The sequence below is a fragment of the Lacunisphaera limnophila genome (assembly GCF_001746835.1).
Classification (GTDB): Bacteria; Verrucomicrobiota; Verrucomicrobiia; order Opitutales; family Opitutaceae; genus Lacunisphaera; species Lacunisphaera limnophila.
On sequence record NZ_CP016094.1, the window covers coordinates 1,259,824 to 1,317,164 of the forward strand.

Annotated in this window: 48 protein-coding genes (2 of these 48 only partly in view); 29 read left to right on the forward strand and 19 right to left on the reverse strand. The window is 67.4% G+C overall.

Translation table 11 applies throughout. From position 1 onward, the window contains the following. The 4 genes from Verru16B_RS05270 to Verru16B_RS05285 all read left to right on the forward strand — a co-directional run. Positions 1-130, forward strand: partial view of a histone deacetylase family protein gene (locus tag Verru16B_RS05270; RefSeq protein ID WP_069961307.1) — the end only. It extends 728 nt beyond the left edge of the window; 130 of the gene's 858 nt are visible here — the last part of the coding sequence; the start codon falls outside the window, past its left edge; it ends in the stop codon at positions 128-130. A 7-nt stretch (positions 131-137) separates the two neighbouring features. After that, positions 138-1,250, forward strand: coding sequence for a ribonuclease D (locus tag Verru16B_RS05275; protein WP_069961308.1), 1,113 nt, complete (start codon positions 138-140; stop codon positions 1,248-1,250). Positions 1,251-1,283: 33 nt separating this feature from the next. Further along, positions 1,284-3,065 (forward strand): fatty acid CoA ligase family protein, encoded by a 1,782-nt coding sequence (locus Verru16B_RS05280; RefSeq protein WP_237023471.1) that lies wholly within the window; start codon positions 1,284-1,286, stop codon positions 3,063-3,065. Positions 3,066-3,165: 100 nt separating this feature from the next. Beyond that, the gene (locus Verru16B_RS05285; RefSeq protein ID WP_237023472.1) at positions 3,166-4,263 is read left to right on the forward strand and encodes an NAD-dependent epimerase/dehydratase family protein; all 1,098 of its coding nucleotides are present in this window, start codon (positions 3,166-3,168) and stop codon (positions 4,261-4,263) included. 132 nt (positions 4,264-4,395) lie between these two features. On the opposite strand, the gene Verru16B_RS05290 is transcribed toward Verru16B_RS05285, so the two are convergent. Continuing rightward, positions 4,396-5,199, reverse strand: coding sequence for a TrmH family RNA methyltransferase (locus Verru16B_RS05290; RefSeq protein WP_069961310.1), 804 nt, complete (start codon positions 5,197-5,199; stop codon positions 4,396-4,398). A gap of 85 nt (positions 5,200-5,284) precedes the next feature. On the opposite strand from Verru16B_RS05290, the gene Verru16B_RS05295 reads away from it, so the two are divergent. After that, on the forward strand, positions 5,285-6,553 hold the full coding sequence (locus Verru16B_RS05295) for a class I SAM-dependent RNA methyltransferase (protein ID WP_099093259.1): 1,269 nt from the start codon (positions 5,285-5,287) through the stop codon (positions 6,551-6,553). A gap of 422 nt (positions 6,554-6,975) precedes the next feature. On the opposite strand, the gene Verru16B_RS05300 is transcribed toward Verru16B_RS05295, so the two are convergent. The 4 genes from Verru16B_RS05300 to pdxH form a co-directional block, all read right to left on the reverse strand. Further along, positions 6,976-9,081: a S9 family peptidase gene (locus tag Verru16B_RS05300; RefSeq protein WP_069961312.1), complete on the reverse strand. Its 2,106-nt coding sequence runs from the start codon at positions 9,079-9,081 to the stop codon at positions 6,976-6,978. Positions 9,082-9,149: 68 nt separating this feature from the next. Then, positions 9,150-9,857 (reverse strand): lipoate--protein ligase family protein, encoded by a 708-nt coding sequence (locus Verru16B_RS05305; protein WP_069961313.1) that lies wholly within the window; start codon positions 9,855-9,857, stop codon positions 9,150-9,152. Positions 9,858-9,867: 10 nt separating this feature from the next. Continuing rightward, positions 9,868-11,337: an ATP-binding protein gene (locus Verru16B_RS05310; RefSeq protein ID WP_169829277.1), complete on the reverse strand. Its 1,470-nt coding sequence runs from the start codon at positions 11,335-11,337 to the stop codon at positions 9,868-9,870. 45 nt (positions 11,338-11,382) lie between these two features. Further along, entirely contained in the window at positions 11,383-12,021 is a 639-nt protein-coding gene (gene pdxH / locus Verru16B_RS05315) for a pyridoxamine 5'-phosphate oxidase (protein ID WP_069961315.1), read from the reverse strand. A gap of 124 nt (positions 12,022-12,145) precedes the next feature. Between pdxH and Verru16B_RS05320 the strand changes: the two genes are divergently transcribed. Next, positions 12,146-13,381, forward strand: coding sequence for a M20 family metallopeptidase (locus tag Verru16B_RS05320; RefSeq protein ID WP_069961316.1), 1,236 nt, complete (start codon positions 12,146-12,148; stop codon positions 13,379-13,381). Positions 13,382-13,458: 77 nt separating this feature from the next. Here Verru16B_RS05320 and Verru16B_RS05325 read toward each other — a convergent pair whose 3' ends face one another. After that, positions 13,459-14,043 (reverse strand): MarC family protein, encoded by a 585-nt coding sequence (locus tag Verru16B_RS05325; RefSeq protein WP_069961317.1) that lies wholly within the window; start codon positions 14,041-14,043, stop codon positions 13,459-13,461. Positions 14,044-14,094: 51 nt separating this feature from the next. Then, positions 14,095-15,261: a two-component system sensor histidine kinase NtrB gene (locus Verru16B_RS05330; RefSeq protein ID WP_069961318.1), complete on the reverse strand. Its 1,167-nt coding sequence runs from the start codon at positions 15,259-15,261 to the stop codon at positions 14,095-14,097. 169 nt (positions 15,262-15,430) lie between these two features. On the opposite strand from Verru16B_RS05330, the gene Verru16B_RS05335 reads away from it, so the two are divergent. Next, positions 15,431-15,703 (forward strand): hypothetical protein, encoded by a 273-nt coding sequence (locus tag Verru16B_RS05335; protein ID WP_069961319.1) that lies wholly within the window; start codon positions 15,431-15,433, stop codon positions 15,701-15,703. A 177-nt stretch (positions 15,704-15,880) separates the two neighbouring features. Here the strand turns inward: Verru16B_RS05335 and Verru16B_RS05340 are convergent, their stop codons facing one another. Then, positions 15,881-16,792 (reverse strand): TIGR01777 family oxidoreductase, encoded by a 912-nt coding sequence (locus tag Verru16B_RS05340; RefSeq protein ID WP_069961320.1) that lies wholly within the window; start codon positions 16,790-16,792, stop codon positions 15,881-15,883. A gap of 103 nt (positions 16,793-16,895) precedes the next feature. Between Verru16B_RS05340 and rlmN the strand changes: the two genes are divergently transcribed. Together rlmN and Verru16B_RS05350 are read left to right on the forward strand one after the other, a co-directional pair. Then, positions 16,896-17,945, forward strand: coding sequence for a dual-specificity RNA methyltransferase RlmN (gene rlmN / locus Verru16B_RS05345; RefSeq protein ID WP_069961321.1), 1,050 nt, complete (start codon positions 16,896-16,898; stop codon positions 17,943-17,945). A 189-nt stretch (positions 17,946-18,134) separates the two neighbouring features. Beyond that, entirely contained in the window at positions 18,135-18,713 is a 579-nt protein-coding gene (locus Verru16B_RS05350) for an OmpH family outer membrane protein (protein ID WP_069961322.1), read from the forward strand. Positions 18,714-18,938: 225 nt separating this feature from the next. Here the strand turns inward: Verru16B_RS05350 and Verru16B_RS05355 are convergent, their stop codons facing one another. Further along, on the reverse strand, positions 18,939-20,312 hold the full coding sequence (locus tag Verru16B_RS05355; protein ID WP_069961323.1) for a hypothetical protein: 1,374 nt from the start codon (positions 20,310-20,312) through the stop codon (positions 18,939-18,941). Between the two features lie 175 nt (positions 20,313-20,487). Between Verru16B_RS05355 and Verru16B_RS05360 the strand changes: the two genes are divergently transcribed. From Verru16B_RS05360 to Verru16B_RS18260, 6 genes are all read left to right on the forward strand, one after another. After that, positions 20,488-22,113: a Dyp-type peroxidase gene (locus tag Verru16B_RS05360; RefSeq protein WP_157772235.1), complete on the forward strand. Its 1,626-nt coding sequence runs from the start codon at positions 20,488-20,490 to the stop codon at positions 22,111-22,113. A 177-nt stretch (positions 22,114-22,290) separates the two neighbouring features. Continuing rightward, positions 22,291-24,933 (forward strand): hybrid sensor histidine kinase/response regulator, encoded by a 2,643-nt coding sequence (locus Verru16B_RS05365; RefSeq protein WP_169829278.1) that lies wholly within the window; start codon positions 22,291-22,293, stop codon positions 24,931-24,933. A gap of 45 nt (positions 24,934-24,978) precedes the next feature. Continuing rightward, positions 24,979-25,653: a hypothetical protein gene (locus tag Verru16B_RS05370; RefSeq protein WP_157772237.1), complete on the forward strand. Its 675-nt coding sequence runs from the start codon at positions 24,979-24,981 to the stop codon at positions 25,651-25,653. A gap of 101 nt (positions 25,654-25,754) precedes the next feature. Continuing rightward, positions 25,755-26,408, forward strand: coding sequence for a response regulator transcription factor (locus tag Verru16B_RS05375; protein WP_069961327.1), 654 nt, complete (start codon positions 25,755-25,757; stop codon positions 26,406-26,408). A 100-nt stretch (positions 26,409-26,508) separates the two neighbouring features. Continuing rightward, positions 26,509-26,844 carry a hypothetical protein gene (locus Verru16B_RS05380; RefSeq protein WP_069961328.1) on the forward strand — a complete coding sequence of 112 codons (336 nt, stop codon included), beginning with the start codon at positions 26,509-26,511 and terminating at the stop codon, positions 26,842-26,844. 229 nt (positions 26,845-27,073) lie between these two features. Next, on the forward strand, positions 27,074-27,214 hold the full coding sequence (locus Verru16B_RS18260) for a hypothetical protein (protein ID WP_157772239.1): 141 nt from the start codon (positions 27,074-27,076) through the stop codon (positions 27,212-27,214). An 18-nt stretch (positions 27,215-27,232) separates the two neighbouring features. On the opposite strand, the gene Verru16B_RS05385 is transcribed toward Verru16B_RS18260, so the two are convergent. Next, complete coding sequence (locus Verru16B_RS05385) at positions 27,233-28,606, reverse strand: 5'-nucleotidase C-terminal domain-containing protein (RefSeq protein ID WP_069961329.1); 1,374 nt, start codon at positions 28,604-28,606, stop codon at positions 27,233-27,235. Positions 28,607-28,718: 112 nt separating this feature from the next. On the opposite strand from Verru16B_RS05385, the gene Verru16B_RS05390 reads away from it, so the two are divergent. The 9 genes from Verru16B_RS05390 to Verru16B_RS05425 all read left to right on the forward strand — a co-directional run bounded on the left by Verru16B_RS05390 (position 28,719) and on the right by Verru16B_RS05425 (position 38,331). Next, a complete protein-coding gene (locus tag Verru16B_RS05390; RefSeq protein ID WP_069961330.1) occupies positions 28,719-31,574 on the forward strand; it encodes a sensor histidine kinase in 2,856 nt (951 codons plus the stop codon). A gap of 80 nt (positions 31,575-31,654) precedes the next feature. Beyond that, the gene (locus Verru16B_RS05395; RefSeq protein ID WP_069961331.1) at positions 31,655-32,266 is read left to right on the forward strand and encodes a response regulator transcription factor; all 612 of its coding nucleotides are present in this window, start codon (positions 31,655-31,657) and stop codon (positions 32,264-32,266) included. A 142-nt stretch (positions 32,267-32,408) separates the two neighbouring features. After that, positions 32,409-33,203 (forward strand): PEP-CTERM sorting domain-containing protein, encoded by a 795-nt coding sequence (locus tag Verru16B_RS18755; protein ID WP_069961332.1) that lies wholly within the window; start codon positions 32,409-32,411, stop codon positions 33,201-33,203. A 107-nt stretch (positions 33,204-33,310) separates the two neighbouring features. After that, complete coding sequence (locus Verru16B_RS05405) at positions 33,311-34,192, forward strand: PEP-CTERM sorting domain-containing protein (RefSeq protein ID WP_069961333.1); 882 nt, start codon at positions 33,311-33,313, stop codon at positions 34,190-34,192. Further along, the gene (locus Verru16B_RS18270; RefSeq protein WP_157772241.1) at positions 34,189-34,359 is read left to right on the forward strand and encodes a hypothetical protein; all 171 of its coding nucleotides are present in this window, start codon (positions 34,189-34,191) and stop codon (positions 34,357-34,359) included. Before Verru16B_RS05405 ends, Verru16B_RS18270 begins: the two co-directional genes overlap by 4 nt. Positions 34,360-34,626: 267 nt before the next feature. Next, the gene (gene miaB / locus Verru16B_RS05410; RefSeq protein WP_069961334.1) at positions 34,627-35,988 is read left to right on the forward strand and encodes a tRNA (N6-isopentenyl adenosine(37)-C2)-methylthiotransferase MiaB; all 1,362 of its coding nucleotides are present in this window, start codon (positions 34,627-34,629) and stop codon (positions 35,986-35,988) included. Between the two features lie 90 nt (positions 35,989-36,078). Then, on the forward strand, positions 36,079-36,624 hold the full coding sequence (locus tag Verru16B_RS05415; RefSeq protein ID WP_069961335.1) for a hypothetical protein: 546 nt from the start codon (positions 36,079-36,081) through the stop codon (positions 36,622-36,624). Positions 36,625-36,627: 3 nt separating this feature from the next. Beyond that, positions 36,628-37,230: a guanylate kinase gene (locus Verru16B_RS05420; protein ID WP_069961336.1), complete on the forward strand. Its 603-nt coding sequence runs from the start codon at positions 36,628-36,630 to the stop codon at positions 37,228-37,230. A gap of 39 nt (positions 37,231-37,269) precedes the next feature. Further along, complete coding sequence (locus Verru16B_RS05425) at positions 37,270-38,331, forward strand: MBL fold metallo-hydrolase (protein WP_099093261.1); 1,062 nt, start codon at positions 37,270-37,272, stop codon at positions 38,329-38,331. 13 nt (positions 38,332-38,344) lie between these two features. Here Verru16B_RS05425 and Verru16B_RS05430 read toward each other — a convergent pair whose 3' ends face one another. Continuing rightward, complete coding sequence (locus Verru16B_RS05430; protein WP_157772243.1) at positions 38,345-39,130, reverse strand: hypothetical protein; 786 nt, start codon at positions 39,128-39,130, stop codon at positions 38,345-38,347. A gap of 190 nt (positions 39,131-39,320) precedes the next feature. Here Verru16B_RS05430 and Verru16B_RS05435 point away from each other — a divergent pair, with 190 nt between their 5' ends. Beyond that, positions 39,321-40,103 carry an outer membrane protein gene (locus Verru16B_RS05435; protein ID WP_083270121.1) on the forward strand — a complete coding sequence of 261 codons (783 nt, stop codon included), beginning with the start codon at positions 39,321-39,323 and terminating at the stop codon, positions 40,101-40,103. Between the two features lie 38 nt (positions 40,104-40,141). Here the strand turns inward: Verru16B_RS05435 and Verru16B_RS05440 are convergent, their stop codons facing one another. The 3 genes from Verru16B_RS05440 to nadA all read right to left on the reverse strand — a co-directional run bounded on the left by Verru16B_RS05440 (position 40,142) and on the right by nadA (position 43,715). Then, positions 40,142-41,698: an L-aspartate oxidase gene (locus tag Verru16B_RS05440; protein WP_069961339.1), complete on the reverse strand. Its 1,557-nt coding sequence runs from the start codon at positions 41,696-41,698 to the stop codon at positions 40,142-40,144. Positions 41,699-41,774: 76 nt separating this feature from the next. Next, positions 41,775-42,617: a carboxylating nicotinate-nucleotide diphosphorylase gene (gene nadC, locus Verru16B_RS05445; protein WP_069961340.1), complete on the reverse strand. Its 843-nt coding sequence runs from the start codon at positions 42,615-42,617 to the stop codon at positions 41,775-41,777. A 39-nt stretch (positions 42,618-42,656) separates the two neighbouring features. Continuing rightward, entirely contained in the window at positions 42,657-43,715 is a 1,059-nt protein-coding gene (gene nadA / locus Verru16B_RS05450) for a quinolinate synthase NadA (protein ID WP_069961341.1), read from the reverse strand. Positions 43,716-43,859: 144 nt separating this feature from the next. Between nadA and Verru16B_RS05455 the strand changes: the two genes are divergently transcribed. Next, on the forward strand, positions 43,860-44,876 hold the full coding sequence (locus Verru16B_RS05455) for a helix-turn-helix transcriptional regulator (protein ID WP_237023473.1): 1,017 nt from the start codon (positions 43,860-43,862) through the stop codon (positions 44,874-44,876). A gap of 116 nt (positions 44,877-44,992) precedes the next feature. Here the strand turns inward: Verru16B_RS05455 and Verru16B_RS05460 are convergent, their stop codons facing one another. The 4 genes from Verru16B_RS05460 to Verru16B_RS05475 all read right to left on the reverse strand — a co-directional run bounded on the left by Verru16B_RS05460 (position 44,993) and on the right by Verru16B_RS05475 (position 52,333). Then, on the reverse strand, positions 44,993-46,372 hold the full coding sequence (locus tag Verru16B_RS05460; protein WP_069961342.1) for an alpha-amylase family glycosyl hydrolase: 1,380 nt from the start codon (positions 46,370-46,372) through the stop codon (positions 44,993-44,995). An 82-nt stretch (positions 46,373-46,454) separates the two neighbouring features. Next, complete coding sequence (locus Verru16B_RS05465; protein WP_069961343.1) at positions 46,455-47,762, reverse strand: MFS transporter; 1,308 nt, start codon at positions 47,760-47,762, stop codon at positions 46,455-46,457. Positions 47,763-47,824: 62 nt separating this feature from the next. Continuing rightward, positions 47,825-49,465: a 4-alpha-glucanotransferase gene (malQ, locus tag Verru16B_RS05470; protein ID WP_083270122.1), complete on the reverse strand. Its 1,641-nt coding sequence runs from the start codon at positions 49,463-49,465 to the stop codon at positions 47,825-47,827. 90 nt (positions 49,466-49,555) lie between these two features. Next, entirely contained in the window at positions 49,556-52,333 is a 2,778-nt protein-coding gene (locus Verru16B_RS05475) for a TonB-dependent receptor (RefSeq protein ID WP_083270123.1), read from the reverse strand. Positions 52,334-52,806: 473 nt separating this feature from the next. On the opposite strand from Verru16B_RS05475, the gene Verru16B_RS05480 reads away from it, so the two are divergent. Continuing rightward, positions 52,807-55,263, forward strand: coding sequence for an alpha-amylase family glycosyl hydrolase (locus Verru16B_RS05480; RefSeq protein ID WP_083270124.1), 2,457 nt, complete (start codon positions 52,807-52,809; stop codon positions 55,261-55,263). A gap of 74 nt (positions 55,264-55,337) precedes the next feature. On the opposite strand, the gene Verru16B_RS05485 is transcribed toward Verru16B_RS05480, so the two are convergent. Beyond that, the gene (locus Verru16B_RS05485; protein WP_069963615.1) at positions 55,338-56,174 is read right to left on the reverse strand and encodes an alpha/beta fold hydrolase; all 837 of its coding nucleotides are present in this window, start codon (positions 56,172-56,174) and stop codon (positions 55,338-55,340) included. Between the two features lie 254 nt (positions 56,175-56,428). Between Verru16B_RS05485 and Verru16B_RS05490 the strand changes: the two genes are divergently transcribed. Together Verru16B_RS05490 and Verru16B_RS05495 are read left to right on the forward strand one after the other, a co-directional pair. Then, positions 56,429-56,869, forward strand: a complete 441-nt coding sequence (locus Verru16B_RS05490; protein ID WP_069963616.1) for a MarR family winged helix-turn-helix transcriptional regulator — start codon at positions 56,429-56,431, stop codon at positions 56,867-56,869. A gap of 388 nt (positions 56,870-57,257) precedes the next feature. Beyond that, positions 57,258-57,341 carry the start of an ACT domain-containing protein gene (locus tag Verru16B_RS05495; RefSeq protein ID WP_237023474.1) on the forward strand. 405 nt of this gene lie beyond the right edge of the window, so the window shows 84 of its 489 coding nt (coding positions 1-84); its start codon is at positions 57,258-57,260; its stop codon lies off the right edge, out of view.

The following is a 57,341-nucleotide window of genomic DNA, read 5'->3' on the forward strand; positions in this document are numbered from 1 at the left end:
TTTTGCCGAACTCGGCCACTGGCTCCGCCAGGGCGGCCGCCCCGCCGCCGCCATCCTCGAGGGCGGTTATAGCGCCGACCTGCCTCAATTGATTGACGCCTTCCTTTCCGCTTGGAACCTAGAACCCTGATCCCCCTTTGAACGCCCAACCGCACTACCAGTTCATCAACCAGCCTGCGCAACTCCCGCCGCTCCTCGCGGCGATCGACCGCTCCGTCGAGATCGCGATCGATACCGAGGCCGACAACCTCTTCCGCTACAAGACGCGCGTCTGCCTCCTCCAGATCCTCGCCGGCGGCGAGATCTTCCTCGTGGACCTGCTGGCCGACCTGCCGCTCGACGATCTCTGGGCCCGCCTCGCCACCAAGCCCCTCATCATGCACGGCAGCGACTACGACCTGCGCCTGCTGCACGGGCTCTGTGCCTTCCGGCCGCTGAGCCTCTTCGACACCATGTTCGCCGCCCAGCTGCTCAGCATCCCGCGCTTCGGCCTCGCCGCCCTGCTCGAGCAGAATTTCGGCGTGAAACTCGACAAGGACCACCAGAAGGCCAACTGGTCCCAGCGCCCGCTTGACCGCGACATGCTCGATTACGCCGCGCTCGACGTCCACTACCTGCTCCCCCTGCGCGACCGCCTCCGTGACGAGTTGGTCCGCCTCGGCCGCCTCGAGTGGTTCGAGCAGAAATGCCGCTGGCAGATCGAGGTCGCCCGCGACGGCTTTGCCCCGCCCGACGAGAACGACTGGCGCATCGGCGGCGCCGAGAAACTCCGCGGCCGCGGCCTGGCCATTCTCCACGCCCTCTGGCACTGGCGCGAGAGCTGGGCCGAGAAACTCAACACGCCCCCCTTCAAGGTCACCGGCAACGAGCTGCTCATGCGCCTGTCCCGCGCCGCTGAGGAGGGCGCGTCGCCCGGCGAACTGCTGCAGGTGCACCTCGGCCGCCGCCACGACCGCCTGGCCCCGTCCCTCGAGACCGCGATCCGTCGCGGTTTTGAGACGGACCCCCGCACGCTGCCCCGCCGCGAGCGCCGCCGCGACTTCGTGCCCATGACGCCGGAGGAACTCTCCCGCCAGGACCGCATCAAGGCCATCCGCGACCGCCTCGCCGCCGGCCTCACACTCGACCCGACCCTCATCGCCACCCGCACGCAGCTCGCCCTGCTGGCCCGCGACCCCGCCGGGGCCGGCAACGTCCTCCTCCCCTGGCAGGCCCAGCTCCTCACCGCCGACCCGGCCTGGAATTCCTGACTGTAGCGGCGGTCTATGCCCGCCGTTTCCTTCTTGTCCGCCTCCGCCAACATCGCCCGCCACCTCCCGCTGATGGCGACCCGCCAGCCGGACCACCCGGCGATCAAGGTCCCCCGCGGCCGGACCGGTGACGGCCGGATCGACTACCTCGCCCTCTCGTTCCGCGAGCTCGACACCGAGGTGGACGCTTGGGTGGCCCGCCTGCAGGGGCACGGCGTCCAAACCGGCGACCGCGTGCTGGTCATGGTCCGGCAGGGCCTGCCGCTCATCGCCGCCGCCTTCGCCCTCTTCAAGCTCGGCGCCGTGCCCGTGATCATTGACCCCGGCATGGGCCGGAAAAACTTCCTCGCCTGCGTCACCCGTTCCCGCCCGCGCGTCCTCCTCGGCATCCCGCTCGCCCAACTCCTGAGCCACGTTTTCCGCGCCGCCTTCAAATCCGTGGAAATCCGCGTGTGGGTGAGCGGCTCGCCCACCGCCCGCGCCGGCCGGGGAGCTCAAAACTCAAAGCTCAAATTTGAAATGGTGAGCAGCCGCGCGGCCGATTTGGCCGCGGTGCTGTTCACCAGCGGTTCCACCGGCGAACCCAAGGGCGTGTGCTACGAGCACGGCATGTTCGACGCCCAGGTGCGGCTGGTGCGCGACACCTACGGCATCCAGCCCGGCGAGGTGGACCTCCCGATGCTGCCCATCTTCGCCCTCTTCAATCCCGCGCTCGGCATGACCACCATCGTGCCCGAAATCGACCCCGCCCGCCCGGCCACGGTCGATCCGGCGAAGATCGTGCAGGCGATCCAGCAGGAGGGCGTCACCAATTCCTTCGGCTCCCCCACGCTCTGGCGGAAAATCAGCCGGCACTGCCGCGAAAAAAACGAACCCCTCCCCACGCTGCGCCGCGTCCTCATGGCCGGCGCCCCCGTCCCGCCGGCCCTCTTCGCCGACCTGCAGGTTTTGCTGCCGAACGGCACCGCCCACAGCCCGTACGGAGCCACCGAGGCTCTGCCGCTGGCCACCATCTCCGGTCCGGAAGTTGTGGGGGCAGGGCAGGGATCGGATTCACTTGGTACGTCCGCCGCAACCGCGGCGGGCGCCGGCACCTGCGTCGGCCGGCCGGTGGCGGAAATCCAGATCCGCATCATCCCGATCACCGACGGCCCGATCGTGTCACTCACCGACACCCGCGTCCTCCCGCCCGGCGAGATCGGCGAGATCATCGCCTCGGGCCCCGTGGTGACCCAAACCTACGACCAGCTGCCCGCCGCGACCACGCTGGCCAAAATCCAAACGCCAAACAACCAAAGCCAAACAAATGGCAAAACCGCCGGAACGCCGGATTCCTTTGCTGTGTCCGCGCCGGCCGGCGCGGCGTGGCATCGGCTGGGCGACCTCGGCTACCTCGACACCGCCGGCCGCCTCTGGTTCTGCGGCCGCAAGGCTGAGCGGGTGCTGACGGCCGACGGCCCGCTCTACACCGAACAGGTGGAACCGATCTTCGGCGCCCACCCGGACGTGGCCCGCGTCGCCCTGATCGGCGCCGGCCACGACCGCCGCCGGCCGGCCATTGTCGTTGAGCCGCGTTCGCGCGACGTCATCGCCACGCCCTCCCTCCGCCGCAAGCTCGTGCGCGAGCTCCGCGCCCTCGGCGCCCCACATCCGCACACGGACCGCATCCGCCTGGCCTACCTTCACCCGCACCTGCCCGTCGACGTCCGCCACAACGCCAAGATCCACCGCCTCACCCTCGCACGCTGGGCCGTCGACCAGCAGGGCTACGAAATGGATAAACGCGAGGTCCCCGTCTCCGCCCTGAAACGCTGAGTTGATTCACTGCGGATAGAGGCCGAGCCGGCTTGGGTTGGATCCGATCCCATCCGTTTCATCCGTGTCATCCGCGGTAAAAAAGGTTTTCTTTCCCGTCGTGTTCATCGTCCGCAAAAACTTTCCCGTCTTCGTCACCGGCGCCAGCGGCTTCATCGGGGGCCAGCTCGCCCGTCGTCTGCTGGCCGACGGCCGACGGGTGCGCGTGTTGTCCCGCCGGCCGCTGCCGGAACTGGAAACGCTCGGCGCCGAGGTCATCCCGGGCGATCTGCACGACCGGCACGCACTCGAGCGCGGCTGCCGCTCGGCCGAGACCGTCTTCCACGTCGCCGGCCGCGTCGGCGTGTGGGGCCCACCGGAGGATTTTTTCCGCGTCAATGTCGAGGGCACGCGCAACCTGCTCGTGGCCTGTCGCGAGGCCAAGGTCCCGCGCCTCGTCTACACCAGCTCGCCCAGCGTGGTGTATAACGGCGGCGACCTGCGCCACGTCAACGAGTCCGCCCCGCTCTGCACGCAGGCGCCGTGCGCCTACCCGACGAGCAAGGCCACCGCCGAGCGCGAGGTGCTCGCCGCCCACGGGCCCGAACTCGCCACGATCGCTTTGCGCCCGCACCTGGTGTGGGGGCCCGGCGACAAGAATGTCGTCCCCCGGATCCTCACCCTCGCCCGCGCCGGCAAGCTGAAGATCATCGGCCCCGGCCGAAACCGCGTGGACATCACCCCCATCAACAACGTCGTCGACGCCCACCTGCTGGCGGAAGGCGCGCTGCTCACGGGCAGCAGGGCGCCCTTTGGCTCAGCTGGAGCCGTGGCAACCCCGCCGCAGGCGGGCAACTCCTCAGCCAGCCGCCCGCCCCACCACCCCGGCGGCCGCGCTTACTTCATCACCAACGGCGAACCCGTGGTCCTCTGGGACTGGATCAACGAGGTGCTGCGCGGGGTGGGCATCCCGGAAATCAAATCCCACGTTCCGCTGCCCGTCGCCTACGCCGCCGGGGCCGCGCTCGAAACCGTCTGGCGGCTCACCGGCCGCGCGGGCGAGCCGCCCATGACGCGCTTCGTCGCCAAGGAAATGGCCACCGACCACTGGTTCGACATCAGTGCCGCCCGCCGCGACCTCGGCTACCACCCGCTCGTCAGTGTCACCCAGGCCACCGCCGAGCTGATCGAGCACTACAAGGCCGGAAACCCTTTCTGAGTGAGTTAAAACGCCTGATCGGCGGCCAGCTCGATGGCGCCACACGTGAGGACGGAGTGGCGCGAGCCCGTCGACCGGCTCAAGGCCTTGAGCTCTCCGCGCGGGCAAGCTCGCCGCCCAAACCAGAGCCGTTCACCCGTTCCGCTGCCGCACCGCCTCGAACAGCGTGATGATCGTCGCCATGGCCACGTTCAGCGAGTCGGCCTGGCCGGCCATCGGGATGCGGACGAGGACGTCGGCCCCCTTCATCCAGAATTCGCTCAGGCCGTACTGCTCGCTGCCCATGACGATCGCCAACGGTCCGCGCAGATCGGTGCTCGTGTAGATATTGTCCGTGTGCGGCGTCGTCGCCGCGGTGCGGATGCCTTTCGCCTTCAGCCAGGCATGCACAGTCACGCTGTCGGCCACATAAACCGGCACCGAGAACAGCACCCCCGTCGAGGCGCGGACGACATTCGGGTTGAACAGGTCCGTCACCGGGTCGCACACGATCACGGCATCGCACCCCGCCGCATCGGCGCTGCGCAGGATCGTGCCCAGATTGCCCGGTTTCTCGATGGATTCGACCACGAGGAGGAAGGGGGCGGGTTTCAGGACCAGATCCTCCAGCTGGCGTTTCCACTGCGGGGCCACGGCCAGCAGACCGTCCGGCCGCTCCCGGTAGGCCACCTTGGCGAAGGCGTCCTTCGACAGTTCAAACAGCTGCGCCCCGGCCTGCCGGGCCTGCTCGATGAGCGCCGGCTCGTTTTCACCCAGGAACCACTCGGGACAGAAATAAAATTCCTGCGGGCGGACGCCCTTCTCCAAGGCCCGGCGGATCTCGCGGTAGCCCTCCACCAGGAACAGACCCGCGGCGTCGCGCTCCCGCCGCTCGCGCAGCTTCACGAGCTGCTTCACGCGCGGATTCTGGAGACTGGTGATCTTTTCGGGACTCACGGTGTAAAATTTACCACAGGGGCACAGAGAGCACGGAGAATTGGGACTAGGCAATTACCTAAAACTCTGTGTTCTCTGTGCCTCCGTGGTTAAAAAGAAAAAGTTCAACGATCATCCCTTCCCCTACCGCACCGAGCTGGAACTGGAGATCTCCACCCTGACCAACCTCGGCGTCGGCCTCGGCCGGGTACAGGTCGGCGAGGGTAAATGGGTCGTCATGGTGCCTTTCACCCTGCCGGGCGAAAAGGTGAAGGTCCGCGTGTACCGCAACCACAAGAACTTCTCCGAGGCCGACCTGCTGGCCGTGCTCACCCCGTCGCCCCACCGGATCGACCCCCGGTGCCCGCTGTTCGGCCGCTGCGGCGGCTGCCAGTACCAGCACCTCACCTACGCCGAGCAGCTCAAGTGGAAGCGCCAGCAGGTCGAGGAACTCCTGAAATACATGGCCGGGGTGGAGTTCGCCGTGAACCCGGTCATCGGTTCGCCGCGTGAGTTCGGCTACCGCTCGAAGCTCACGCCGCACTTTTCCGCGCAGGCACGCCGGCGGGAAGGGGCCACTGACCAGGATCCTGTCACCAGCGAAAGCCACCCCATCGGCTTTTTGAAGCAAAGCTCCCGGTTCGAGCTCGTCGACGTGCCGCATTGCGACATCGCGACGCCGGAGATCAACGCGAAGCTGCCGGAGGTCCGAGCCAAGACCCACGCGCGTCTCGCCGCCGGGGAATACAAGCGCGACTCGACCCTGCTCCTGCGCCACGCGCAGGAAGGCGTGATCACGGACTATGATGCGGTGATTCACGAAAAGATCGGCGACCTCCGCCTCCATTTCCTCGCCCGCGATTTCTTCCAGAACAACCCCTTCATCCTGCCCGCCTTCACCGGCTACGTGCGCGAGCAGGCCGCCGGCAGCGGCGCGCGGTTCCTCGTCGACGCCTACTGCGGCAGCGGCCTCTTCGCCCTCAGCTGCGCGCCGGCCTTCGAGCGCGTCTCGGGCATCGAGCTGAGCGAGACCTCCATCAAGTTCGCCACGGAGAACGCCGCGGCCAACGGCATCACCAACACCGTCTTCCGCGCCGGCGACGCCGCGCAGATCTTCGCCGGGCTGGACTTCCCGCCGGCCGACACCGCCGTCGTGATCGACCCGCCGCGCAAGGGCTGCGACGAGTCCTTTCTCAGCCAACTCTTCGCCTTCGGGCCGCGCGCCGTCGTTTACGTGTCCTGCGACCCGGCCACCCAGATGCGCGACCTGAAGGGTTTCCTTGCCGCGGGCTACAAACTGACTGCCGTGCAACCCTTCGACCTCTTCCCGCAGACGCGCCACCTCGAGTGCGTGATCACGCTGGTGCGGAGTTGATTGCTTCTTGTGGGCAGCCCGCTCGCGGGCGCTCCGGCTGGCTTTATTGTAGGGGCGGATCGACCGCGCTCCAGGCGATCCATTTTTACGGACCGCATCACCCGTTCCAGCGCCGCAAAAAGTTATTCACCGGCCAACTATCCGTAGCAGGAGCGCCGGGGCGGGTGTATTCTTCCAGCGTGAAAGGAACCCTGGGCCCCGTGGTGTAGAGCAGCGAAAACCCCCGTGCCTGGTAATGCCTTCACAACCCGCCCTGCCAACCGCCATGGGGTGGCGCAGGACAAAAAACAACGCACCTATGCGCTAAAGTCCCGGCCTCCGCGCCGTCGACCCTAAAGAAAAGGCACCCTGCTCCGGCGGGGTGCCTGTTTTTTTGGTCCGATGCCCGCGGGCGCGCACAAGGCGCGCCGCTACCGGGAACCTCACTCCGCCTTGGCCTCGAAGCGCGGCTCCGTGAGCGTCGGCGTGCCGCCGATCCACCGGGCGAGCCAGGTTTGGAACTCCCAGTTCCAGTAGATCGAGTTCTGCGGCGTGAGCACCCAGTGGTTTTCATCCGGGAAGATCACCAGCCGCGCGGGCAGGCCCATCGCCTGGTAGATGCCGTAGAGCGCAGTGCCGTTGACGTAGGGCACGCGGTAATCCTTCTCGCCATGGATGATCAGCATCGGGGTCTTGAAGTTCTTCGCGTACGTGGTCGGGTTGTTGCGCTGCATGCCCTCGACGTTCTCCCACGGCTTGCCGCCCAGCACCTGCGAGAAGCCGAAGCTGGTGACATCCGCGCCGTACTGGGTGATGAAATCGTTCACGCCCGCATGGTTGATCAGCGCGGCAAAGCGGTCGGTGTGCCCGGCCACCCACGCCGCCATGTAGCCGCCGTAGCTGCCACCGGCCGCGGCCATCCGCTTGGGATCGAGGTTGGGCAGTTTCTTCAGGAGGAAATCCGTGCTGCGCAGGATGTCGTCCAGCGGCTTGTCACCCCACTGGCCGAGGATGCTCTGGCTGAACTTCTCCCCGAAGCCGGTCGAGCCGTGCCGGTTCACCCAGGTGACGACATAACCCGGCGCCGCCATGGCGTGCGCGTTCCAGCGGTAGCTCCAGGAGTCGCCCACCATCGTGTGCGGGCCGCCATGCATCAGTTGCAGCAACGGGTAGGATTTCTTGGCGTCAAAGCCCGGGGGATAGATCAACCAGCCCTGCACCTGCGCGCCCGCCGCGCCCTCGAACCAGTATTCCTCCACTTTCCCGAGATCGAGCTCGGCCAGTAGCGCGGCATTGATCTGCGTCAGCGGCCGCGCGGTCCCGGCCACGGGGTCGAGGACGAACAGCTCGTCCGGCCGGCTCGTGGTGTTGTTCGCAAAGACCAGGGTGCCGGCCTCCGCCACGAGGCCGCTGGAGGTGCCGGCGCGGTGGACCAGCGAGAAATCACTGCCGTCGGCCTTCAGCCGGAAAATCCCCGTCGCGCCCTTGTCCTCGGACGTGATCCACAGCGTCTGGCCGTCAGCGGAAAACGCCACATCGCCGACACTGTAGTCCAGCTGATCCGTGACGGGCACATTCGTTCCGGTCGCGAGGTCGTGCCGCCACAGCTTGGCGAACTCCCCGTTGTAGTAGGGCGTTTCCAACCGTTTGAAGTACAGGCTCCGCCCATCGGGGGAAAAGGTCGCGCTGCTGTCGTCACCCGGATTCTCCGGCGTGAGATTGCGCGTCACTCCCGAACCGTCGGTCGGGACGACATAGATGTCATTGTTCAGGTAGCCCGAGTAGGGCGGGGGCGTGGAATTGATCGTCAGCGCCACGCTCCGCCCATCGGGCGCGATCTCGAAATCCAACACCCCGGCGTTGGTGAAGGGATGCCCGAATTCCGTGCCGGGCAGCAGGTCAACCAGCCCCTTCGTCGCAAGATCCACCCGCACCAGCCGGTGGGCCAGCCCCTCCGTGGTCCAGGTGTCCCAGTAACGATAGGCCCGCGCCTCCGTGACCCGGGCGGTCATCTTGGAATCCTTGCGGCGCTTCATTTCCTTTTTCATCGCCGCGAGATCCTCGCGGCCGAGCCGGCCCGCTAGCGCCGGGAGCACCCGCGTCGCCACGACAAGGGCGCTGCCGTCCGGCAGCCAGCGTGGCGTGGCCACGCCGTAGGGCAGCTCGAGAATCTTTTCGGCCTCACCGCCGGTCAACGGCAGCACATACAGGGCCGCCGTCTCGTCCTCGCCCCGCTTCGAGGTGAAGGCGATCCGCGTGCCGTCCGGGCTCCAGGCCGGGGACGAGTCGGAGACCGCCATCGTCGTGAGCCGGCGCAGGCTGCCGGTCGCCACCTCGGCGAGCCAGAGGTTCGACGTGCTCTTGTTCTTCTCCACCGACCACTCCGCGATCGTGAACACCACCCGCTGGCCATCCGGGGACAGGGCGGGGGAGCCGATCCGCTTCAGGGCCCAGAGATCCTGTGGGGTGAGGAGACGCGGGGTGGAGGCGAAGGCCGTCGTGGCCACGGCCACGCCGAGGATAATCGCGATCAGACGGACAATTTTCATGGGCCGATGACAGACAGTCCCGGGCCCGGAGTCAAAGGGTCAGAAGGCCACCCGGGCCGCACTCGCGTTCACCGGTTCTCCATCCACTCCGGGCTCGAGTATTGCTCGATCAGGCCCTCGACCTCGCTCTCGTTCAGCTCCGGCCAGGGAGTCGGCACAACCTCCGCCCCCAGCGTCCGCGCGATCCCGGCGGTGAAGTGCTCCTCGAATTTTTCCCAATCCACGGCGCCGACGCGGCTCTTCTCGATCGAGCCCTGGAGCAGCAGGCCGTGCTTGTTGCGCTTCATCGCCGCGCCCGCGATCTTCGCACCGGTGACGGTGTTCACCACATCGTGCAGCTCCGGCCGCTCGAAGCAGATCGTCGGGCCCTCCTCGGTGGGATGCCGTTTGTCCTGCAGGGCCACCGGCTCGCCCAGCGCCTGCATCGCGCCAGCGAGGGCGGCGTGGACGTCGCGGTAGGCCTGCGTGGCCGGGGCGTCGAACAAGGCGTGCGCCCGCGGGATCACCACGCAGTAGGTCCAGTCGTGGCGGTGGTCCACCAAGCCTCCACCCGTGGGCCGGCGGCACAGGTCGAAGCCCTCGCCCGGAGGCAGGTTGGCGCGGATGTAGTCCATCGTCTGGCTCAGGCCGAAGGTGAAGGCCAGGGTGCGCCACTCGTAGTGGCGGAAGCGCGCCGCCGTGGGCACCGGATACCGCTGGAGCAGCAGGAAATCCAACGCCATGTTCTCGGCGGCGCCGGCGGTGCGGACGGGTAGGGTGTGGAGCGGAAGCGTCATGGCCGGCGGATTACTTCCCCTTGGCGTCCAGGAGGCGGCGGACCTCCTGCAGGAGCGAACTCAGGGCAAAGGGCTTGGGCAGATGCAGCAGGGTTCGCCCGGTGCGGTCCGGCCAGGCGGGCGGCTCAGCGGCGGTGCTCACGAGCAACAGGGCGGGGTTGGCGGCGCGGAGCCGCTGCAGCCACTGCTGGCCGGGGCCGGTGGCGGTGTCGGCGATGACCAGCTGCGGGGAAATGGCGATGCGCTCCGCCTCGTCCACGTTCGCCGCCTCGGTGACGGTGTAGCCATCCAACCCGAGAATGCCGGCGATCATTTTCCGCAGCGCCTCCTCGTGCTCGATGATCAGCACGGCCTCGGTGCCCTGGGTGGCGGGGAGGCTGCTCAACACCGTGGTCGAGACCTGCTCGGGCTCGGCGGTCTCGGGCAGATACAGGGTGAACCGCGTGCCCCGTCCGGGGGCGCTCTCCACCGCCAGCTGGCCCTGCGCCTGGCGCACGATGCGTTGCGCGATCGGGAGACCGAGGCCGGTCCCATGCGGCTTGGTGGTGTAGAACGGCTCGAAGATCCGCGCGAGGACCGGCGGCTCCATGCCGATCCCCTGGTCGGCCACCTCGAGGACCACGTAGGCGCCGGGCTCCAGCACGGAGTCCCGTCCGCCCGCCCGCGGGGGCACGGTGTGGTTGCGGGTCCGGATGGTGAGCTTGCCGCCCTGCGGCATGGCGTCGCGGGCGTTGAAACAGAGATTGAGCAACACCTGTTGGAAATGCGTCGGGTTGATGCGGGCGTTGCCGAGATCCGAGGCCAGCCGCAGCTCCAGCGTGATCTCCTCGCCGCCCACCCGGCGGATGATCTCGGAGATCTCGCGGATGAGCGTGTTGTAGTTGATGACGATGGTCTCGGCCTCGGGCCGGCGGCTGAACTCGAGGATCTGGCGCGCGATGGCCGCGGCCTTGAGCCCGGCGCGGTGGATCTCGCGCAGGTCCTTCGCCGCCGCCGGAGTGCCGGCGATCTTGGGCTCCATGATCTCGCAGTAGCCGTTGATGATCGACAGCAGGTTGTTGAAGTCGTGCGCCACGCCGCTGGCCAGCAGGCCGATGGTGTCGAGCTTCTGCGACTGGAGCAGCGCCTCGCGCTGCCGCCAGAACTCGGAATGGTCGTGGTAGACCACGACCAGCGGACCCGCGGCCGCCGGGGTCAGCGGCCGGTAATTCCATTGGGCGAAGAACTCGGTGCCGGCCTTCTGGTAGAGCCAGCCCTCGCCGCTGCCCTCGCGGGCGGAGGCGCCGGCCGCGCGGGCCTGCCGGAGCAGGGCGGCATCCGTGCGCGGGCCGTGCAGCAGCCGGGTGTTGCGCCCCTCCAGCTCGGCCGCGGTGTACCCGGTGAGGGCGCAGAAGCGGTCGTTGACGTGCAGGATGTCCACCCCGCCGGCTTCCCAGCTGCCGGCGGTGATGAGCGCGGGCTCGGGCAGGACATCAATCACGGCCCGCGCGGGCCTGGGCGCCTTGGCTTTGCCGGCCATCGGGGCTCAGGGGGCGAGGCGCTCGACCAGCCAGTCGGCGCCAGGTTCGCGCCGGTAACGCAACCGGTCATGCAGGCGGCTGCGGCGGCCCTGCCAGAACTCCACCGTCTCGGGCACCAGCCGGTATCCGCCCCACTGCGGCGGCAACGGCACCTCGCGGCCCTCGTATTTGTTTTCCACCACGCGGAAACTCTCCTCGATCACGGCCCGGCCGGCGATGACCGTGCTCTGCGGCGAGGCCCAGGCCGCCAGCTGGCTGGCGCGCGGCCGGCTGTGGAAATAGGCGTCGGCCTCCTCCCGGGCCACCTTCACCACCGCCCCTTCGGCGATCACCTGCCGCTCCAGCGCCACCCACGGAAACAGCAGCGAGGCCCGCGCCTGGTCCGCCAGCTCGCGGCCCTTGCGGCTTTCATAATTGGTATAGAATACAAAGCCCCGGCCATCGCATTGCTTGAGCAACACCGTGCGCACCGAGGGCCGGCCGTCGCGCCCGACCGTGGCCAGGGAGAGGGCGTTCGGCTCGGTGATCTTCGCCGCCACCGCCTCGGCGAACCACCGGTCGAACTGTTGGAACGGGTTCTTGGCGAGGTCTTTCTCCAGCAACCCCGCGAGCCCGTAGTCTTTGCGCATGTCGGCCAGTGCCATGCGGGGATGGTGCCCCGGCTCCGGAAACTGTCAAAGGCATCCTCGCCGCCGGGTGATTTTCACCCCGGGTCCGCGAGTCGCGGCTGGCTTCGGCCGGGGGGAACGCCCTAAATAACCCCTTCGCATGACGCCCGCCGATTATCTCGCCAGTCACTCCTCCGACCTCGTGCGCCTCCTGCAGCAGCTCGTCCGCCTGCGCACGGTCAACCCCCCGGGCGAGAACTACGGCGAGATCACCACGCTGCTGGCCACCACCCTGCGCGACCTCGGCCTGCAGGTGCGCCGCGTGCCCGTCCCCCGCGCGCTGCAAAAGCGCACGCAGCCCGACCTCCTCGACCACCCGCGCTACAACGTCATCGCCTTCTGGGACGCCGGCGCGAAAAAGACCGTCCACTTCAACGCCCACTTCGATGTCGTGCCCGTGTCCGGCGAATGGAAGCACGGCAGCCCCTTCAGCGGCACGGTCGACCGCGGCTGGATCTACGGCCGCGGCACCTCCGACATGAAGGGCGCCATCGCCAGCATCATCTTTGCCCTGAAGGCCCTCCGCGCTACCGGCGCCAAGCCCAACTTCAACATCGAGGTCTCATTCACCGCCGACGAGGAAACCGATAGCACCCTCGGCACCGGGTGGGTCACCGCCCACGGCCGGCTCAAGGCCGACTACGCCATCGTGGGCGAGGGCGGCGAGGGCGATGGCGTGTGCTGCGGCCACAACGGCGTCGTGTGGCTCAACGTCCGCGTGCACGGCCGCGCCGCGCACGGCTCCACGCCGGAGCAGGGCGTCAACGCCCTCGAGAAGATGTCCGCCCTCGTGCTCGCCCTCGACGAGTACAAGCGGATCCTCGCGAAAAAGACCTTCCGCACGCCCGACGGCCAGCTCCGCACCCCCACGCTGAATATCGGCGGCGTCTTCGCCCCGGGCGAGGGCGGCAAAATCAACACCGTGCCCGCCGCCGCCAGCTTCTCCATCGACCGCCGGATCCTGCCCGTCGAGACCGTGGCCGTCGCCGAGCGCGACCTCCGCGCCTTCCTCAAGAAGGCCGCCGCCCGGATCCCGGACTGCCGCATCACGATCGAGAAGGTTTCCGACAACCACTCCTGTTTCCGCGACCCGGCCACGCCCTTCGCCGACGCGCTCCGCGCGAGCGTGGCCCGCGTCCGTCGCCGGCCGGCCCACTTCTGCGTGTCCACCGGCTTCAACGACATGCATTTCTTCGCCAACGTCCTGCGCCTCCCCACGCTCGGTTACGGCCCCGGCGGCCAGAACTACCACGCCGTCGACGAGCGCGCCAAGGTCCAGGACCTCGTCGAAGCCGCCACGATCTACACGGACCTGCTCACTACGTTCGCGGGCTAAGTAGGAATTAAGAAGGAAGAATTAAGAAATCGGACCGAAAAATCTGCAGGATTGATTTCCTAATTCATCCTTCTTCCTTAGTTCCTTAGTCCCTGCCGGATCATCGCCACGGCGATGGCGGCGAGCAACATCGAGACGATCTTCGAGATCGCGCGCAGGCCGGTGCCGCCGATCTTGCGGCCGAGCCACTCGCTGTAGTGGAGCGCCAGCACGACCAGGGCGAGATTCACGGCCAGCGCCACCAGCGTCACGGCCAGCCCGACGGCCTGGTTCTGCGCCAGCACGAGCAGCGTCGTGATCGAGGCCGGCCCGGCGATCAGCGGCATGCCCAGGGGCACGACGCCGAAATCCTCCGGCAGCTTCTCCGGCTCCGCGGCCGACGAGAGTAGGTCCTTGGCCGCGATGACAAAGAGGATCAGCCCGCCCGCGATCTGGAAGTCGCTCACCGAGATCCCGACCGCCTTGAAGATGCTCTGCCCGAGGACGAGAAACCCGAGCGCCACCAGCCCGCCGGTCCACGTCGCCTGGTTGGCGATCTTCTGGCGCTGGGCGGCGTCGACGTTGCGCCCCAGCCCGAGGAAGATCGCGGCGAGGCCGACCGGGTCGATGGCCACGAACAGCGGGATGAACGCCAGGAGGAACTTGGAAAACCATTCAAGCATGGCCGCAGGCTGCGGCCCGCGCGGAAAAAGGCAACGCCCCACCGGCGGGCTTCACTCCGCCAGGGCGCGGGGTGCGGCGGGCAGGATGAGGTGAAAGGTCGTGCCCCGGCCGGGTTGGGAGTCCACGCGCAGCCGGCCCCGGTGTTTCTCGATGATGGTGTGCGAGGTCGCCAGGCCGAGTCCCGTGCCCGTTTTCTTGGTCGTGAAGAACGGGTCGAAGATGCGCGCCAACACCTCGGGCGGCATGCCCGGGCCGTCGTCGGCGAGCGACACCTTCACCCAGGCGCCGGTCGGCGGCAGGCCGGTCTCAACGCCGGGTTCGAGGTTGACGGCCCGCAGGCTCACGCAGCCGGACGCGCCGGTCATCGCCTGCACGGCGTTGAGCACGATGTTGTGCACGACCTGCCCGATCTGCGTCTCGTCCACCTCCACCGGCCAGAGGTCGGCCGGCAGCGCATCGTCGAGCCGCACGGGCGAGCCGGTGACCGCCAGCCGGGCGGCCTCGCGCACGAGGGCGGGCAGGCGAGTGAGTTTCCTTTCCTGGGTCCCGCCCTTGGCGAAGGTCTTCAGCTGCTCCGTGAGCTTGGTCGCCCGGTGGATGACCTTGTCGATCTCCAGCAGGCGCGGCCCGACCTCGAGGGGCAGGTCCGGGGTGTCCTGCGCCAGGTAGAGGTTGCAGCTCATCACGGTCATCAGGTTGCCGAAGTCGTGCGCGATGCCGCCGGCCATGAGACCGAGCGACTCCAGCCGGTTGGTGCGCTCCTGCTCCTCCGCGCGGCGGCGGCGTTCGGTGATATCGGCAAACACCCCGTAGATGCCCACCGGCTCGCCTGCCTCGTCACGGATGATGTCGGCGCGCACGAAGGCGGGGATGGCTTGGCCGGCGCGCGTGCGCACGTCGGTCTCGCCGCTCCACGAGCGCCCGCCCTTCACCGCGGTGAGGATCTCCTGCGCCACGGCCGGGTCGGCGAAAAGCACGCCGTCACCCGGCACGGCATTGAGCTCATCCACCGTGTAGCCGAACAGCTCCAGGTGGGCGCGGTTGTGGTAGAGGGAATGACCCTGCATGTCGCCGATGCCGATGGCGTCGCTCGTGCTCTCGACCGCCTGGCTGATGCGACGCAGCATCGCCGCGGTGTGGTCCAGCCGGCGCTGCAACCGCCCGGCCCGCCGGCGCCCCAGGACAAAGCCGGCGGCCAGTGCGGCGGGGGGCAGCACCCAGGGAAGAAGCGTCAGGGCTGGATTCACGGGAACACCCCCTTCAACGGCGCGCCGCGCCCGGGCTTGAGGCCATCCCGCGCAAGGTCTGCGCCATTATAACCACAATCCGCGCGGAGCACGGGGACGCAAATGGTGCTATCCTGCAGGCCAAAAGGAGAGCCTCCCCATGCCTGTCATCAAGATTCATCTCGAACACGCGGAAAACGACGCCGTTGTCCGCCTCGCCGACCTGCTCCGGGTCAAACCGGAGGACGTCGCCTTCGCCGCCCTCAACCGCCTGATGCTCGTCGCCCGGGAACGCACCGTGCAAAACGACATCGTGCTCACCCTGCGCTGGCGGCAGGACAACCTGCCCCTCTGGAGCGACAGCGCCGGCTCCGTGCACAACTACGAGGGCATGTCCCCCGCCGAACCGGAAAAGAGCAAGTATTCGGTCTAGTCCTGCGGTACTGCGGGTGAGAGGGACTTCACGCCGCGCCGCCCGCGCCCATCCAACTGTAGGGCGGGGTCGCCGAACCCAGCCTCGGGTGCATCAACGTGTTCGAACCAAGGCGGGGTTCGGCGACCCCGCCCTACAACCTATGCCGGCTGAAATCGCGCTGCGTGCTGGACTGATTTACTTCCCCAGCAACTCCCGCAGCGCCGGCTCCAGCCTCGGCTGCGCGACTTGAAATCCCGCCGCCAGCAACCGCTGCGGGGCGCAACGCTGGCCGTGCAGCGCGAGGTTCGGATCGACGCCCAGCAGCGGCCCGGCCGCGAGGCGGATCGCAAATTCCGGCGCCGGCGGGCTCCAGGGCCGGCCCAGCACCCGACGCAGCGTCCGCATGAATTCGGCGTTCGACACCGGCCCGGGCGCGCAGAGGTTGAAGACGCCGGACAACTCCGGCCGCGTCAGCACCGCCACGAAGGCGGCCACGACGTCGTCGCGGTGCACCCAGCTGAGGAACTGCCGCCCGCTGCCGGCCGAGCCGCCAAGAAAACGCCGCACCAACTGCGCGAGCGGGGGCAACGCGCCGTGCTCCGCATCCAGCACCACGCCGAGCCGCAGCACCACGCGGCGCACGCCGGGCAGTTCCACCGCAGCGAAGGCTTCCTCCCATTGCCGACACACCTCGGCCAGGAAGCCCGGGCCGGACGCCAGCGTCTCGTCGCAAAAGCGGTCGCCCGCGTTCCCATAATAACCCGTCGCGCTGCACTGGATCCAGACGGGCGGCGGATTTTTGGCGCGGGCCCAGCCCTTGCCCAGCGCCTGCACCGCGAGCCGGCGTGACTCGAGGATCTCGCGGCTGTTTTCCAAGGTGTGCACGCAATTGATCGAACGGCCCGCAAAATTCACCACCGCGGCCGCCCCCTCGAGCTCCGCCGCCCAGGCCCCGCCGGTCTCGGCGTTCCAAGCCACTTCGCGGAGCGGGGCGTCGTCCCGGGGCTGGCGCGAAAGCACCACGACCTCCCAGCCCTCCGCCGCCAGGCGCCGGCCGAGGGCCTGCCCGAGAAACCCGCTGCCGCCGGCGAGGACTATTTTTGCCATGACCCGATAGGTAGCACGAAATTCGCGGCTGGCAATCTGTAGGTCGGGCTTTACGCCCGACCTCGCTTGTGTCGGGGATAGACCCCGCTCTTCCTTCCCGCCTGTGTCCACGCCACCCACCCCCTTCCACGACCTGACCCGCGAGGCCCTGCGCGTCCTCACGGTGCGCTGGGGATTCAGTCCCGTGCATGCGGCGCGGCTCTGGCGCTATGTCTACCTCGACCGGGTGGAAGCCTGGGACCTGATGTCCGAACTGCCGGTGAAGTACCGCGACCGCGTGGCGGCCGAGCTTTCCCTCACCCCGCCGACCGTCGCCGTGGAGACCCACAGCAGCGACGGCTACACCCGCAAATACCTCCTCGACCTCGCCGACGGGCGGCGGATCGAGACGGTCCTGATGCGCTTCACCGGCCGGGTCACGGCCTGCATCAGCAGCCAGGCCGGTTGCGCCATGGGCTGCGTGTTCTGCGCCACCGGGCAGATGGGTTTCACGCGGCACCTCACCCCGGGCGAGATCGTGGCGCAGGCCTTGCACGTGAATCGCGTGCTGCAGGCCACACACCCCGACGAGCGCCTCCGCAACATCGTGCTCATGGGCATGGGCGAACCCCTGCACAATTACGAAGCGGTGATGACGGCCACGGAGATCCTCTGCGACACTGCCGGCCTCTCGCTGGGCACCAAGCAGATCACCCTGAGCACCGTGGGCGTCGTGCCCGGCATCATCCGGCTGGCCGATGAGGGCCGCCCGATCCACCTCGCCGTCTCGCTGCATGGCGCCACCCAGGAGGAGCGCGCCGCGCTCGTGCCGGTGGCCAAAAAATGGCCGCTCGACGAGCTGATGGACGCGTGCCGCTACTACATCGCCAAACAACAGCGCCGGATCTTCTACGAGTGGACCCTGATCGAGGGCAAAAACGACACCGCGGAATCCGCCCACGCCGTCGGCCGCCTCCTCCAGGGCCAGGACGCCCAGGTGAACCTGATCCCGCTCAACCCCACGTCCGGTTACGACGGCATCCCGACCGGACGCGACGCGGCCCGGCGTTTTCAATCCATTCTCGCCGAGTACGGGCTCCCGAGCACCGTCCGCCAGCGCCGGGGCATCGACATCGCCGCCGGCTGCGGCCAGCTGGCGATTTCAAAGTTGTAGGGCGGGGTCGCCGAACCCCGCCTCGCACGCGATAAGGTAATCGAACGCTGGCGGGGTTCGGCGACCCCACCCTACACCCGAGCCCTGAGCCGGAAACCTGAGCCCCCTCCCAACCGTAAAAACCGGGTGGGGAAAACCCCTCATTTAATCTTTGCCAACGCCGGGCCAGACCGTAGCTGTTGGCCTCCCATGAAATTCTCCCGCCTGCTCGTTTCCGTCCTCAGCCTCACCCTGGGCTTCACCTCCCTGGCTGCCCAAACCACCACCGCCCCGGCGGCGGCGCCCGCCTTGCTCCCCCTGTCCCGCGTGGCCTGGGTCAACAGCAACGCCTTTATGGCCGAGGAGGGCGGCATCAAGCAGCTCGTCCGCAATATGAAGGAACTCGAGCTCGAGTTCAGCGGCACCGAGAGCGAGCTGAGCCTCCTCAATGAGAAGCTCCGCACCCTCGTCGGCGAGCTCCAGAAGCTGCAGGGCGACGCCGTCGCCAACGCGGTCGCGATCCAGGACAAGCAGTCCCAGGGCCTCCAGCTGCAGCGCGAGCTGCAGACCAAGCAGCAGCAGGCGCAGGCCGCCTTCGGCCAGGCCCAGCAGACCAAGCAGGGCCCCGTCTTCGCCGCCATCGGCCAGGCCCTCGCCGCCTACGCGAAGGATCGCCAGCTGAGCTTCATCTTCGACGTCGCCAAGCTCGGCGACGGCGTGCTCGCGGCCCAGCCCGAGCTCGAGGTCACCCAGGACTTCATCGCCACCTTCAACGCCGCGAACCCGTAACTCGTCGCGCTGCGCGCGACGGTTGTTGGTTGTTCGTTGTTGGTTTCAAATTCAATCAGGCCCGGCTCACGCCGGGCCTTTTTTGTGCCCGCTTTATGCAGGGCGGGTTCTAGGACGGAGGCTGGGCGAAGTTCCCTCCCTCCCGTCCAGGCCAGGGCGTCCTGATCCCAACAACCCTCAACCAACAACTAACTACCGCGCGAAGCGCGTTCCGCGCCCCGCGCTTCACGCCAACTTGATCATCAACGCCGAGGCATCGGCCTTTTGCGCGGCCTCGGTCGCCAGCCAAGCCAGCGCGTGCTGGCGCGCGGTGGCGTCGAGCTCGGCGCCCTGGGCCTTCTGGCGGAGCAGGCCGGTGATGAGCGTGAGCTGCGCGCGGACATCGTCGGGATTGGCGCGGGCGTTGCGCAGCGCGACCGCCAGGCCGGCCTCGACTTGGGCGGGCGCGAGCACGCCCTTGCCGCCGAGAAACTGCGTGAGCGTGGCGCCGAGCGCCTGCACGTGGGCGGTGGGGACGGCCGGCGGGACGTAGGCCGGGCCGCTGCCCTCGGGCAGCGCGGTCCATTCCATGTAGAGTCGGAGCTGTGCGAGGAACTGGCCCAGCACCGCATCGGCCGTCGCCGGCGTCCAGCGCGTGCTGAACTGCTTCAGCTCGCGGAATTTCTTCACCTCCCAGATGCGCAGCGTGAGCTCGAAGTCGTCGTTGCGGTTGCGCAGCGACGTGGTGACCACGTAGTCGAGCCCGCCGGTGCTGGTGTCGTTCAGCTCGCGGATGTTCTCGGCGGTCCACTCGACCGGGAAAAGGAAGTAGTGCAGGGCGCTGGACAGCCCGACGGCCGCGCTGGCGTCATAGCCGGCCGAGGCGGTGAAGGTCTCGGCGAACCACAGCGCCAGGCCGCGGCAGAAACGGCCGGTCTCGTCCTCGGGGCGCGCCGAGCGCGCGGCGAAGTCGGACAAGCCCGGCAGGCTGCACTGGGCGAAGGCCACGCGGCGGAGCTTGCCATCCTTCGCCGGCAGCAGCTGCGGCGCGGCCGCCTCCAGGCCGTAGTACCAGACCGGTTTGCTGATGCTCGCGAGGCTGATCTTGTTCTGGACCGGCGCGTCGCCGGCGATCTGCTCCGCCGTGGGCGCGGCCGCATCGTGGCCGGCCATGAGTTCGCCGAGGGCGTTCGAAAAGCCGATGAGGCGTTCCTCGAGTTCCGGCCGGTTGAGCGCGAACAGGATGTCGAGCAGGTGCTGGGCGGAGTCGATCTGGCGCAGGGAGAGGAAGGCCTGCAGGAGATTGATGCCGGTGGCCGGGCCGTGGCGCTGGGCGTCGTAGTGCGGGGCGACGAGCTCGATCAGCTCGCGCACGTGGCCGCGCGAGCCGAGCTCGCCGGAGAGGGTCACGAGCACGTCAGGGCGCGCGCCGGCGGAGGCGAGCACCTCCGTGTAGATGGCGACAGCGGCCGGGAGGTCGCGGGCCTCGAGCTTAGCGCGGGCCTCGGCCATGCGCGGGATCACCCCGCCCGCGAGCGCGGGCTTGTCGGCCGCGGGGGTGGCGGGCGTCGGATCCGGCTGCGGCTTCTGCTTGGAGGAGAAACTGTCGAAAAATCCCATGGCAGGAGCAGAGGGACATCCGGCCGCGCTGGCGAATGTGTTTTGCAACAACGCGGGAGTTTTTCCCGCACCCGGAGGCCACGGTCCCGGGTGAGGAGAAATTCTTTCCGCTATGCTGGGCGGCATTGCCTTGGCACGAACCTCGCTCAACCTCCCCGCGATCCGGGAATCCTCCATGCCCTTCCCCGCCTTTCCTCCCAGTCTGCCCTTGAATCGTCCGGGGCTCTCGCGTGACGAGCGTCAAGCGGAGGCCAGTTTCCTTGATGCAGTCCAAGGCAACATCCTCAAGGGTCACGGCCGCGACCACCAGCGGCTGGTGTTTTTTCGGTTTCCCTCCGGGGTGGACCGGGCGCGGGCGGCGGCCCGGGCAGCCGCGACCTACGATCGCGAGCGGCACATGCGGCCCTGGATTCGCTCCGCCTTGGAACAATACCGGCAACGCTCGCTGCGCTACCGGGCCGTGGAGCTCCGGCGGCAATACTCCCTGCAGGCGGAAAAGTGGGCGATGGCGGAGAGCCAGCAGGATGTGCTCCAGCGCCTCACCGCGCTGGAAGACCAAGTGGTCGTCCAGTATTTCAGCGGCCTCCTGCTGAGCCGCTCGGGCCTGGAGGCGCTCGGTATATCGCCGGAGGAAAAAGCCGCCCTGCACGGCTCCCTTGAGACCGGCATGGCCGCCGGCATGCAGGGTCCGCTGATGGGCGGCAGCGTGGACCTGTCGTACTGGACCAAACCCTACACGGAGGACTTCCACGGGATTTTCCTGCTCGCCTGCAAAGAGGAGAAGGCTCTCGACGAGCAGCTGGTGCCGGCGCTCAAGGCCTGGTGCGGGGAGCATGATATCTCCGTCTGGGAAGAACACATCGAGCCAGGCTGCACGTGGCGGGATGAGGGCAACCCCTACGGCAACGGCTACCATCCTCCCCGCGAACCCTTCGGCTTTGTCGACGGCATCAGCATGCCCCAATTTTTCCACGAGGATCGGGAACCCGCCGTGCGGACGCCGGGCACGCCGCCGGCCTGGCACTCCATTGACCTGCAACTGGAGAACGTGTTTGTTCGGGACGGCCCGCTCCGCGGCGGTTCCTACGTGGCCCTGCTCAAGCTCGAACAGGATGTGCAGGGCTTCCGGGAGCATGAGGTGAAGATCGTCGAGCGCCTGCGGGCCTGCGGATTTGCGGCCGACGTCGCCGCCGACCTGGCACCGGCCCTGATCATGGGGCGCAACCGCCACGGCCACACGCCGGCCCAAGTCCTGCGTTCCCTCCCGGTCCCGGCGGGCACGGATCAGAACGCGTCCCGGCCACCCCACCTGCCGGCGTGGCTGAATGAATTCGACTTCGAGGAAACCCGGCAAAGCGCGGGCTGCCCGTTTCACGCCCATATCCGCAAGTCCAACCCCCGCGCGATGTCCCCCACCGGGCTGGACAAACACGCGGTGGGGCGCGTCCAGCCGGTCCGGCGCGGGATGATCTTTGATCCCGCCCGGAAACTGGCGGCCCGGGAGGCGGCCAACACCGGCGCCTGGCCCGGCTTCGGCGACGGCGTCGGCCTGCTGTTCCTCGCCTACATGGCCGACCCGTGGACCCAGTTCGACCAGTGGCACAACACGTGGGCCCGGGACACCGCCTTCCCGACGTACGACACCGCCAACATGGATCCGGTGCTCTTCGGGCACAGCGAGCCGGTGACGCATTGCGGTGCCGACCAGATCCCGCCCTTGCCCCCGGTGGTGCGGCGGCTGGGCGGAGCCTATCTTTTCGCCCCGGCGATCCACTGGTTGGAAAACCTCCCCACGCCCTGAGCCATGTCGCTGCCCACGCCGCTCCAGTGGTTGGTTTACCAGCAGGATTACCTGTGGTTCCTGGCGTTGGCTGGCTGGTCGCTGGTGCTGGTGGCGTGGTGGCGATTTGCGCGGCGGGACGGTCTCATGCCTTGGCTGCCCGTGGCGGCGGGGGCAGGCATCGCCATCGCCCTCACGATGTTCACCCAGCTGGTGACCCCGGTGGAGCTTCGTCCCAACATCGATCCTTGGCGGGCCTGGGATCTCGGGGTGGGGGGCATCCACGCCCTGCTCGCCGCGGGTATCTGGTGGTGCGCAACCAGCGGAGGCGACAAGTTCCGCCGGCTGCTCGTGGCGGCGGGCATGGGGCTCATGGTGGCGGCCGGTGCCTGGCGGTGGGACCACCCGGTTTTAGGAAGCTGGATTACGGTGGCCTCCCTCAGTCTCGGGGTGTTGCTGCTGGTCCGCCGGGAGAAATCCCCCTTGGAGCGGGCTTCCTTGCTGGCGCTGGCGGCCGCCGGGTGGACCGGTACCACCGGTCCTTTGGCCGAGTTATTGGGTGTGCCTCATCGGCTGGAGGGGATCAGCCCGTTGGGGCCGCTGGCGGCGGCGAGTCTGTTTTCTTCCGCCCTCCTGGCCACTATGCCTTTGTTTCGGACTACGCCCGGTTTGAATAATCTGTCGGCCCTGCGCCGCAGTCTCATCCTGTGGCTGGTTCTTGGCATCGCGTTGGCCGGTATCATGAGTCTGTGGGCGCGACGAAATTTTGAACAGCATCTGCTGGCCCGCGTTAAGGCTTCGGCCCCCTTGATTGACCGCGACGCGCTGGCTGCGGTCCTTGGTCCGCAATTCAGATTGGATAGATTGGATGCTTCGCCGGGTACACCCGATCGCAAGGACTTCTACTATTCGGCTTTTCTTGCCGCGCAAAACCCTCTCCGGGTTTCACAGGGGCTAAGCGAAATTGAAAAAGCCAATCCGGATGCCCAGTGGGCCATGGTCCTCACCCTGCGCAGCGGATTGTTGGTCTCCTGCTGTGTCTCCAATGAGATGCCCGGCATTCCTGGCAGCTTTGGCATCTATGGCCTGCCTGATCAGGCCACTTGGGATTCGTGGGTACAACAAGACGCCACTGTCTTGGGCCCAGTTCGCTTCTATTATGGTGACACGATTCAGGCCCGCGCCCCCTTGATTTCGTCCGAAAGGAAAATGCTGGGCTGGCTGGTGCTGGACTTTGGCGTTTCCCACTGGCTGGGCGCACAGCTGCAGGCGCGTTTGCTCGCCTTTGTGGTGATTTTTTTGGGTGGCGCGATTCTCGTGCTTGGCTGGTGGCAGCGCAACCGGGAGGAATCCCGCGAAGCCGCCCGCCTGGAGGCGGCGAACGCCCGGGCCGCCAGCCAGCTCAAGACCGCCTTCCTCGCCAAGGTGAGCCATGAGCTGCGCACGCCCATCCAAAGCCTGTTGGGCTACAGCGAACTCCTGCGCCGGCATGTGACCGACGACGCCAAGGCGGCCCTCTGGCTCTCCTCCCTCCAGCAGCACGGCGAACTGATGACCCGGCTGGTCAACGATCTCATCGACCTCAGCGCCGTGGAGTCCGGCTCTTTCCGGCTAGCGCCAAAAGTCGTGCCCGTGGGCGAGGTGGTGCGGCAAACGGTGGAGAGTTTCCGGCCTCGGGCGGAACAACTGGGACTCTCGCTGGCCTGCTTCATCGATCCAGCCGCGCCGGCCGCGGCCTCGCTGGATGGCGAGCGCTTCCGGCAGGTGCTGACCAATCTGATCGGCAATGCCCTGAAATTCACGGAGCGCGGCGGGGTGACCGTGGCCCTGCAGGCGCGGGCGGCCGCAGAAAACAAAACGGAACTGATCCTCGTCGTCCGTGACACTGGCCCCGGCATACCTCCGGACCAGCAACACCGGTTGTTTGTGGCGTTCTCCCGCCTCGAGGGCACCGCCGCGAAGGAAGGCTCCGGGCTTGGCCTGGCCTTGTCGGCCGCATTGTGTGGCGCCATGGACGGCAGTCTCGCGGTGGAAAGCGACGGGGTGGCCGGCTCGGTGTTCACGGCCCGGTTTAGGGCGGCCTCCGCGGAACTCTTCGAGACCAGGCCAAGCTCCCGCCAAGCCGCCGGATTGCGCGGCCGGCGCGTGCTCGTGGTGGACGACAACCGGCTGCTGCGGGAGCTCTTTGTCGCCTTCCTGACCGAGCAAGGCGCGCTGTGTGCCGCGGCCGATACTGGCCGGGAAGCCCTCACGCAGGCCGCGGCCAATCGCTTCGATGCCATCATTCTCGATCTGGCCCTGCCCGATGGCGACAGCACCTCCCTCGTCACGCCACTGCGGGCGCAACAACCCGCGCAAATCCGCATCATTGGCGTCAGCGCGCATGCCAGCTCGGCCGACCGGGCCCGGGTGCTCGCCGCCGGTATGGACGCATTTCTAACCAAGCCTGTGCCACTGGACGTCTTGGCCCAGGCCGTGGCCTCCAGCCCGGATGCTGGCAAGGCCCTCGACCTGTCCTCGGTCTCGCCGCTCCTCGAACGACTGCGGCAGGAATTCCGGCGCGAGTTGCCGGGGCAGCGTTCGCGGATGGCCGCGGTGATCGCCGCCGAGAACTGGCTGCAGGTGCATGCGCAGGCGCATTACTTGAAAAACAGCGCGGCCGTGGTGCGGGATGACGCCCTCTTCGATATCTGCACCGGCCTGGAACAAGCCGCGCTGGATGCCGATGCGCCGGCCGTGCAGCACTGGTGGACCCGTTGTCAGGCACGCCTTGATTCCTGGAATGATGCTTCCGTCCCTTTTCTCCGCCCGCCTGACGCGGTCGGTCAATCCAACCCATAATCCACGTCTCCCATGCCCGTCTATGCTCCTTACAAGTTCGGTTCCATGTCCGCCGCCCTACTCGGGGTCAGCCTGAGTAGTGACGGAAAAATTGTGGTGTTCGCCCGCCAGCGGGCCGCCGCCCCGACCGACGGCGCCGCCGCCCCGGCGATGAAAGATCTTTTTCGCTCCGCTCCCTTGGCCTTGTCGGGGAAGGGCACGGTTGATTTCACTCTCTCGCTCAAAGATAAAAATATTACGGGCACGCCGAAGGAAGCCCTGGCGATGGTGGCGCCGAGAATCTGGCCAAGGCTGTATCCCGGCCTAACGTATTTTTCCCTGGGCGCCCACGACCCGCTGGGGGCCATCGACATCGATTTCGCCGCCTTTGGGCCGGTGCAACGCCCCGCGAATATTTCCTCCAATCGGAGCCTCAGCTTCACCTTCCACTACGATCCCCAGGCCGCCAATCCGCGCCAGCGCGCCGTGCTGGAACTGAAAGACAAGGACAGCGGCGGCTTGCTGAACCAGCGCTACGAATTCGCCGGCCTCGACAACCTCCCGGCCGCGCCCGCGGGGTTGCTGGTGACCATCCAGGTCGATCCCGCCAACTATGACGACGGCTGCGCGACGCTGGAATTCACCTCCGCCCAGCAGGTGTCGGTCACTCGCTCCGATACCGGCGCCGTGGTTTCAGGTCTGTCCAAGGTCGTGCTGAACACCTCCAGCAACCCGGCTTGAGTGGCTTTACCGCGGATGTCATGAGGGAACCGGGCAAATTTCCCGGTTCCCTTTCCCGGGCTCCCGCGCACACTGCCGGTCGTTTGCGCTAGGCTGTCGTCATGCCCCCTGAGAAAAAATCCGCCCGCATCGTGCTCATTGAGGACCACACCATGGTCCGCCAGCTTTTTGCCCACCTGATCCGGGAGGACCTGGGCCACACCCTCGCCGCCGACTGCACCACCGTGGCCGAGGGCACCGCCGCCCTGCTGAAGGAAAAACCCGATCTCGCCATCGTCGACTGGATGCTGCCCGACGGCCGCGGCTTCGACCTCGTGCGCCAGGTCGGCCCGAAGCTGCCGCGCACCCGCTGGCTCTTCATGTCCTCTAATGAACAGGGCCACCTCGTGCGCGAGGCCGTCAGCCTCGGCGTGCAGGGCTTCGTGATGAAACGCTCCGACCTCGCCACCATGCGCGACGCCGTGCGCCGCGTGCTCAACGGCGAGACCTATTATTGCCCGGCCAGCGCCCGCCTCCTTGTGGACCGCATGGTCGGCGAGGGCCACGCCATGGGCGTGAGCCTCACGCCCCGCGAGCGCGAGGTGCTCCGCGGCTTCGCCGGCGGGGAAAACCCCAAGGTCCTCGCCGACCGGCTCGGCGTGAGCGCCAAGACGGTGCAAAACCACCTTTCAATCCTGCGCGACAAACTCGGCCTGCAGGAGCCCGCCGCCCTCGTGCACTACGCCATCCGTCACGGCTACATCGAGGCGCCGTAGTGCGGTTTCAATCGCTGTAGCCGAGCGGGACATCTGCCCGGGTTTATTCCACAGCTCCCACGCGGGTTCGGCGCGGTTCTGGTATCATGGTTCCATAACCATGAATGCGCCCACGCCTGACTTTCTCGACCGCGCCCTTTTGCTCGGCGGTGTCTTTGGTTTCATCGTGGTGGCCGCAGGCTGCCTGCTCGTGTTGGTCTGCCTGCTGAGCAGCCGGGCCCAGCCCCATATGGCCCCGGATGATGATTTTCCCGCGGTCAAGCCCGGCGGGTTGGTGCTCGCCATCGCCGTGCTGCTGGGTGGCGCGCTGCTTGTGTTCTCCTCCATGTGGTGGATCGGGCGCGACCTGCTTCCCCTTAGCCGCGCCCGGGCAGGCCTGGTGCTGACCCGGACCGACTCCGGGCCCGGGGCGCTGCATCTGTTTCCCTGGGAATGATGCCATTCAGACCAACGACCGCCACGCCGTGACTGCTGCCGGGAATTCCACCTGTATAATTTTCCCGGGTTCCTGTGCTCCGTGCGCGGAATTCTGGCATCATGCAGGCATGCAACCGGTGTGTTGTGTCAGGTGTGATCGGCCGGCGGCGGTGTTGCCGCCGGCCGTGTCCCCGGCGGTGGATCAGTTGTGACCGTGATCGCCCCGTGGACCCCTGCACCGGCCGCCCATGCCTGACTCACTCCAAATTCTCCTGATCGCCGCCGCCGCCACCGCGGTCACGTTGCTGGTCTATTGGACCAGCCTGCAGCTGAGCCACTGGCTCACGCAGCGCCGGCATCAGTCGCGACAAGAGCCCGATCCCCGGTAAGCGCGCATGGGCGCGCGCTCAGGGCGCGCTCAGGCCTGAAATCACCGCCGCCTTCACCTTGAGCCCGGCCACCTCGCGCCAGACCAGCGCCGGGAGGCCGAAATAGCGGTCGGTGTTGCGCGCGCCCCAGTCCGAGGTGGCGATCCGGTAGGTGCGGGTGGGATCGGGCGCGGCCGGGCCGTCGGCAAAATTGAATTCCCCGCGCCGCTGCGCGAATGGCGTGGCCGGGGTCAGGTTGGCCGCCGCCAGCAACTCCGCGAGGCGCACGCCGTCCACCTCGGTGACGAAGACCGGACCGTCGAAGCGAACGCAGGCATCAAACTCCCGGCGGGTGACCGTCCCCGCCGGCAACCCGGCGCCAAACGTGGTGTTGCCGATGAAGGCGGCGTCCACCCCCGCGGCGGTCCGCAGCGCGGCGGCCGCAAACCGCCCCGCTTCCGCCGGTGCATAGGCTTGCTGCGTGCGGCCCACGCTCGCCCGGTCTTCGGGTTGCAGATGCTCCGCCAGGACCCGGTCGATGAGGTCCTTCATCTCCGGGTCGGCCGGATCCTCCGCCGACAAGGCCACCTGCTCGACCGTCCAGCGCGGCTGGCCCGCGTCGTCGCGGTCGAGCCACGCCAGCGACACGTGGGAATTCCACGAGCCGGAATGAACATACACCGTCCGCCCGAAGGGTTCCACGAACCGCTGGTGGTCGTGGGCGCCGGCGAAGAGCGTGCCGTCGGGCAGCAGCGGCTGGATCGCCCGGTCCGCCTTGATGCCCGCGTGGCTCAACACGATCGGCAGCGGCGTGCCGCCGAGCAGGGTGGGGAAGTTTTCCCGCGCCCAGACCACCGGGTCGGCTAGGTCGAGCTCGGGCCGGAGCGCGACGCGGTAGGTGGCGAGGTTGTCGGTCGTCACGCCGACCACGACGGCCGGGGTCGCGCCCAGGGTCAACGCGAGGGCCGGCGGCGCTGCGACCCGCCCGGTGCCGCGGTCCTTGATGTTGGTGACGACGCGCGCGCCCGTGGCCTCGATGCGCCGCACGGTCTCGGCCAGATCATGAAATTCCGGCTCGTGGTTGCCGAGGTTGACGATCGTGGGGGCGCGGCGCGCCAGCGCGCCGTACATGGCGAAGTCGATCGCCCCGCCGGTTCGGCGCGCGATGACGTTGCCCAATTCCTGCGTGTCGCCGTTGAGGAGAATGACCAGCGGCAGGCCGGGATGCTCCGCCTGCAGGCGGTCAACCCGCGCGACGAGCTGCGCCGTGCGATCGTAGGCGGAATGTTGGTCCCCAAGCAGGAGGGCCAGCGCCTCGGGGTGGGCGGGGGCGGTCGCGAGACCGGATAAGGGCAGGAACGCCAGGAGGGCGGCCAGCAGGGGGCGGCCGGAAAGTCTGGGTGCTCCTCGCATCCCGTGATGCGAAACCCGCGGAGCCAGCAAGGCGATGCTGTTTTGCTCGCCACCCGGGCTTCGTCCCGGATTGACGCCACGGGGCGGGGCAGGGAGGTTCGAAAGGTCGACCATGCCCCCCGCCGCCGATGCCAGTTCTTTGTCCTTCCTGCTCGGCCACCTGTCCGTGCACCAGGATCTGTTGTGGTTCGGCGTTCTGGTCGTTTGGGGTCTGATCTTTGTCCTGTGGTGGCGGCACCCGCAGCGCGAATCGCTCTGGCTCCTGCTGCCGTGGATCGCCGGGGCCCGCGTGCTCGGTGCCTTGGTGCAGTTCCTGGTTTATAACCCGCCGTTCGATCTCTTCATCGAGCGTCTCGTCCCCGGCACGCATGCCACCTACCTGCCCGCCCTGCTCAACCCCGCGCTGACCGCGGATCTGGCCCTCGCGACCCTCACCTATGGGCTGTTCTTTCTCTGGGGGTGGCAGGATGCGAAAACCGCCGGTGCCCGGCGGTTCCGGCAGTGGGCCGGCGGGGCGCTGTTGGCCGGGGCCGTCATGCTGCACTGGGCCTGGCCGTCCGTCAGCTGCTGGGTGCTCGCGATCGTGCCGGTGCTGCCGGCGTGGCGCCTGATCCAACACCCAGCCGCGCGCGGCTCGTCGCTCGTCACGTTCCTGTTGCCCGGCCTGGTGCCGGCCTTTTCCACGATCGGACCGCTGGCCCTGCACACCGACACCCTGCAGCGCTCGGCCACCGCCACGCCGATGGGGGCCGTCGCCGCGCTGTTCCAGTTGCTGGCGGGCACCCTGCTGTTGATCCACCTGTGGCGGATCCGCCCCCAAGGCCTGACCGCGGTCAACCGGCGGGAGGCACGGGCCATGGCGCGCCCCTTCTGGCAAGCGGCGGTGGCGGTCCTGGTCGTCGGCGTGGGCTTCGCGCTGATGACCGGACAGGACAATCGTTGGGAAGTGATCAACGGCCGGCTGCGGACCACCGTCTACAACGCCAGCGTGCTGGTTCCCGGGGATTTCGCCCCCTTCCGCTCCGGCTCGTTTCAGCTGACGGATCTCCGGCTGGAGCCCGACAGCCGCGGAACGGCCCGCGTGCCGGGACTGGGCGACGCGATCACGCGGGCCTCCCGCGCGCTGGCCGAGCGGATGAGTGCGACGCAGTTTCAGGCCTCCGCCCATTTTCTCGTGCTGCACGACGGTTGGATCGTCGAGGTCGCCAGCACGGTGCCGCGGGCCCGGCCCGATGAAGTGATCCTGCGCGGCCGGGCCGGAACGGCGGACACGGCCGCGTGGCAGGCCGCGGCGGCCCATATGATTTTCTCCCGGATTCCGGAGCAAGGCGCCCCGTATTACTGCCGGGCGCCGGTGACCGGCACGGACGGAAGCCTGCTGGGCTGGCTGGAATACCCACGCGAGGAATTCTACTCCTCGATGGCGCGAAAGTGGCGCACCGGTCCGCTCCTCGTGACCGCGCTCGGCCTGCTGCTCACCGCCGCGCTTTATTTTCAGAAACGCGCCAATCAGGAGCAGGAACGGGCGGTGCATGCCGCCGCCGTGGAAGCGGACGCCAACCGGCTGAAGACGGCGTTCCTCGCCAAGGTCAGTCACGAGCTGCGCACGCCGATCCAAAGTCTCCTGGGTTACGGCGAACTCCTGCGCGGGCGCCTCGGCGACGACCCCCAGGCGTGCGCCTGGCTCGGGGCGTTGCAACAGCACGGCGCGATCATGACGCGCCTCATCAATGACCTGCTCGACCTCAGCGCGGCGGAAAGCGGGTCCTTCCGGCTCACGCCGGCCACCCTCGCCCCCGCGGCGCTGGTGCGGCAGACCGTGGAAGGGTTCGGGCCGCGCGCCGAGGCCAAGGGGCTGCGGCTGACCGTGATCGCGACCGACACCGTGCCGGCCTGGGTGGAAGTCGACGGCGGCCGGCTGTCCCAGGTCGTGCTGAACCTCGTCGGCAACGCCCTCAAGTTCACCGATGCCGGATCCGTGAGTGTCCGCCTGGCCGCCACGCCGGCCGCCGCCGGCCGCGTGCGCCTCCAACTCACGGTGAGCGACACCGGTCCCGGCATCGCCCCCGTCGAGCAGGCCCGGTTGTTCGAACCGTTTTCGCGGCTCGAGCACACCGCCGCGAAGGAAGGCACCGGCCTCGGCCTGGCGCTCTCCGCCGCGCTCTGCCGGGCGATGGGCGGATCGCTGCGCGTCGAGAGCGATGGCCGGCACGGTTCCAACTTCATCGCCGAGTGCGAGGTCCCCGTGGTGGCCGGGCCGGCGGTCACGCCCCTCTTCGCGCCGGAGCCGCGGGTGACGGGGGCGGCCAAGGCGTCGTTGGTCGTGCTGGTGATCGAGGACAACACGCTCCTGCGCGAATTGTTCATCTCCTACCTCGCCGGCGAGGGCTGCGTGTGCACGGCCGCCGGGGGCGGCGCCGCGGCGCTGGCCCGGGTCAAGGCCATCACGCCCGCAGTCATCCTGCTGGATCTCTCCCTGCCGGACACCGACGGCATCGAGCTGATGCCCGCGCTGCGGGCGGCGGCCCCGGGCGTGCGCATCATTGGCGTCAGCGCCCATGCCGATGACGCCAACCGGGACCGCGCGCTGGCCGCCGGCATGGAGGCCTTCTTCGCCAAGCCCGTGCCGCTCGCCACCCTGGGCGCGGCCGTGTTCGCGCGGCCCCGGCCGGCCCCGGCGCCCGCCGAGGGCTACCGCGTGCCCGCCCACCTGCGGCATGTCTTTCAGGAAGAGCTCCCGGGGCTGCGGGATGAACTGGCCGGCGCCGTGGCCACGGGTGATCTGGCACGCGTCCGCCGGCGCGCGCACTACCTGCGCAACAGCGCCCTGGTGGTGGAGGCGCGGGAGTTGTTTGGCGCCTGCACCCACCTAGAGGACGCCGCAGCGCGGGGCCCCGCCGGCGCGGCGACCGAGGCGTGGCCGCGCTGCGCCGCCGCCATCGCCGACCTGCTCGGGCCTGCTTCCTGAAGCTTGAGGGAAATAGTCCGGCCGCGCATTTTTTTCGGCGGCTCCTTGCGCCGCCGGTTTCGTTCCTCCAATACTGGGGCATGGGCCTGAAAGTCATTGTGGTGGATGATCATCCTTTGTTCCGCGCCGGCGTGGTCGCCGCGTTGAAAACCGAGGAAAATCTGGAGGTGTGCGGCGAAGCCGACACCGCCATCGCGGCGCGGGAGCTGGCCACGCGATTGCAACCCGATGCCGCCGTGGTGGACCTGCTGCTGCAGGATGACGACGGCCTGAAGCTTGTGCGCGAGCTGCGGCAGATGGATCCGCGCCTGAAGATCGTGGTGCTGTCCATGCTCGATCCGGGAGTCTATGCCCCGAAGGCGCTGCAGGCCGGCGCCAGTTTCTTTGTCTCCAAGCAGGAAGGCCCGGCCGCCATCATCTCGGCGCTGCGCCGCGCCGTGGCGAACGAACGCGCCAGCACGCCGGCGGGAGCCACGGATCCGCGCCGCGATCTGAGCGAGCGCGAACTGCAGGTGTTTCTCCAGCTCGGGCTGGGCCGCTCGACGCAGGAGATTTCCACGGCTCTCGGCGTCAGCGTGAAGACGATCGAGTCCCATCGCGAGGCGATCAAGGCCAAGCTCGACCTCCCGCACGCGAACGCGCTGGTCGCCCGCGCCGCCCTGTGGACGCGCGAGCAGGGTCTGGCGCGCTGAGTGCGCGGCCTCGCGCGATGGCGTCGCCGCGCTAGGGCCTGATGGCCTTAACGCCGGAAATTTTCAGGAATTTCCCTAGGAACTCTCCGTTGAGTGCGATCGGTGGCGGGTTTGGTTGGGGGTCGTACAACCTCTAACTCACATGAAACTACGTCATCTCCTCACCGTTCTCGCCGGGGCCGCCCTCGCGTCGCTCCCGCTGTCTGCCCAGACCTTCGTCGGTTCCGACAATTTCGACAGCGGCTTCAACGCCAGCCTGTGGGATTTCACCTACCGCCTCAACGCGGCCACCCAAGGCACCCTCTCCTTCACCAACAACCGCCTGGATTTCGAGAAGGCGGCCACGGGCGTGGGCAACCAGTTCCGCCTCTGGGATAGCGACGACACCGGCGTAGCCAATGTCACCGCCACCAGTTTCTCCACGGGCTGGGTGATGAACCTCTCGGCCACCAACACCCTTGGCGGGCTTAGCGGCGCCGAATTCGCGACCGTCGGCATCCAGGTCTTCAACGACAACAATCAGTATTCCGCCTTGATGCTTAGCTCGACCAGCACCGGTTACTATGTGCGGGCCGAGGGCAATGGCTTTGCCGCGGTTAACACCTCCGTCGTCGACAACACCGATGTGCGGCTCCGGCTGACCTGGGATGCCGCGGCCCAAACGCTCTCCGCCGACTACAGCCTGGACGGCAGCTCCTACAATTCGGTGGCCACCTTCCTGCCGGTCAGCCAGTGGGATAACAGCACAAACGGCGTGGCCAATGGTTTCAACTTTGGCGTATTCGGCAACAGCAACACCCCGGGCGCCATTTCCGTCGGCTCAATCTACGCCGACAACTTCGCCGTCTCCGCCATCCCCGAGCCCTCGACCTACGCTGCCCTCGCGGGCCTCGGTGCGCTCGGGCTTGCGCTGTGGCGCCGCCGCGCGCGGGCCTGATGGTTTGTCGGGGGTAAGTTTCAGGAATTTCCCTACGAACTCTCCGTTGAGCGCCAACGGGGAGCGGGCAATCTCGCGGCCGAAAATTCCACCCTGCCCAACCACTCATGAAACTCCGTCTGCTCACCCTCCTGACCGGTTTTCTTCTCGCCGTGCTTCCCCTCTCTGCCCAGGTCTTTCTGGGCTCGGATGATTTTAACGACAACACGCTGACCTTGGACTCCCTGGAGGGCGAGCAGCCCGGCATCTGGAGCTTCTCGATTCCCCGCGGCAGCGGCGCGTGGACCGAGACCAACCAGCGCATGGAGTACACGAACAGCAATGTTAACTTCAACAACACGGCTTTCCTCGCTCGGGTGGATACGCGCGAATCGACCACCGCGGTCGGCGGGGCCGGCCTGAGCGCCGGCAATCCCTTCAACTCAAATTGGACGGCGCAGGTCACGGCCACCAACACCATGACCGCCATCACCGCCGGTTCCACCATGGCCGGCATCGAAACCTTCACCCGCCCGGGCGACGCGGTCGGTTCCAACTCCTACTATGGCATCTACCTCCAGACCGCGCCCGGCGCCACCAACCTGCAGTTCGAGTGGGGCAGTTGGAACGGCTCGGCCTGGGTCCGCACCAGCACGTTCGCGTCCACGGTTGATACCAGCGACGTGCTCCTGCGCATGACCTTCGATGCCACGACCAAGAACCTGTTGCTGGACTACAGCTTCAATGCCGGCGCCACCTTCACAACCGGCGCCACCTTCGATCTCGACGGCGCGGAGGCCGGCCCGGCTGTCCCCTACGGCGGTGGCATGGCGATCGAGCTCGCGGTCACCTCCCGCGCCACCGGCTCGGCCATCACCGCGGGCCAGATCACCTTCGACAACTTTGCCGTCACCGCCATCCCCGAGCCCTCCACCTACGCCGCCTTCGCCGGCCTCGGGGCCCTCGGTCTCGTCCTCTGGCGCCGCCGCCAAGCCAAGTCCTCCTCATGACCCTCGGTCCCGTTGAAATCGCCCTGATCGGCCTCTCGTCCGTCGTCCTCTCCCTGCTCGGCTACTGGGCCTGGATGGGGATCGCCGGCTGGCTGGCCGACCGCCGGTGGCGCAAAAACGGCATCGACCGGCGTTCCGGCCCGCCCGGACGTCGGAACAACGACTGACCCCGGTTAGAGGGAAACTTTTTTCGCCGGGGCCTGTCCGTACCCGCACACCGCCGCCAAGGCGAAGGACGGCCCCCCGTGACTCCGGGCGACCCTCGCCTTGGCGGCCGGTTGTTTTGAGGTGTAACCTCCCGCCGGCTGAGGGTTTGCCTATTCACCAAGGGGGCAGAGGCTGTGCCCCAGTTTCCCTCGTTGACCGGGCGGGTGGGCCCGGTAGTTAGACCCGTCCTATCCGCCTTCGCCCCCTGGCCTTGGCGCGACCAGAGCATGAACCGGGTCTATATCAAAACCTACGGCTGCCAGATGAACGAGCGCGACAGCGAGGCCGTCGCGGCCCTGCTGCGCGCCCGGGGCTACCGCATCGTGCAGGACGAGAACGCCTGCGATGTCATGCTCCTCAACACCTGCAGCGTGCGCGACATGGCGGAGCAAAAGGCCATCGGCAAGGCCGGCTACGCCGCCCAGAAGAAGAAGCGCAACCCGCGCTTCCTCCTGGGCATCCTCGGCTGCATGGCCCAGAACCGCGGCGCCTCCCTCTTGGATGCGCTGCCGGACGTCGACCTCATCGTCGGCACCCAGAAATTTCACCAGGTCCCGGACTACCTCGACAACCTCCGCGCCGCCCAGGCCGCCGGCGCCCCGCTCCCGACCAGCATCGTCGACATCGCCGAGGAGGCCGGTTCCCAAAACACCATCCGCGACCATGTGCTCGAGGACCGGCAGGTCACGGCCTTCGTCTCCATCCAGCAGGGCTGCAACATGGACTGCGCCTTCTGCATCGTCCCGAAGACCCGCGGCGACGAGCGCTCGCGGCCGATGGAAGAGATCGTGCGCGAGTGCGAGGAACTCGCGGAGCGCGGCGTGCGCGAGATCACCCTGCTCGGGCAGATCGTCACCAGCTACGGCCGCCGCGACTACGCCCACACCGACGGGGTCACGCCCTTCGTGCAGCTGCTTGAGCGCGTGAATGCCATCCCCGGCATCAAGCGCATCCGCTTCACCTCGCCGCACCCGCGCGGCTTCAAGGACGACCTCATCCAGGCCTACGGCCGGCTCGAGAAACTTTGCGAATACGTCCACCTGCCCATGCAGTCCGGCAGCGACCGCATCCTGAAGGCCATGAACCGGCCCTACTCGCGCGACCGCTACCGGCAGATCGTGGACGACCTGCGCCGCGTGCGACCCGACATGTATTTCTCGACCGACATCATCGTCGGTTTCCCGGGCGAGACCGACGAGGAGTTCGCCCAGACCCGCGAGCTCTTCGCGGCCTGCAACTACGACATGGCCTACATCTTCAAGTACTCGATCCGGACTGGCACGCCCGCGGCGGACATGGGCGACCAGATCCCCGACGAGGTGAAGGAGGCGCGCAACGCCGAGCTGCTGGCGATCCTCCAGGCCAACTCCAACCGCCGCAACGCCACCCTGCTCGGGACCACCCAGGAGGTGCTCGTCGAGGGCCCCGACAAGAAGGGCCTGGGCTTCATGGGCCGCACCCGGGGCAACCGCATCGTGCACTTCGCCGCGAGCGACCGCCTCATCGGCGAGCTGGTCCCCGTGAAGATCGACCGCGTCTCAACGGCCGTGCTCTACGGCCAGCTGGAGCTGGCGGGAGTTAAGGTTTGAACCACGGAGACACAGAGGCCACAGAGATGTTTTCCCGATGCCCTTTTCCTTCCTCCGTGTTCTCCGTGCCTCTGTGGTTCCCTTAAGCGCATGAGCCTTTTCCTCGCCACCCTCCTTCCCGGCCTGTTGCTCGCCGCCCTCGGCGGCCTGCTGTGCTGGAACGGCGCGCCGGTCGCGAACGGCGCCCGGGCCCTGCCGCGCTCCCGCCCGGCGGCGTGGGTGCTCTTCGGCGGAGCCACCCTGTGGTTCATCTGGCGGCTGTCGCACATCGGCGAGGCTGACCTGATCTTCTTCCAGACCCCGACGCCCGTGATGCTCGGCTTTGGCGCCCTGGCGGTGCTGGCCTTCATCTACACCCCTGACTTTCTCGCCGTGCGCGGCCTCAGCGTGTTGGCCTTGCTCGGTGCCGAACCGGTGCTGCGCGCCGCCTACATGGAATGGAGCCACCCGCAGCGCCTGCTGATGGTCACCGCGGTGTACATCGCCTTGAGCGCCGCGCTGTACCTCGCGGCCTATCCGTTTCGCCTGCGCGATTTGTTTGAGTGGCTGTTCCGCACGCCGGGCCGGCCGCGCCTGATTGGCGCGATTGTGCTCGGTTACGGTCTCGCCACCTCGGCCGCCGCCTTCACCTACTGACCGATGGCCGTCGTCCCGCATGGCTTGATCATCCTCGCCGGCCCGGCCGGCGTGGGCAAAAGCACGCTCTGCGACCGCCTGGTCGCCGAGGCGCCGCAATTCGAGCGCGTGGTCACGGCCACCACCCGCCCCCCGCGACCCAACGAGGTCAACGGCCGGGACTACCATTTTCTCAGCGAGGCGGAATTCGACCTCCGCCAGCAGGCCGGCGAATTCCTCGAATGGGCCTGCGTCCACCGCAAGTACCGCTACGGCACGCTCAAGTCCGCGGTGCTCGGCCGCCTGCCGGAGACCAACCTGGTGATGAACATCGACGTGCAGGGCGTGCGTAGCATCCGCGCCGCGGCGGCGCAGATCCCGCTGCTCCAGCGCTGCCTCGTCACTATCTTCATCGCGCCCGACTCCCTCGATGTGCTCCGCGAACGCCTCGAGGGCCGCGGGCCGCTGCCGGCCGAGGAGCTGGCCCGCCGCATGCAGAGCGCCGAGCTCGAGCTGGCCGACCGCTTTAGTTACGACTACATCATCCACAGCTCCACGAAGGAGCAGGACTTCCGCGCGCTGCTCGACTACTGGGCGCAGGCCCAGGCCCGGCTGGGTGGGACGTAGCCCGCTTGCGCGGCCGACCCTTTCGGACATGGTGCCGCCATGCCTTTTTCCCGCCGCCGCTTCCTCCGCCTGCTGCCCGCCGGCCTGGCCGTGCTGGGGACCGGAAAAACCGCCCGGGCCGCCGAACCCATGAATCCTCCCTATCCGCGCAGCGATCACTTCGACGGCGAACGGTTCTTCAATCCCTCCGGGAAAAACCCGCTGGGGTTTCGCGACCTGATGAAGTGGCAATTCAGCCGGGCCCAAGGCGTCTGGCCCACCTGGGTGGAAAACACCGCCCAGCCCGCGCTCCCCGCCACCCTCGGTCCGCGCGAGTGTGCCGTGACCTTCGTCGGCCATGCCTCCTTCCTGATCCAGTTCGACGGGTTGAACATTCTCACCGACCCGATCTGGTCCGACCGCTGCAGTCCCGTGTCCTGGGCCGGGCCGAAACGCGTGCGCGCCCCCGGCATCGCCTTCGAGGCCCTGCCGCGCATCGACCTCGTGCTGCTCAGCCACAATCACTACGACCACCTCGACCTGCCCACCCTGCAGCGCCTGCACGCCGCGCACCGGCCGCTGATCGTGACCACGCTCGGCAACAAACCCTTTCTCGCGGATGAGGGCATCGACCACGTCGTCGAGCTCGACTGGTGGCAGGCGCACGAACCGCGACCCGGCGTGCGCGTGACTGCGACCCCCGCCCAGCATTTCGCCGCCCGCGGGCTGGGCGACCGGTTCAAGACCCTGTGGGGTGGCTTCGCGCTCGAGACGCCGGCTGGCAAACTGTGGTTCGCCGGTGACTCGGGTTATTTTGACGGCTTCAAGACCATCGGCGAAAAGCTCGGGCCCTTCGACCTGGCCTTCATTCCCATCGGGGCCTACGAGCCGCGCTGGTTCATGCAGCCGGTGCACTGCACGCCCGCCGAGGCTCTCCAGATCCACCGCGACGTCCGCGCCCGCCGCAGCCTCGCGATGCACTTCGGCTGCTTCCCTCTGGCCGATGACAGCTACGAGCAGCCGGTGACCGATTTCCAGTCCGCCTATGCCTCCTCCGGCCTGAGCCCGGGTGAATTCGCCCTGCCCGAGGTCGGGGAGACGCGCGTGCTGGCGCTGGGCTAGGGCGGCCCGATCGCTATTTCTTCGGCTTGTTGCGGTATTCGGCGCTGCGGCGGAGCTCGTCGCGGACGTCGCTCTCGGTCCACCCGCGCCGGAGCACGACGCTGGTGAATTGACGCAGGCCGCTCGGATCGACCTCGCGACCCAGCACGTCCAGGTAGGCGCGACGCACGATCATCTCGGCGGCCTCGGTCCGGTACACTTTCTCGCCGCGGAGGTGCTCGCGGAGCATCGCCTCGGTCCAGCCTTGGTCAATGAACCGGCTGCGGAAGTCCCGCAGCTCATCGGGACGGGGCTCGCGGCCAAGGTAGTCGTTGAACGTGGCCTTGATAATTTTCTCGGGATCCGGGCGGGGACGGCCGGGGCTCGGATCGCGATCGCGATCGCGCCCACGTGACCGCTCCACGCGCAGGGAGGAGATGCGGTCGTTCCAGGTGAGAGAGACGCTGCCGACCACCGGGCGGCCGGTCAGGTCGCGGGTGTTTTCGGCCACGCGCAAGGCATCGCCGCGAAAACGCCCGTCCGCGTAGGCGATGAGCTCGACGTCGCCTTCGATCCGGATGGAGGAGATCCCGTCGTTCAGCCGGGCGCCGTTCTCGAACGTGACGCCCGACATGTTCTCGATGTCGTCGCCGGGATAAAGCACCAGGGCATCGCCCCGGAAACCCACCTTCTCATAGACGATGACCCGACCGCCGTAGCGGCGATTGCCATCCTCGCGGCCTCCCTGTCTGTCACCGGCGCTGTCCGCCTGGGTCGTGGTGAGCAACGCAAACAGCACAACAAGCAAACGGGTTTTCATGGCCATAAGACGCCAGTCGCGGGTCGAATATTCAAGCTTTCGTCGGCGGGTCGGCCTGCATCCGCCACCCGGGGCCAGGCGTAGATTCCCGCGATAACCGTCACCAAGCGGCATCGGGGCCAGCCGGCCCCGGTCACCCGTGCGGTGTCCCGGATCACCCCTCCCTCCAACCACACCAGAAACAGTCTACATGAAACCTGGATCCATTCCCTCCTTCCTGCGGGGCGTGTTCATCGCCTCTCTGCTCTCCGTGTCCTGTGTCACCCTTCCCGCCGCCTGGAGCCTGTCCCTGAAAGCGGGTATCACCCAGTACACCGGCGGCGATTTCCACCAAGGTCCCGCCTTTGACGGCTCCGTCCTGCTTGGGTTGCCGGCCGGCAGCCTGCCCGTGGATGTGGACGCCAAAAGTTTTGATGATGTGTATGGCAACTTCAACGAGCTGCGTCTCGAGGCCGCCTACGCCGCCAGCGAGAACCTCAGCTACACCATTGGCCTCGGCTGGCTATCGGGCATGGACCAAGTCCTCCGGGTCGGCACGGTCGCCGGCACGCTGCCACTCAATGCCGAGTTCAGCGACTATCAGGATGCCCTGATCTATGGCGGCGTGCGCTACAACTTCCGCCTGAACGAACGCTGGAACCCGTATGTGGGCGCTCAACTGGGCTACAAGCGGGTGGATGCGATCACGGCTTCGTTCTCCGTGCCCAACACACCGTTCAACCAGCCCTATCGGTCGGCCCTCACCGAAGCCAAATTCTACGACGCCAGCAATGTCTGGTCCTACGGCGTCGTGCTAGGGGTCGAATACCAACTGACCGACCGCGCAACCATCGGACTCGAGACGGGCTACCTGGCGCAGAGCTCACTCGACGACAACGACAGTGTCCTGGGTCTGCTCGGCCTGAATGCCCTCAACGACGAGGGCGACCTCAGCTACATGCCCCTGCGGCTCAGCCTGAATTACAGCTTCTGAGGTTTGCCACCGCGGAGCCGGGCCACCGGCTCCGCTTTTTAATCACCGCCCGCGATGTAATGGCAGCCCTTGCTGACCGGGTTGAGCGCCGCGGCGTGCACCACCAGCAGGGCCGTCTGGATGGCGTTGCGCAACTCGATGAGATCGCGGGTGGGGCGGCAGTCGCGGTAGAAAGCCTGGATGTCCTCCCGCAGTTCCAGGAGAATGCGGCGCGCCCGCGCCAGCCGGCGGGGTGAGCGGATGATGCCGGCGTAGTTCCACATCGTCTGCCGGATCTGCTGGAGGTCCTGCCGGATGAGCAGTGGGTCGGCGATCTTCGCGGGGCTGAGCCACTCGCAGGCCGTGGGGGCGGGAAACCTGTCCTTTGCCAGCTCGGCGAGGTCGGCGCGAGCGGCGGCCTTGGCGGCAACCAGGCATTCCAGCAGCGAGGTGCTGGCGAGCCGATTGGCGCCGTGCAGCCCGGTGCAGGCGGTCTCGCCGATGGCGTTGAGGTGGCGGACATTGGTGCGCCCGGCCAGATCGGTGTGCACGCCGCCGCAGGAAAAGTGCGCCGCCGGCACGACGGGGATGGGCTCCAGCGTGATATCCACGCCATGGGCGAGGCAGCGCTCATAGATGGCGGGAAAACGGCTGCGGATGAAATCCGGCTTGAGGGCGGAGAGATCGAGGTACGCGCAGAGCTCGCCGCTCGCGGCGAGGTGATGCTGGACGGCGCGTGAGACGACATCGCGCGGGGCCAGCGAACCGAGCGGATGGACGCCGTCCATGAAGCGGCGGCCGTGACCATCCACCAGCACGGCCCCCTCGCCGCGCAGGGCCTCGGTGATGAGGAAGGGCTGCGCGCCCTTCTTGAAAAAGACCGTGGGGTGAAACTGGACGTATTCGAGGTCGATCAGGCGGGCACCGACGCGGTAGGCCATCGCCACCCCGTGGCCGACGCTGCCGGGCTGGTTGGTGGTGTGCTGGAAGATCCCGCCGAGGCCGCCGGTGGCGAGCACGGTCTTGCGCGCCACGAAGGCCACGACCTCGCCGGTGGCGGTGTCCAGGGCATAGCAGCCGAAACAGGTGAGCGGCTCGTACCGGTCCTGCGGGTTGGTCGAGTTGTGCGAAAGCGTGAGCAGGTCCACCGCGACAAACCCGCTGCGGCGCGTGATCCCCGGGGTCGCGTCGACCTTGGTGGCGATGGCGCTGAGGATGGAATGTCCCGTGGTGTCCTTGGTGTGGATGATCCGCCGTTCGTGGTGGCCGCCCTCGCGGGCCAGCTCGAGTTCGCCGGCGGTGCCGCGATCGAATCCGATATTCAGGTCATCCAGCAGGAGCTCCTTCACGGCGGCAGGACCCTCCTCCGCCAGCTGGTTAATGGCGGCGGGATTGGCCGTGCCGTCACTCGCCTCCATGATGTCCTCGCGGAGGCTGTGTGGGTCGGGGGCGGTATCGTAGATGATGCCGCCCTGGGCCCAGTCACTGTTGGCCTGCAGGGGTTCGGCGAGGGAAAGGAGCTCCACCGTGCGTCCGGCGCGCGCGGCGTGCAGCGCATAGGCCGAGCCGGCGAGACCGGCACCCAGCACGAGGCAGTCGGTGTGGATGGTTTTCATCGGCATGGAATCACGCGGGCACCACGACCGTGGGCTGACCGGTTACCCTTCCCTCTATGCGAGTGGCCTGGTAAATTCACTTTTTTCCTTTCAGTAGATCCAGGCTGAGATCCGCCGACGCCACCGTGTGGGTGAGCGCACCGATGCTGATGAGGTCCACGCCGGGCAGGGCGTAGTCCCGGAGGGTGGCGAAGGTGACGCCGCCGGAAACCTCAACCTGGGCCCGCCCGCCGATGGCGGTGACGGCGGCATCGACCTCGGCGGGGGTCATGTTGTCGAGAAGGATGAAGTCGACGCCGACGCGGCAGGCTTCCTCGACTTCGTCGATCGTCTTGGCCTCGACTTCGATCTTGGCGCCGTGGGCGGCAGCCGCCTGACAGAGTGTGACCGCCTGCGTGAGCGAGCCGGCGGCCGCGATATGGTTGTCCTTGATGAGCACCAGCTCGCCCAGCGAGCTGCGGTGGTTGTGGCAGCCGCCGGTGCGCACCGCGTATTTTTCCAGGGCGCGCCAACCCGGCGTGGTCTTGCGGGTGTCGACGATGCGCACGCCCGTGCCCTGGACGGCCGCGGCGTAGCGGGCGGCCTGGGTGGCGATGCCGCTGAGGCGCTGGAGGAAATTCAGGGCCGTGCGCTCGGCGGTGAGGATCGAGGCGGTGGAGCCTTCAATCGAGAGGACCCGGGCGCCGCGCTTGATCCGCGCCCCATCGCGGGCCAGGGCGCGAATTTTCAGGGAGGGGTCCTGCTTCGCAAAGACCCGGGCTGCAACGTCCAGTCCGCAGATCACCAGCTCCTGCTTGGCATCGATCACGGCCCGGCTGCGGTGCTTGGCCGGAAAAATGGCGCGGCTGGTGATGTCACCGAGTCCGGCGTCTTCTTCCAGGGCGAGGTCGATCAGGAGTTCGGTGCGGGGCGTGAGCATGGGGAAAGTGGGTTGAAGGCCGGCTTGGGGTTGGGGAGATCAGTCCTTCGGGGCGAGCTCGAACATGCGGTCGATGCAGCGGGCGGCGCGGCGGCGGATGTCCTCGTCCAACATGACAATCTGGTCGGGGCGCGGGGCGCGCAGGGCATCGCGCACCTTTTCCAGCGTGTTGAGCTTCATGTAGGGGCAGAGGCGGCAGCCGCCGATGAAATGTTTCTCCGGCGTCTCGACCTGCAGCCGGCCGACGAGGCCGCACTCGGTGAGCATGAGGTAATAGGGCGCGGGGGTGGTCTTGACGTATTTCATCATCGCCCCGGTGCTGCCGACAAAGTCGGCCACGGCGGCGACCGCCGGGGTGCACTCGGGGTGGGCCACGACCTTCAGGCCGGGAAAACGGAGGCGGGCGTCGGCGACGGCGGCGGCATCAAAGACGTCGTGCACGATGCAGGTGCCGTCGGAGGTGATGATCTCCTTGGCCACGCCGCGGCGCTGCAATTCCGTGCGGACGTTCTCGCCCATCAGGCGGTCGGGCACAAAGAGGATGCGAGCCTGCGGCAGACTCGCGATGATATCGTAGACGTTGCCCGAGGTGACACAGACGTCGGACTCCGCCTTCACGTCGGCCGTGGAGTTGATGTAGCAGACCACCGCCGCGTCGGGGTAGGCGGCCTTCAGTTGCCGCAGCTGGTCGCCGGTGAGGGAGTCGGCCAGGGAGCAGCCCGAGCCCCGGTCCGGCACGATCACGGTGGCGTCGGGGGAGAGGATCTTGGCGGTCTCGGCCATGAAGACCACGCCGGCAAAAAGGATGACCTTGGCCTTCGCGTCCCGGGCCATGAGGCTCAGGTAATAGGAGTCGCCCTTGAAGTCGCCCACGCCGTAGACGATCTCGGGCTCGACATAGGAGTGGGTGAGGATGACGGCATCCTTTTCCTTTTTCAGGCGGTTGATCTCCAGGGTGAGGGGGGCGAATTGCCGGCAGGCCTCATAATCCCAGGATTTGCCGGGGGTGCAATCCACGTGCAGCAAGGCCTTGAACAGGCGGTCGGTCTCGGCCGCGAGTTCGGAAACCGTGAAAAGGGGGGTGCCGGCGGAAATCATGGAAGCCTGAGGTTACCCGCGGAAGCAGGCCCGTCAAAGCCCCATCGTGTCTTGTGCCGCGGCTTTCCGTTTGTCTTTGGGGTGAACACGGGATTGATTCCGCCTCACCCGTACCCCGCCGTGCCCCCGGCCCACCCCATACCTGTGACGAGCGCGCCCGACCATGCGCTGCTGACCGCCCGCTCGATGAGCCCGCATCATCGCGCGGAAATGCGCGAGGCGTTCGACCAGATCGTGCGCCTGGCCGACCATGACCGGCTGACCCTGCGCGTGCCGCACGAGGTCAAGCAGGTGCAGAACCGGCGGGGCATGCATTACCATTACCGGCCGGAGATTTTCTTCGGCCTGCAGGGCTGGACGGAATTCAGCTTCCCCAACGAGGGCTTCCGCGTGAGCCCGGGGGAGGTCTGCCTGATCCCGGCGGGGGTGCCGCACGGCGAGACGGTGCACGCCGAGCCGGCCCGGCCGTTTCGCAACCTCGTGATCGGTTTTTATAACAACACCATCAGCATCCATTTCGCCCATGAGGCGCGGCCGCGCAAACCGGACATCGAGGTCATCGAGTTCTTCGACGCGCCCAACCTCGACGTGTTTCTCACCCTGGCCAATTCGCTGGTGCATGCGCACGCGATGCAGGCGCCGGCCCGCGAGGCCGTGCGCAAGGGACTGCTCCTCTCGATCTTCGGCCTGTTCCGCAACCTGGTCGAGACGGGCACCGGCCACCTGAACAGTGACATCGGCAAGGTCTTCCAGGCGAAATGCCTCGTGCGGGAGCAGTTTGCGAACCCCGAGCTCAGCGTGATCCACATCGCCGCCCAGCTGGGCTGCTCGGCCGATTACCTCTCCCACCTCTTCCACACCGAGACCCGGGAGCGGCTCACGCATTACGTCCAGCGCATCCGCATCGAGGGGGCGATCCTCGCGCTCGACACCGGTTCGCTCACCATCTCCCAGATCGCCTACGCCAGCGGGTTCAGCGACCCGGCCTACTTCGCCCGCGTGTTCAAGCAGCACAAGGGCGTGACGCCGCAGGAATTCCGGCTGCAACTCGAAGCCGCGCGGCAGCGGCAGGAGGACAAGCCGAAGACTGTCTATCATGACCACCTCGACTACACGCATGGGGCACCGGCGCTGAAGCAGGAAGCGCCGGCGGGGAAGTAAGGGGAGGCAAAATGCAGGCGCTGGCTTGTTGTGGGTCAGCGCGCTCCGAAAAGCGTCCGCGAGCGGACTGCCCACAGGTAAGGCGAACGCTCCGCGGGGCCGGTCTTTGACCGGCCCTACTTGACCAGCACCCGGTAGCGCCAGGCCTTGAGGTCGAGCGGGACGAGGGCGTCGAGCTTCACGGTCTCGCCAGTGAAGGCGTCGCGCCATTCGCCGGCGAGCGCGGGGTCGAAGAGGTCAGCCTTGGCGTCCTTGGCGGTGAGGTTGAAGAGCCCGACCACCCGACGGCCGTCGGCGGCGGTGCGCTCGAGGGCGTAGAAGGTCGCGTTGTCCGTGGTGTCTAGGCGGCGCATGGGTGAACCGGTGTGCAGGGCCGGGTGCTCGCGCCGGAGTTTGGTCATGACCTGGTAGAGGCGCGTGGTCGGGTGGGTTTCGGCGGGCCAGACGATCGGGTCGCGCTGGAAGAACTCGAGGCGGCGGTCGAGGCCAGCTTCCTGGCCGTTGTAGATCATCGGCACGCCATCGAGCAGGAAGGTCAGCACGGCGAAAGGGGCGTAACCGGCGCCCATGCGCTCGAACTCCGTGCCCGCCCAGCTGTTCTCATCGTGGCTGCTGGTGAAGACCATGAGGGCGGCGCCGCGCGGAAAGTGGGCGTGGATCTTCGCGTAGGCCTCGTCGAGCGCCGAGGCGGATCGCTTGCACTGGGCGATCTGGTTCATCGCGTGGTGGAGATCGAAGCCGTAGGAGAGATTGAAGGCCGCGACCTGCTGCTGCGGCAGCTCGGCCTCGGCGAGGAAGAGGGCGTCGGGCTTCACGGCGCGCACGCGGCGCACCACCTCGTTCCAGAACGGGGTGGGCAGACCCCAGGCCACGTCGCAGCGGAAGCCGTCGATGCCGAAGTTCTTCACCCAGTGGAGGAGGACGTCGGCCTGGTAGTCGAGCAGGGCGGGCACGCGGAAGTCGAACTGCACGACGTCGGTCCAGTCGGTGCCGTGCGGGGGCGTGAGGTTGCCTTGCTCGTCGCGCCAGAAAAATTCCGGGTGGGTTTTCGTGAGGGGGTTGTCAGGTGAGACGTGGTTGGGGACCCAGTCGAGGATCACGCGCTGACCCTGGGCATGGGCGGCGTTGACGAGGTCGCGCAAGTCCTGCTCGGTGCCGAACTCCGGGTTGACCCCCAGGTAGTCCTGCGCGGCGTAGTAGCTGCCGAGCGGTCCCTTGCGGTTAACCTCCCCGATCGGGTGGATCGGCATCAGCCAGAGCACATCAACGCCGAGAGCCTTGAGCCGCGGCAGATCAGCGGTAACGGCGGAGAATTTACCAGTGGCGGAGAACTGGCGGACATTAATCTCGTAGATGGTGCTGCCGCGAGCCCAGTCGGGCAGGCCGATGGCCACGTGGTGGGCGCTGGGTTGGGCTTTCTCCCGCTCGGGCGCCGGGGCCGCGGAAACGAGCGGCGCGAGGAGGAGGGAGAGGAGGAGGGCAATCTGCTTTTTCATGAGAAAGTAGGGCCGGTCTCGGACCGGCCCGGTTTGCTGGTTTTCTAAGCGGGTCCGGTCGGAGACCGGCCCTACCAAAGAATCAGGTCGCGCCGACCGGCTTGTCTTCCGGCACCCAGGACAGGGCGGCGGCGGCGGCGATCAGGCAGGCGCCGCCAACCACCACGGCGGTGAGGGCGCGGCCGCCGAGCAGGTGCTCGACGACGGGGCCGAGGAGGGTGGCCGCGAGGATCTGTGGGAGCACGATGAAGAAATTGAAGACGCCCATGTAGAAACCCATCTGCTGAGCCGGGATGGCGTTGGACAGCAGCGCGTAGGGCATGGAGAGGATCGTCGCCCAGCCGATGCCAACGGCCACCATGGAAACCAGGAGTAACTCAGGGGTGCGGACAAAACCCACGCTGGCCAGGCCGACACCGGCGCAAAGCAGGCCGACGCGGTGCAGGACCTTGGCCGGCACGCCTCGATTCGCGAGCGCCACGAGGACAAAGGCGACACCGAAGGCCGTGCCGTTGTAGACCGCGAAGCAGACGCCGCCCCACTCGAGACCGCGCTGGTAGGCCTCCGTCCCGGGCGTGCCGCCGAAGATGCTGCGGGCGATGCCGGGCGTGAAATAGATCCACATGCAGAAGAGACCGAGCCAGGTGAAGAACTGTACCACGGCCAGCCGGCGCATGACCACCGGCATGTGCTGGATCCCGTGCCAGACATCGACGAAGAAGGAACCCGGGGGCTTGGCGCCCTCGCCCGCCGCCGCCGGCTCAGGGGGAACTTCCTTGGTGGTCACCACGGTGTAGACCACCGCGACCATGAAGACGACCGCGCCAATGTAGAACGAGAGCTTGATGGACCAGGGGATGCCGCCGTCCGGCGAACCGGCGCCCACCACGCCAAAATGCGTGAGCAGCCAGGGCAGGGCGGAGGACAGCACGGCGCCGAGACCGATCAGGAGGCTCTGCATGGCGAAACCCACCTGGCGCTGGGCCGGGGGCAGGAGGTCGGCGACAAAGGCGCGGAACGGTTCCATGCTCACGTTGACGGAGGCGTCGAGGACCCAAAGCAGACCCGCGGCCATCCAGAGCGCGGAGGAGTTGGGCATGGCAACGAGGGCTAGGCTGGCGAGGATGGCGCCGCCCAGGAAATACGGACGCCGGCGGCCGAGATGCCGGTGCCAGGTGCGGTCGCTGTAGTAGCCGATGATGGGCTGCACGATCAGGCCGGTGAGCGGAGCCGCGAGCCAGAGCATCGGGATGGCGCTTTCGGAGGCGCCGAGGAACTCGTAGATGGCGCTCATGTTGGCCATCTGCAGGCCCCAGCCAAACTGGATGCCGAAGAAGCCGAAGCTCATGTTCCAGATGGCGGGGAGGGAGAGGGGACGTTGGGGCTGCATGGGGGAAAGGGAGGGCCGGTCAGAGACCGGCCCTGCTCCTGAGCTGGGGGACTGGTCGGGGCTTAGGTGGCTTCCGGGGGTTCACTGAAATCCTTCACCGGGCGGTCGCCGGTGCGGTCGTAGAGGCTGATCCAATGGCGGAGGATGGCGGCCTTGTCGCGGCGGAGCGAGCCCAGTTGTTCCGCGGTGAAGCGCCACTGCCAGTTGCCCTCGGTCGTGCCGGGGCGGTTGAGCGTGGCGGACGCGGGCAGGTCGAGCAGGTCCTGCACCGGGATCACGGCGAGCCGGGAAACCGTGGCGAGGGTGGCGCGGATCACCGGCCAGGCGGAGTGGGTTCCATCCAAACCAAAATACTCAGTGATCTTCGCGGCGTAGGGCGGCTGCAGCGACTCAAGCCAGCCACGGGCCGTGATGTTGTCGTGCGTGCCGGTGTAGGCGACGCTGTCGGGCGGATAGAAGTGCGGGAGGTTCGCGTTGTTGGCGTCGTGGCCGTAGGCGAACTGGAGGATCTTCATGCCGGGCAGGCCGGCGGCGCGGCGGAGGTTCACCACATCGGGCCCGATGTAACCGAGGTCCTCGGCGATGATCCGCGCGCCGGGGAGGGCGGCGCGCACGGCCGAGAAGAACTCCAAGCCCGGGCCGCGGCGCCAGGCGCCGGTGCGGGCATCGGGGGCGTCGGCGGGAATTTCCCAGAACGTGTCGAAGCCGCGGAAGTGATCGAGCCGCACCACATCGTAGAGCTCGAAGGCGGCGCGCAGGCGGTCGAGCCACCAGGCGTAGCCGGTCTCGCGGAGGTACGCCCAGTCATAGAGCGGATTGCCCCAGAGCTGGCCGAGGGCGGAGAAATAATCCGGCGGCACGCCGGCCACGGCGAGGGGCCGGCCCGAGGCGTCGAGGCGGAAGACGGCGCGGTTGCGCCAGGTGTCGGCACTGTCGAGGGCCACAAAGATCGGCACATCGCCGATCAGGCCGACCCCGCGGTCGCGGGCATGGGCGCGCAGGCGGTCCCACTGGCCGAAGAACAGGTATTGATAAAAGGCGTGGCGCTCGGACTCCGCGCGCACGGAGGCGGGCAGGCTGGCGTGCAGCGCCGGGGTCCAGCGGGCGTAGGCCGCTGGCCAGGTGGGCCAGGCCCAGCCGCCGAAATGGCCCTTGAGCGCCATGAAGTCGGCGTAGGGCTGGAGCCAGGTCGCGTGGGTGCGGCGGAAGTCGCCGTAGGAGCCAAAGCCGTCAAACGTGTCGGCACCCGAGGCGGCGAAGCGATCGGCAGCGAGCGCGAGCACGCGCCAGAAGTCCGCGTAGAGCCAGCCGTAGTCGACGGTCGCGGCGGGCAGGCGGCGCAGGGGCGCGGTCTCGGCCTCAGTCAGCAGGCCGCAGGTGACGAGTTCGCCGAGGTCGATGAAATAGGGGTTCCCCGCCGAGGCGGAGAACAGTTGGTAAGGCGAATCACCGAAGCCGGTGGGGCCGATCGGGCAGATCTGCCAGTAACGGACCCCGGACTCGGCGAGGAAATCGACGAAGGCGCGGGCGCCGCGGCCCAGGTTGCCGATGCCGTACTCGCCGGGCAGCGAGGACAGGTGGGCGAGCACGCCGGCGCTGCGGGTGGTCAGCCAGGGGGCGGGCGGGGCCGCGAGGGTCGCGGGGGCCCGGGGGGCGGGCACGGCGACCGGCTCAGCCGGGAGGGACGGGGGACGCGGGGGCATGGGCGGGGTTCGTCGGGGGGAGAGAAAGAGCGGCCACCAGTAACCCCACTGGTGGCCGCACGTGAAACCAAGCAAACCAGACCGGACGGATCAGAACTTGTACGAGGCGCCGAGGGAGTAGGAGGCGCCGTAATACTGATAATTGATCACGCGACGCGGATCGTCGTTGTCGTAGGTGATCAGCGGTTCGTTGTTCAGGTTGTAGGCCGTGGCGAGAACCGTGAGACCCTTGAGCGCGCCCTTGTTGAAGGAATAGCTGACCTGGGCGTCGATGATGTTTTCCGGCTGCGCCACGGAGAAGCCGCCGTTGGGGTTCACGTCACCACCCGGGTTCGGGACACCGAACGTGGTGATGTACTGGCGGTTCTCGGAACGATAGCGGTCGCTCACGCGCGCGGAGAAGCCGCCCGTCTCATAATACACCGTCATGTTGGCGACCTTGCGGGACAGGCCCTGGATCGGAGCCGTGCCGTTGCCCGGGCCCCACGGGGCGATGGAGCTGTCGGTGTAGGCGCCGTTCATGGTCACACCAAAGCCCTTGATGTCGCTGAACATTTCCGAGGAGAGGTTCAGCGTGACTTCCAAGCCCTTGATGCTGCCACCCTGGCCGTTGACGGGCTGCGAAACGATGCCCTGACGGAGAACCGGCTCCGGGCCGCTGAGCACCGGATAGCCGGTGAAGTCGGCCACCGAGCGCTGCTCGTAGATGTAGTTCTGGAGCTTTTTGACGAAGCCCGCGACCGCGAAGTAGCCGCGGTTGTCCTTGAAGTATCTTTCGATCGACAGGTCGAGGGAGTCGGACTCCCAGGGCCGGAGCTTGGAGTTGCCGCCGCCGCCGGACCACGGGCTGTTCTGGAGGGTCGGCGCCGCCGCGTTGGCGGGGTTGTAGCCCCAGGTGCGGGAGGCCCGGAGGTCAAACATGCGCGGGCGGGCAATCTGCCGCGAGAGACCGAAGCGAACGTAGGTGCGCTCGGCCGCCAGGAAGCTCAGGTTCAGGTTGGGGGCCACGGTCCAATATTTGTCGCCGTCGCTGACCCGGGTGAGGTTGGCACCGTTCGCCGAATAGCCCTTGGAGGACTGGTCGGTGTGAATGAGCCGGATGCCGAGGTCGCCGCCCACGGGGACGTTACCCATCTTGGAGTCGATGTTGAGCTTGCCGAAGTATTGGGTGACCTTCTCGCGGATCTGGTAACGGTTGGCCACGATGCCGCTGTCGTTGTTGGGCGTGTAGGCCCAGATGCCGTTGGCAAAAGCGGCGAGCGGATCGTAGGCATAGATCTGGCCGAGGCCCATGAAGCTCATGTCGGTGGTGCCGATTTTCGGCGGCAGCGGGAGCGTGTTGGAGCCGTTGGCGGGCGAGATGAAGCCGGAGGGCTTTTCGCCGTCACGCTTGTAGCGGTCGGTGTAAACGATGCCGGCGTCAAAGGACTTGAAGCCCCACTTGTTCAATTCGTGCATCGTCGACGCGCGCACGGAGCCGAGTTCATCGTAAGCGGTGAAGTATTTTTGGTAACCATGCATGCCGCCGCCGGGGAGCGAGGTCGGGCCCCAGCCCTGCGGGTCGGACAGGCGGAGAACCGAGCCGTCGGCGTAGTTCTTGGTCGTGGTCAGCTGGGGAATGGTGCCCGGACGGAGGTCAACCCGGACCGCGTCCGCCGTGGTGAACGGGGTGCCGCGGAAGCCGACGCCGGACCAGGTTTCGATGTTCCGGTCGGTGCGTTCGATCTTCGAGTAGCTGACATCGACCTCGATCGGCCAGGTGGAGCGCTGGGCGATCTTGATATTGGCGCCGAGGGCGAGCGGGGTGGCATCGCGGACAAACGCGTCGTTGCGGACCACGGGCTGCACGTTGTTGAACGTCATGCTGGGCACGTAGCCGTTGGTGACGCTGTAGCCGGGCTGGGCCGCGGCGCCGCTCCACCAGAGGGGAATCTCCATGCCGCGGAGCAACTGCTTCTCCTGGAAATCGGAGCGGTAGAGGTCGAAGTTCACCTCGAAGTTGTCGTCCGGCTTGTATTGGACGACGAACATGAGCGCGGTGCGATCGATGATGGAATTGCGGACATACGACTTGGTGCCGCCGAGGACATAGGCGTTCGAACCGTCGGTCGGATAGCCCCAAGCCTGGAACTGCTGGCCGGCCCAGGGGGAATTCACGACGGAGTAGCCGAGGGCGATGCCCAGTTTGCCGTCCATGAACTGATCGATGTAGTGGAGGCCCGAGCGGTAACCGGTCTCATCCACCCCGGGGGTGAGCTGGCCGAGCTCGTTGAACTCGTAGTTGGCGTAAACGGCACCCTGCCGCCGGCCCTTCGAGAGGGGGCGCACGGTCTTCATGTTGATGGTGCCGGAGAGGCCCTGCGCGGAGAGATCGGCGCGGGAGCTCTTGATGACCTCAACCTCGTTGAGCAGGTCGGCCGGGTATTGGTCGAATTCGACGCCGCGATTCAGATTGGTCGAGACCTGTTCACGACCGTTGAGGGTCGCGATGGAGAAGTCGGGCCCCATGCCGCGCAGGCTGATCTGCTGCGCGCGGCCATTGGTGCGCTGGGCCGCGAGGCCGGGCAGGCGCGTGAGCGTGTCGGCGATGGAGACATCCGGCAGCTTGCCGAGGTCTTCCGCCGTGATCACCTCGATGATCATGTTGGAGTTTTGCTTCTTCTCAGCGGCGGCGGCGAGGCTGCCCGCGAAGCCAGCGGTGACGGTGAAGGTATCGAGGATCAAGGGGGCATCCTCTTTCTTCTCGGTGGTCGGGGTGGTGGTCTGGGCCAGGAGGCTGGCGGCGGGTTGCGCCAGCAGCAGGCCGGCAAACAGTCCCCTTTGGAGGAACTGGCGCGCGGAATAGCGGGTATGATCAGTCGTGTGCATGGTGTGGTTGGGGTGGATAACAGGGGAACGAAGGCGGCCGGAAAGGCGCTCCTTGTATTAACCCAAAAAAAGCCGGGGGGCGGCGGTTTCGCGAATCGGTTTGCGCCAAAAAAACCGCGATGACCCGGACAAGTCTTAGGTCACCGGGTGCAAAACGGCCTGGCGTGTCGAACCTAGTCCACCGGGTTGCACGGGTCGCTCAGAGGGAAATAGACCAGAGCGGCCCACCGTGGACCTGCCGGCTGAGCCGCTATTGGGACGAAGGGCCTAGGTTTTGTCCGGGTCACGCAAGACTTCTCCTAGGCGACCGGTTTGACGGTCGGGACCGGGCGGTCAGGGTTCTCCAGTACAGGTTGCCCCCCGCCATGACGCCCCCCGTCCGAGGCAGGGCCGGTCTTTGACCGGACTTGCTGCGTTCGGGCCGGGCCAGTCAGAGACTGGCCGTACGATATACACCCCCTTCGCCTCGTCCCATGCATACTCCTCCGAAAATTAGCCGGTTGGTTTTCCTCTTCCTTTTGACGACGGGCCTCTCCGGGCTGGGGTTGTCCGCCGGCCCGATCACAGTGCCGCGTTTCACCCATCCCAGTGCTGGCCAGACCTATTACTTCGTGCTGACCGACCGTTTCGCCAACGGCCGGACCGACAATGACACCGGTGTTTTTCCGGGCGGGACCGAGGAACACGGCTTCGATCCGACCCGCATCGGCTATTTCCATGGCGGCGATTTTGCCGGGATGATGACCAAGCTGGACTACCTGAAGGGCCTCGGGGTCACGGCGGTATGGGTCACGCCGCCGTTCCAGAACAAGCCTGTGCAGGCGGGTTCCGCCGGCTACCATGGCTACTGGGTCACGGACTTCCTGAAGATCGACCCACACCTGGGGACCAACGAGGACTTCCAGGCCTTCGTGCGCGCCTGCCATGACCGCGGCTTGAAGGTGTGCATGGACATCATCGTGAATCACACGGCAGACGTGATCCATTTCCCGGACTACCGGGTGGAGTATCGCGACAGCAAGGCGTACCCGTTGCGCGATGCTGCCGGCGTCGTTCTGAAAGAGCGCGGGCTGGCCTACAACGGTCTGGGCGACACCGCCCGACCCGCGCTGTCGGCTGACACAAGTTTCGCCTACCAGCCGATCGTGCCGGAGGCGGAGAAGACGGTGAAAAACCCGGCGTGGCTCAACGACGTCACCCTGTACCACAACCGCGGCAACTCCGCCTTCCGCGATGAAAGTTCGATCCACGGGGATTTCAGCGGGCTGGATGACATCTTCACCGAGCACCCGCGCGTGGTGCAGGGCATGATCGAGCTCTTCAGCTCCTGGGTGCGCGACTATGGGGTGGATGCCTTCCGCATCGACACCGCCCGCCACGTGAACGCCGAGTTCTGGCAGGCCTTCGGGCCCGCGATCCGCGCCGCCGCCCGCGAGGCGGGCCGGCCGGGCTTCATCCAGTTTGGCGAAGTGGCCAACGACCTGATGGACGTGCCGCTGCTGAGCGAGTTCTCCACCCACATGCCGCTCGATACCACGCTCGACTTCGGGTTCTTCGTGGCGACGCGGAACTTCGTGTCGCGCGGCGGCACCGCGGCGGCGTACACGGACCTGTTCCAACGCGACGACCTCTACACCGACCACGACAGCAACATCCACTCGACGACGACCTTTATCGGCAACCACGACGCCGGGCGTTTCGCGTACTTCCTGCAGCAGGACAATCCGGGCGCGACGCCGGCGCGGATCACCGACCTGGTGAAACTCGGCCATGGCCTGCTCTATCTCGCCCGCGGCCAGCCGGTGCTCTACTATGGCGACGAGCAGGGCATGGTGGGGCGCGGCGGCTGGGATATGCAGGCCCGCGAAAGCATGTTCGCCTCGCGCGCGCCCGACTTCCGTGACGCCCCGCTGCTCGCCACCGCCCGCACCGGCGCGGACGACAAATTCGATCCCACGCATCCGTTCTACCGCTTCTTCGCCCGCCTGGCCGCCCTGCGGAATGAGCATGCCGCGTTGCGCACGGGTGCGATGGTGCTGCGGGCCACGGACCAGGACGAGATCTTCGCCTTCTCGCGCTTCGACCGGACGGAACACGTCGAGTACCTCGCCGTGTTCAACAACTCGCGGACGAAGTCCGTTACGGTGGCGATGCCGACCAGCCAGGCCGCGGGGGCGACGCTCGCGGGGCTGTTTGCCTCCGACGACGCCGGCCGGAGCGCCGCGCTTACCGCTGATGCGGCGGGCCGCGTGCGCGTGAGCCTGCCCCCGCTCCAGTTCGCCGTCTGGCGGGCCGCGGCGCCGCTCGGTCCGGTGGCCGCGCCGGCGATCGCGCTCGTCAATCCCACTGGCGGCGGCGCGCTCAAGCTTGGCCAGCGTGAGGTCGACGGCCTGGTGTTTCCCCTCCGCGTTGAAGTCCGCGCCGAAATTGCCGGCGGCGACGGGCTGGGCGAAGTCACCTTCACGCTCGAGCGCGCGTCGCGTCCGGGCCAGATCGAGTACCTGGGCACGGATGATGCAGCCCCGTACCGGATCTTCTGGCGCCCGGCCCCCGACCTCGCCCCCGGGGAGAAACTCACCTTCACCGCGACCCACGACACCCTGCGCGGGCAGGTGACGAGTGCGACGGTCGCGGACGTCAGCTTTGTTGGCACCGAGGCGCCGTCGGGCATCACCGGGGCGAAAGTACCATTCATCACCCGGCAGCCCGTGGCCTCCGGCGGAGTGACCACGATGTTAAGCGTGACGGCGGAAGGCACTGGCCCGCTGGAATACCAGTGGCTCCGCGACGGGGTAGAGGTGGCCGGCGCGACGGCGGCCACGCTCACCCTCGCGCCGGCGCCCGCCACCGCCGGTCGCTATCGCGCCTTGGTGCGCAATCCGGCGGGCACCACCCTGAGCGCCGAGGTGGTGGTGCCGGCCACACCCTGAGACCCCAAAGCCCGCCGGTTTTTTGCCGGCGGGCAGGCGCACCCCGAGGGGAGTTGGCGCGGAACGGTTTCCGGTCAGTTCCGGCCTTCGATGAAGGCGAGCAGGTCGGCGTTGAGCCGGTCCTTGTGGGTGTCGGCGAGGCCGTGCGGCGCGCCCTCGTAGACGAGGAGCTTGGCGCCCCGGACCAGCTTGGCCGCGGCCTGGCCGGAGGCCGCCAGGGGCACGATCTGGTCGTCGGCGCCGTGGACGACGAGCGTCGGCACATCGAATTTTTTGAGATCCTCGGTGAAGTCGGTCTCCGAAAACTGCTTGATGCAGTCATAGGTGGCCTTGTGTCCCGCCTGCATTCCCTGCAGCCAGAAGGCATCGATCATCCCCTGGGAGCGCTTGGCACCGGCCCGGTTGAAGCCGAAGAAGGGGCCGCTCGCGATGTCCTGGTAAAGCTGGGAACGATCGGCGAGCGAGGCCGCCCGCAGGCCGTCAAACACCTCCAGCGGCACGCCGTCCGGATTGGCGGGGGTCTTCAGCATCAGCGGGGGCACCGCCGCGACCAGCACGGCCTTGGCTACACGCTTCGTGCCGTGGCGGCCGATGTAGCGGGCGACCTCGCCGCCGCCGGTGGAGAAACCGACGAGGATGGCGTCCTTCAGATCGAGCTTCTCGATCAGCGCGGCCAGGTCGTCGGCATAGGTGTCCATGTCATTGCCCTGCCAGGGCTGGCTGGAGCGGCCGTGGCCGCGCCGGTCGTGGGCGATCACGCGGTAGCCGCGCGACGCGAGGTAGAGCATCTGGGACTCCCAGCTGTCGGAGTTGAGGGGCCAGCCGTGGCTGAAGACAATCGGCTGACCGGAGCCCCAGTCCTTGTAGTAGATCTGGGTGCCATCTGCGGTAATGAGGGTGTTGTTGTTCATGGAAACCGGATTGCCGGAGGGCGTGGGATTCGCGTTGACCGAAGCGACGAGACCGAAAGCGGCGACGACCGCGGCAGGGATGATGGAGTTGCTATTCATTGTATTTTAGGTGGTTGGGTTGTTTATCGTGAAGGCAAGTAAGCTTCAACGCTTGCAATTAGATTTGATGCAATATATTCAGGCAAGGAAATATTGTTTGCTACCTTATTTGTTCCTATAGATTAGTGGCTTACCTCCGGTTTTTCTTTTTCGCCATGTCCTCCACTCCCGTCATCGCCCTCGATAAATTGCTCTGTCTGGACCTCTACGCGGCCTCGCGCGCCATCATCAAGGCCTACCACCCGCTGCTAAGTCCGCTGGGGCTGACCTATGCGCAATACCTGGTGATGGTAGCCCTCTGGGAATCGGGGCCGTTGGCGGTGAAGACCCTGGCCGAGCGCCTCTCGCTCGACACCGGCACCCTGTCGCCCCTGCTGAAACGGCTCGAGTCAGCCGGTCTGATCGCCCGCACCCGCAACAAGGAGGATGAACGGGGTGTGACGATCTCGCTCACGCGTTCGGGGGAAGAACTGCGGAAGAAGGCCCCGGCCATCGGTGAGGCCATCGCCTGCGCGGTACCGATCAAGGACGAAGCCGTCGCTCAACTGCAGCAGACCCTGCGGCGCCTCGTCCGGGAGATGACCATGCCCGCCTGAGCGGGTCCCCGCGAGGGGCCGCGCCCCAGCCGTCCGGCCCACACCCGGTGGCACAGTAAAAAAGCACGGTCGGGCGACCGCGCCTTGGAGGAGGAAAGGTGGCGATCCGGAGATCCCGCCCTACTGGTTTCAGACAACTAGGCCCGCAATCCTGAGCAGAGGAGACCAAAACATCCCCGGATAATTCCGGCAGCGCCAAACCCGGATAAATGGCCAGCCTCCCCGGAACAACTGGCCGGTTTGCTCTTTCGGCCCGTCAATCATAGCCCGCCGCCACCACAATTCCCTGGGCTTCCGCCTGGCTGATCCACGGGGGAAAACCCTTTTGCCTTTCCCCATTGTGCGCTACTTGAAGACTATTCGCCCAGGAAGTTCACCTCCATCACCCATGAAAGAGACCCCGCACGTTCTGTTTGTGGCACTTCTGCTTATGCTCGCCTCCGTAAAATTACCGGCGCAGGGAAATTCACCT

Excerpts from the sequence above, each read along its gene's own strand:
- Verru16B_RS05300 (WP_069961312.1), bottom strand. The coding sequence starts at position 9,081 with ATGAAAATTGTCCGTCTGATCGCGATTATCCTCGGCGTGGCCGTGGCC.
- Verru16B_RS05305 (WP_069961313.1), bottom strand. The coding sequence starts at position 9,857 with ATGACGCTTCCGCTCCACACCCTACCCGTCCGCACCGCCGGCGCCGCC.
- pdxH (WP_069961315.1), bottom strand. The coding sequence starts at position 12,021 with ATGGCACTGGCCGACATGCGCAAAGACTACGGGCTCGCGGGGTTGCTG.
- Verru16B_RS05320 (WP_069961316.1), top strand. The coding sequence starts at position 12,146 with ATGACGCCCGCCGATTATCTCGCCAGTCACTCCTCCGACCTCGTGCGC.
- Verru16B_RS05325 (WP_069961317.1), bottom strand. The coding sequence starts at position 14,043 with ATGCTTGAATGGTTTTCCAAGTTCCTCCTGGCGTTCATCCCGCTGTTC.
- Verru16B_RS05335 (WP_069961319.1), top strand. The coding sequence starts at position 15,431 with ATGCCTGTCATCAAGATTCATCTCGAACACGCGGAAAACGACGCCGTT.
- Verru16B_RS05340 (WP_069961320.1), bottom strand. The coding sequence starts at position 16,792 with ATGGCAAAAATAGTCCTCGCCGGCGGCAGCGGGTTTCTCGGGCAGGCC.
- Verru16B_RS05350 (WP_069961322.1), top strand. The coding sequence starts at position 18,135 with ATGAAATTCTCCCGCCTGCTCGTTTCCGTCCTCAGCCTCACCCTGGGC.
- Verru16B_RS05355 (WP_069961323.1), bottom strand. The coding sequence starts at position 20,312 with ATGGGATTTTTCGACAGTTTCTCCTCCAAGCAGAAGCCGCAGCCGGAT.
- Verru16B_RS05360 (WP_157772235.1), top strand. The coding sequence starts at position 20,488 with ATGCCCTTCCCCGCCTTTCCTCCCAGTCTGCCCTTGAATCGTCCGGGG.
- Verru16B_RS05365 (WP_169829278.1), top strand. The coding sequence starts at position 22,291 with ATGTTCACCCAGCTGGTGACCCCGGTGGAGCTTCGTCCCAACATCGAT.
- Verru16B_RS05370 (WP_157772237.1), top strand. The coding sequence starts at position 24,979 with ATGTCCGCCGCCCTACTCGGGGTCAGCCTGAGTAGTGACGGAAAAATT.
- Verru16B_RS05375 (WP_069961327.1), top strand. The coding sequence starts at position 25,755 with ATGCCCCCTGAGAAAAAATCCGCCCGCATCGTGCTCATTGAGGACCAC.
- Verru16B_RS05380 (WP_069961328.1), top strand. The coding sequence starts at position 26,509 with ATGAATGCGCCCACGCCTGACTTTCTCGACCGCGCCCTTTTGCTCGGC.
- Verru16B_RS18260 (WP_157772239.1), top strand. The coding sequence starts at position 27,074 with ATGCCTGACTCACTCCAAATTCTCCTGATCGCCGCCGCCGCCACCGCG.
- Verru16B_RS05385 (WP_069961329.1), bottom strand. The coding sequence starts at position 28,606 with ATGCGAGGAGCACCCAGACTTTCCGGCCGCCCCCTGCTGGCCGCCCTC.
- Verru16B_RS05390 (WP_069961330.1), top strand. The coding sequence starts at position 28,719 with ATGCCCCCCGCCGCCGATGCCAGTTCTTTGTCCTTCCTGCTCGGCCAC.
- Verru16B_RS05395 (WP_069961331.1), top strand. The coding sequence starts at position 31,655 with ATGGGCCTGAAAGTCATTGTGGTGGATGATCATCCTTTGTTCCGCGCC.
- Verru16B_RS18755 (WP_069961332.1), top strand. The coding sequence starts at position 32,409 with ATGAAACTACGTCATCTCCTCACCGTTCTCGCCGGGGCCGCCCTCGCG.
- Verru16B_RS05405 (WP_069961333.1), top strand. The coding sequence starts at position 33,311 with ATGAAACTCCGTCTGCTCACCCTCCTGACCGGTTTTCTTCTCGCCGTG.
- Verru16B_RS18270 (WP_157772241.1), top strand. The coding sequence starts at position 34,189 with ATGACCCTCGGTCCCGTTGAAATCGCCCTGATCGGCCTCTCGTCCGTC.
- miaB (WP_069961334.1), top strand. The coding sequence starts at position 34,627 with ATGAACCGGGTCTATATCAAAACCTACGGCTGCCAGATGAACGAGCGC.
- Verru16B_RS05415 (WP_069961335.1), top strand. The coding sequence starts at position 36,079 with ATGAGCCTTTTCCTCGCCACCCTCCTTCCCGGCCTGTTGCTCGCCGCC.
- Verru16B_RS05420 (WP_069961336.1), top strand. The coding sequence starts at position 36,628 with ATGGCCGTCGTCCCGCATGGCTTGATCATCCTCGCCGGCCCGGCCGGC.
- Verru16B_RS05425 (WP_099093261.1), top strand. The coding sequence starts at position 37,270 with ATGCCTTTTTCCCGCCGCCGCTTCCTCCGCCTGCTGCCCGCCGGCCTG.
- Verru16B_RS05430 (WP_157772243.1), bottom strand. The coding sequence starts at position 39,130 with ATGAAAACCCGTTTGCTTGTTGTGCTGTTTGCGTTGCTCACCACGACC.
- Verru16B_RS05435 (WP_083270121.1), top strand. The coding sequence starts at position 39,321 with ATGAAACCTGGATCCATTCCCTCCTTCCTGCGGGGCGTGTTCATCGCC.
- Verru16B_RS05440 (WP_069961339.1), bottom strand. The coding sequence starts at position 41,698 with ATGAAAACCATCCACACCGACTGCCTCGTGCTGGGTGCCGGTCTCGCC.
- nadC (WP_069961340.1), bottom strand. The coding sequence starts at position 42,617 with ATGCTCACGCCCCGCACCGAACTCCTGATCGACCTCGCCCTGGAAGAA.
- nadA (WP_069961341.1), bottom strand. The coding sequence starts at position 43,715 with ATGATTTCCGCCGGCACCCCCCTTTTCACGGTTTCCGAACTCGCGGCC.
- Verru16B_RS05460 (WP_069961342.1), bottom strand. The coding sequence starts at position 46,372 with ATGAAAAAGCAGATTGCCCTCCTCCTCTCCCTCCTCCTCGCGCCGCTC.
- Verru16B_RS05465 (WP_069961343.1), bottom strand. The coding sequence starts at position 47,762 with ATGCAGCCCCAACGTCCCCTCTCCCTCCCCGCCATCTGGAACATGAGC.
- malQ (WP_083270122.1), bottom strand. The coding sequence starts at position 49,465 with ATGCCCCCGCGTCCCCCGTCCCTCCCGGCTGAGCCGGTCGCCGTGCCC.
- Verru16B_RS05475 (WP_083270123.1), bottom strand. The coding sequence starts at position 52,333 with ATGCACACGACTGATCATACCCGCTATTCCGCGCGCCAGTTCCTCCAA.
- Verru16B_RS05480 (WP_083270124.1), top strand. The coding sequence starts at position 52,807 with ATGCATACTCCTCCGAAAATTAGCCGGTTGGTTTTCCTCTTCCTTTTG.
- Verru16B_RS05485 (WP_069963615.1), bottom strand. The coding sequence starts at position 56,174 with ATGAACAACAACACCCTCATTACCGCAGATGGCACCCAGATCTACTAC.
- Verru16B_RS05490 (WP_069963616.1), top strand. The coding sequence starts at position 56,429 with ATGTCCTCCACTCCCGTCATCGCCCTCGATAAATTGCTCTGTCTGGAC.